This is a genomic window from Marinovum sp. J2-8, assembly GCF_055808435.1.
In genome coordinates, this window is sequence record NZ_JBVVRZ010000007.1 from 1 (window position 1) to 57,671 (window position 57,671).

At 59.8% G+C, this 57,671-nt stretch carries 43 protein-coding genes, 1 tRNA gene and 7 pseudogenes (1 of these 51 running past the window's edge); 27 read left to right on the forward strand and 24 right to left on the reverse strand.

The window, feature by feature from the left end:
- A pseudogene (locus tag AC0L4F_RS18500) lies at positions 1–232 on the forward strand (serine/threonine protein phosphatase); the annotation flags it as partial.
- A gap of 55 nt (positions 233–287) precedes the next feature.
- Here AC0L4F_RS18500 and AC0L4F_RS18505 read toward each other — a convergent pair.
- The 3 genes and pseudogenes from AC0L4F_RS18505 to AC0L4F_RS18515 all read right to left on the reverse strand — a co-directional run bounded on the left by AC0L4F_RS18505 (position 288) and on the right by AC0L4F_RS18515 (position 3,135).
- Positions 288–1,414, reverse strand: a pseudogene (locus tag AC0L4F_RS18505) (saccharopine dehydrogenase family protein).
- A 4-nt stretch (positions 1,415–1,418) separates the two neighbouring features.
- Complete coding sequence (locus AC0L4F_RS18510) at positions 1,419–2,474, reverse strand: saccharopine dehydrogenase (protein ID WP_244690885.1); 1,056 nt, start codon at positions 2,472–2,474, stop codon at positions 1,419–1,421.
- A 10-nt stretch (positions 2,475–2,484) separates the two neighbouring features.
- Entirely contained in the window at positions 2,485–3,135 is a 651-nt protein-coding gene (locus AC0L4F_RS18515; protein WP_244690886.1) for a histidine phosphatase family protein, read from the reverse strand.
- A 272-nt stretch (positions 3,136–3,407) separates the two neighbouring features.
- Between AC0L4F_RS18515 and fdhF the strand changes: the two genes are divergently transcribed.
- Positions 3,408–6,176: a formate dehydrogenase subunit alpha gene (fdhF, locus tag AC0L4F_RS18520; RefSeq protein WP_244690887.1), complete on the forward strand. Its 2,769-nt coding sequence runs from the start codon at positions 3,408–3,410 to the stop codon at positions 6,174–6,176.
- Positions 6,177–6,605: 429 nt separating this feature from the next.
- Here fdhF and AC0L4F_RS18525 read toward each other — a convergent pair whose 3' ends face one another.
- Positions 6,606–7,874 carry a sensor histidine kinase gene (locus AC0L4F_RS18525; protein WP_244690888.1) on the reverse strand — a complete coding sequence of 423 codons (1,269 nt, stop codon included), beginning with the start codon at positions 7,872–7,874 and terminating at the stop codon, positions 6,606–6,608.
- Between the two features lie 674 nt (positions 7,875–8,548).
- On the opposite strand from AC0L4F_RS18525, the gene AC0L4F_RS18530 reads away from it, so the two are divergent.
- The 4 genes and pseudogenes from AC0L4F_RS18530 to holA all read left to right on the forward strand — a co-directional run bounded on the left by AC0L4F_RS18530 (position 8,549) and on the right by holA (position 14,499).
- Positions 8,549–10,225, forward strand: coding sequence for a peptidoglycan-binding domain-containing protein (locus AC0L4F_RS18530; RefSeq protein ID WP_244690889.1), 1,677 nt, complete (start codon positions 8,549–8,551; stop codon positions 10,223–10,225).
- A gap of 153 nt (positions 10,226–10,378) precedes the next feature.
- Positions 10,379–12,970: a leucine--tRNA ligase gene (gene leuS / locus AC0L4F_RS18535; RefSeq protein ID WP_244690890.1), complete on the forward strand. Its 2,592-nt coding sequence runs from the start codon at positions 10,379–10,381 to the stop codon at positions 12,968–12,970.
- Positions 12,957–13,397 (forward strand): hypothetical protein, encoded by a 441-nt coding sequence (locus AC0L4F_RS18540; protein ID WP_244690891.1) that lies wholly within the window; start codon positions 12,957–12,959, stop codon positions 13,395–13,397. The genes leuS and AC0L4F_RS18540 overlap by 14 nt, the downstream gene beginning before the upstream one ends.
- A 75-nt stretch (positions 13,398–13,472) precedes the next feature.
- Positions 13,473–14,499, forward strand: a pseudogene (gene holA, locus AC0L4F_RS18545) (DNA polymerase III subunit delta).
- 250 nt (positions 14,500–14,749) lie between these two features.
- On the opposite strand, the gene AC0L4F_RS18550 reads toward holA, so the two are convergent.
- The 3 genes and pseudogenes from AC0L4F_RS18550 to AC0L4F_RS18560 form a co-directional block, all read right to left on the reverse strand.
- Positions 14,750–14,959 carry a DUF1127 domain-containing protein gene (locus tag AC0L4F_RS18550; RefSeq protein ID WP_244690892.1) on the reverse strand — a complete coding sequence of 70 codons (210 nt, stop codon included), beginning with the start codon at positions 14,957–14,959 and terminating at the stop codon, positions 14,750–14,752.
- Between the two features lie 683 nt (positions 14,960–15,642).
- On the reverse strand, positions 15,643–16,869 hold the full coding sequence (locus AC0L4F_RS18555) for a winged helix-turn-helix domain-containing protein (RefSeq protein ID WP_244690893.1): 1,227 nt from the start codon (positions 16,867–16,869) through the stop codon (positions 15,643–15,645).
- Between the two features lie 190 nt (positions 16,870–17,059).
- Positions 17,060–18,081: pseudogene (locus AC0L4F_RS18560) on the reverse strand (LacI family DNA-binding transcriptional regulator).
- A gap of 162 nt (positions 18,082–18,243) precedes the next feature.
- On the opposite strand from AC0L4F_RS18560, the gene AC0L4F_RS18565 reads away from it, so the two are divergent.
- Positions 18,244–19,908 (forward strand): tryptophan halogenase family protein, encoded by a 1,665-nt coding sequence (locus AC0L4F_RS18565; RefSeq protein WP_244690894.1) that lies wholly within the window; start codon positions 18,244–18,246, stop codon positions 19,906–19,908.
- 84 nt (positions 19,909–19,992) lie between these two features.
- Positions 19,993–20,069: transfer RNA gene (locus tag AC0L4F_RS18570), tRNA-Arg, on the forward strand.
- Positions 20,070–20,308: 239 nt separating this feature from the next.
- Here the strand turns inward: AC0L4F_RS18570 and hpaR are convergent.
- From hpaR to AC0L4F_RS18590, 4 genes are all read right to left on the reverse strand, one after another.
- Complete coding sequence (gene hpaR / locus AC0L4F_RS18575) at positions 20,309–20,761, reverse strand: homoprotocatechuate degradation operon regulator HpaR (RefSeq protein ID WP_244690895.1); 453 nt, start codon at positions 20,759–20,761, stop codon at positions 20,309–20,311.
- A gap of 406 nt (positions 20,762–21,167) precedes the next feature.
- The gene (locus AC0L4F_RS18580) at positions 21,168–21,824 is read right to left on the reverse strand and encodes a YggS family pyridoxal phosphate-dependent enzyme (protein WP_244690896.1); all 657 of its coding nucleotides are present in this window, start codon (positions 21,822–21,824) and stop codon (positions 21,168–21,170) included.
- A 231-nt stretch (positions 21,825–22,055) separates the two neighbouring features.
- A complete protein-coding gene (locus AC0L4F_RS18585; RefSeq protein WP_244690897.1) occupies positions 22,056–23,273 on the reverse strand; it encodes a sulfotransferase family protein in 1,218 nt (405 codons plus the stop codon).
- A 122-nt stretch (positions 23,274–23,395) separates the two neighbouring features.
- Positions 23,396–24,430: a porin gene (locus tag AC0L4F_RS18590; protein WP_244690898.1), complete on the reverse strand. Its 1,035-nt coding sequence runs from the start codon at positions 24,428–24,430 to the stop codon at positions 23,396–23,398.
- Between the two features lie 300 nt (positions 24,431–24,730).
- On the opposite strand from AC0L4F_RS18590, the gene AC0L4F_RS18595 reads away from it, so the two are divergent.
- Positions 24,731–25,216, forward strand: a complete 486-nt coding sequence (locus AC0L4F_RS18595; protein WP_244690899.1) for a DUF3576 domain-containing protein — start codon at positions 24,731–24,733, stop codon at positions 25,214–25,216.
- 28 nt (positions 25,217–25,244) lie between these two features.
- On the opposite strand, the gene AC0L4F_RS18600 is transcribed toward AC0L4F_RS18595, so the two are convergent.
- The 3 genes from AC0L4F_RS18600 to AC0L4F_RS18610 all read right to left on the reverse strand — a co-directional run bounded on the left by AC0L4F_RS18600 (position 25,245) and on the right by AC0L4F_RS18610 (position 28,007).
- Positions 25,245–26,132, reverse strand: a complete 888-nt coding sequence (locus AC0L4F_RS18600; RefSeq protein WP_244690900.1) for a C40 family peptidase — start codon at positions 26,130–26,132, stop codon at positions 25,245–25,247.
- Positions 26,133–26,135: 3 nt separating this feature from the next.
- On the reverse strand, positions 26,136–27,401 hold the full coding sequence (locus AC0L4F_RS18605) for a leucyl aminopeptidase family protein (protein ID WP_348524129.1): 1,266 nt from the start codon (positions 27,399–27,401) through the stop codon (positions 26,136–26,138).
- Positions 27,402–27,641: 240 nt separating this feature from the next.
- Positions 27,642–28,007, reverse strand: a complete 366-nt coding sequence (locus tag AC0L4F_RS18610) for a hypothetical protein (protein ID WP_244690901.1) — start codon at positions 28,005–28,007, stop codon at positions 27,642–27,644.
- Between the two features lie 181 nt (positions 28,008–28,188).
- Between AC0L4F_RS18610 and AC0L4F_RS18615 the strand changes: the two genes are divergently transcribed.
- Positions 28,189–28,842 carry a carbonic anhydrase gene (locus AC0L4F_RS18615; protein ID WP_244690902.1) on the forward strand — a complete coding sequence of 218 codons (654 nt, stop codon included), beginning with the start codon at positions 28,189–28,191 and terminating at the stop codon, positions 28,840–28,842.
- A 94-nt stretch (positions 28,843–28,936) separates the two neighbouring features.
- Here AC0L4F_RS18615 and AC0L4F_RS18620 read toward each other — a convergent pair whose 3' ends face one another.
- The gene (locus AC0L4F_RS18620) at positions 28,937–29,290 is read right to left on the reverse strand and encodes a hypothetical protein (RefSeq protein WP_244690903.1); all 354 of its coding nucleotides are present in this window, start codon (positions 29,288–29,290) and stop codon (positions 28,937–28,939) included.
- Positions 29,291–29,501: 211 nt separating this feature from the next.
- On the opposite strand from AC0L4F_RS18620, the gene AC0L4F_RS18625 reads away from it, so the two are divergent.
- On the forward strand, positions 29,502–29,978 hold the full coding sequence (locus tag AC0L4F_RS18625; protein ID WP_244690904.1) for a hypothetical protein: 477 nt from the start codon (positions 29,502–29,504) through the stop codon (positions 29,976–29,978).
- Between the two features lie 24 nt (positions 29,979–30,002).
- Here the strand turns inward: AC0L4F_RS18625 and AC0L4F_RS18630 are convergent, their stop codons facing one another.
- The 3 genes and pseudogenes from AC0L4F_RS18630 to AC0L4F_RS18640 all read right to left on the reverse strand — a co-directional run bounded on the left by AC0L4F_RS18630 (position 30,003) and on the right by AC0L4F_RS18640 (position 33,341).
- Positions 30,003–31,025 carry an aspartate-semialdehyde dehydrogenase gene (locus AC0L4F_RS18630; protein WP_244690905.1) on the reverse strand — a complete coding sequence of 341 codons (1,023 nt, stop codon included), beginning with the start codon at positions 31,023–31,025 and terminating at the stop codon, positions 30,003–30,005.
- A gap of 165 nt (positions 31,026–31,190) precedes the next feature.
- Positions 31,191–32,584: pseudogene (locus tag AC0L4F_RS18635) on the reverse strand (aspartate aminotransferase family protein).
- A gap of 67 nt (positions 32,585–32,651) precedes the next feature.
- Positions 32,652–33,341 carry a GntR family transcriptional regulator gene (locus AC0L4F_RS18640; protein ID WP_244690906.1) on the reverse strand — a complete coding sequence of 230 codons (690 nt, stop codon included), beginning with the start codon at positions 33,339–33,341 and terminating at the stop codon, positions 32,652–32,654.
- 148 nt (positions 33,342–33,489) lie between these two features.
- On the opposite strand from AC0L4F_RS18640, the gene AC0L4F_RS18645 reads away from it, so the two are divergent.
- From AC0L4F_RS18645 to AC0L4F_RS18665, 5 genes are read left to right on the forward strand one after another with little or no spacing between them, the layout of a single operon-like run.
- A complete protein-coding gene (locus AC0L4F_RS18645; protein ID WP_244690907.1) occupies positions 33,490–34,575 on the forward strand; it encodes a polyamine ABC transporter substrate-binding protein in 1,086 nt (361 codons plus the stop codon).
- Positions 34,576–34,632: 57 nt separating this feature from the next.
- Positions 34,633–35,754 (forward strand): ABC transporter ATP-binding protein, encoded by a 1,122-nt coding sequence (locus AC0L4F_RS18650; RefSeq protein WP_244690908.1) that lies wholly within the window; start codon positions 34,633–34,635, stop codon positions 35,752–35,754.
- A 4-nt stretch (positions 35,755–35,758) separates the two neighbouring features.
- The gene (locus AC0L4F_RS18655) at positions 35,759–36,682 is read left to right on the forward strand and encodes an ABC transporter permease subunit (RefSeq protein WP_244690909.1); all 924 of its coding nucleotides are present in this window, start codon (positions 35,759–35,761) and stop codon (positions 36,680–36,682) included.
- A complete protein-coding gene (locus AC0L4F_RS18660) occupies positions 36,646–37,464 on the forward strand; it encodes an ABC transporter permease (RefSeq protein WP_244691013.1) in 819 nt (272 codons plus the stop codon). Before AC0L4F_RS18655 ends, AC0L4F_RS18660 begins: the two co-directional genes overlap by 37 nt.
- Entirely contained in the window at positions 37,464–38,783 is a 1,320-nt protein-coding gene (locus tag AC0L4F_RS18665; protein ID WP_244690910.1) for an NAD(P)/FAD-dependent oxidoreductase, read from the forward strand. Before AC0L4F_RS18660 ends, AC0L4F_RS18665 begins: the two co-directional genes overlap by 1 nt.
- A 90-nt stretch (positions 38,784–38,873) precedes the next feature.
- Here the strand turns inward: AC0L4F_RS18665 and AC0L4F_RS18670 are convergent.
- A pseudogene (locus AC0L4F_RS18670) lies at positions 38,874–40,962 on the reverse strand (DEAD/DEAH box helicase).
- Positions 40,963–41,467: 505 nt separating this feature from the next.
- Between AC0L4F_RS18670 and AC0L4F_RS18675 the strand changes: the two are divergent.
- The 8 genes from AC0L4F_RS18675 to AC0L4F_RS18710 all read left to right on the forward strand — a co-directional run bounded on the left by AC0L4F_RS18675 (position 41,468) and on the right by AC0L4F_RS18710 (position 49,103).
- Positions 41,468–42,544 (forward strand): coiled-coil domain-containing protein, encoded by a 1,077-nt coding sequence (locus tag AC0L4F_RS18675; protein ID WP_244690911.1) that lies wholly within the window; start codon positions 41,468–41,470, stop codon positions 42,542–42,544.
- Positions 42,545–42,550: 6 nt separating this feature from the next.
- Complete coding sequence (locus AC0L4F_RS18680; protein ID WP_244690912.1) at positions 42,551–42,700, forward strand: hypothetical protein; 150 nt, start codon at positions 42,551–42,553, stop codon at positions 42,698–42,700.
- A 14-nt stretch (positions 42,701–42,714) separates the two neighbouring features.
- Entirely contained in the window at positions 42,715–43,833 is a 1,119-nt protein-coding gene (locus AC0L4F_RS18685; protein WP_244690913.1) for a hypothetical protein, read from the forward strand.
- Positions 43,834–43,878: 45 nt separating this feature from the next.
- Positions 43,879–45,816 (forward strand): AAA family ATPase, encoded by a 1,938-nt coding sequence (locus AC0L4F_RS18690; RefSeq protein ID WP_244690914.1) that lies wholly within the window; start codon positions 43,879–43,881, stop codon positions 45,814–45,816.
- A gap of 316 nt (positions 45,817–46,132) precedes the next feature.
- The gene (locus AC0L4F_RS18695; protein WP_244690915.1) at positions 46,133–46,759 is read left to right on the forward strand and encodes an HNH endonuclease; all 627 of its coding nucleotides are present in this window, start codon (positions 46,133–46,135) and stop codon (positions 46,757–46,759) included.
- A gap of 38 nt (positions 46,760–46,797) precedes the next feature.
- Positions 46,798–48,177, forward strand: a complete 1,380-nt coding sequence (locus AC0L4F_RS18700) for a DUF6638 family protein (protein WP_244690916.1) — start codon at positions 46,798–46,800, stop codon at positions 48,175–48,177.
- Positions 48,178–48,180: 3 nt separating this feature from the next.
- Positions 48,181–48,456, forward strand: a complete 276-nt coding sequence (locus AC0L4F_RS18705) for a hypothetical protein (protein ID WP_244690917.1) — start codon at positions 48,181–48,183, stop codon at positions 48,454–48,456.
- Between the two features lie 11 nt (positions 48,457–48,467).
- Positions 48,468–49,103, forward strand: a complete 636-nt coding sequence (locus AC0L4F_RS18710; protein WP_244690918.1) for a DUF1523 family protein — start codon at positions 48,468–48,470, stop codon at positions 49,101–49,103.
- A 17-nt stretch (positions 49,104–49,120) separates the two neighbouring features.
- Here AC0L4F_RS18710 and AC0L4F_RS18715 read toward each other — a convergent pair whose 3' ends face one another.
- Positions 49,121–50,257 carry a citrate/2-methylcitrate synthase gene (locus AC0L4F_RS18715; RefSeq protein ID WP_244690919.1) on the reverse strand — a complete coding sequence of 379 codons (1,137 nt, stop codon included), beginning with the start codon at positions 50,255–50,257 and terminating at the stop codon, positions 49,121–49,123.
- Positions 50,258–50,355: 98 nt separating this feature from the next.
- Between AC0L4F_RS18715 and AC0L4F_RS18720 the strand changes: the two genes are divergently transcribed.
- Positions 50,356–51,207, forward strand: a complete 852-nt coding sequence (locus AC0L4F_RS18720; RefSeq protein ID WP_244690920.1) for a phosphate acyltransferase — start codon at positions 50,356–50,358, stop codon at positions 51,205–51,207.
- 70 nt (positions 51,208–51,277) lie between these two features.
- On the opposite strand, the pseudogene xsc reads toward AC0L4F_RS18720, so the two are convergent.
- From xsc to AC0L4F_RS18735, 3 genes and pseudogenes are all read right to left on the reverse strand, one after another.
- Positions 51,278–53,046, reverse strand: a pseudogene (xsc, locus tag AC0L4F_RS18725) (sulfoacetaldehyde acetyltransferase).
- A gap of 192 nt (positions 53,047–53,238) precedes the next feature.
- Positions 53,239–53,763, reverse strand: coding sequence for a glycosyltransferase (locus AC0L4F_RS18730; RefSeq protein WP_244690921.1), 525 nt, complete (start codon positions 53,761–53,763; stop codon positions 53,239–53,241).
- Positions 53,738–54,394 carry a hypothetical protein gene (locus tag AC0L4F_RS18735; RefSeq protein ID WP_244690922.1) on the reverse strand — a complete coding sequence of 219 codons (657 nt, stop codon included), beginning with the start codon at positions 54,392–54,394 and terminating at the stop codon, positions 53,738–53,740. Before AC0L4F_RS18735 ends, AC0L4F_RS18730 begins: the two co-directional genes overlap by 26 nt.
- 298 nt (positions 54,395–54,692) lie before the next feature.
- Between AC0L4F_RS18735 and AC0L4F_RS18740 the strand changes: the two genes are divergently transcribed.
- Both AC0L4F_RS18740 and AC0L4F_RS18745 read left to right on the forward strand, forming a co-directional pair.
- Complete coding sequence (locus AC0L4F_RS18740; RefSeq protein ID WP_244690923.1) at positions 54,693–56,111, forward strand: hypothetical protein; 1,419 nt, start codon at positions 54,693–54,695, stop codon at positions 56,109–56,111.
- A gap of 8 nt (positions 56,112–56,119) precedes the next feature.
- Positions 56,120–57,403 carry a glycosyltransferase gene (locus AC0L4F_RS18745; RefSeq protein WP_244690924.1) on the forward strand — a complete coding sequence of 428 codons (1,284 nt, stop codon included), beginning with the start codon at positions 56,120–56,122 and terminating at the stop codon, positions 57,401–57,403.
- Here AC0L4F_RS18745 and AC0L4F_RS18750 read toward each other — a convergent pair.
- Positions 57,355–57,671: the 3' portion of an exopolysaccharide biosynthesis protein gene (locus tag AC0L4F_RS18750; RefSeq protein ID WP_244690925.1), read on the reverse strand. It continues 313 nt past the right edge of the window; only the last 317 of its 630 coding nucleotides appear in the window; its start codon lies off the right edge, out of view — the gene reads right to left on this strand; it ends in the stop codon at positions 57,355–57,357. The genes AC0L4F_RS18745 and AC0L4F_RS18750 overlap by 49 nt on opposite strands.

Below are 57,671 nucleotides of genomic sequence, written 5' to 3' on the forward strand. Positions count from 1 at the left end.
CCGCTGGAGGATCAGGACGAAGACGATCTGGTCTGGATTTCGCGAACCTTTCCTGAGCGAAACCAATCCCTTTGAGGCCTTGATCGTGCATGGGCACACCGCGCTTGACGCGCCAATGTTTTATGGCAACCGCGTCAATCTCGACAGTGGCGCAGGATATGGTTGACCGCTGTCGGTCGGGGTGTTTGAAGCGGGCAAGGTCTATTCACTGACCGAATTCGGGCCGGTCGCTTTTGTCCTGAATGCGCGGCGGCCTTCGGGCCGCCGAAGCCGCTGCGCGCCGCGTCTTAGCTGTGATCAATCACCGCAAGATGCTGCACCAACTGGGCGATTTCGCCCATCCATCTTTGGCGAAGCTTCGGTTCCGACGGCGCGGCTTGCACACCGGGCGAGAAGTCTCCGGCCAGCGCAGTTTCAACGGCCAAGGCCACCGGAACCGACACCAACCGCGCCATCGCACTGCCGCGCGCATCGCCCCAGGCATCCATCACATGGGTCTTGTGCCAGACCACGCCGCTGCTGTCCGAGGCTGACAGCGACACACACATCACCACCCGGTCCGGTTCGCCGTCGCCATAGGCGTTTTCCCCCCAGAACACGTCCGACATTTCACGCAGGCGCAGATCGCTGGCGGTTTCGACCTCGGCAAACACGTCTTTCCACGCCTCCGCCCAGCCGTTCAACCGCAGGGTGCCCCGCACAAAGGTTTCGATGCGCCAGGTCGGATCAAAGCGATATTCCTCGACAAAGGGCAGGCTGTCGCGGTTTGGATAGACCTCAAAGCTTTCCGGCGCCGGCAGCGGCGCGGTGTAATGGCCAAGCGCGTCCAGGGCCGTTCCGCCACAAAAGGCATGAAGTTTCGAATGGATTTCGACGGGCTTTTCAGCGCCTTCAACACCCCCAGCGGCGACCAGGAAAATTTGTATTTGAACGGGTTTGGGTGTTTCGGCACGCCGCCGCAATAGGACAGGAAATTCAATGCGTTGGATGCATCGCATCTTGGGCTGGACCGATAATCCGCCACCAGCGCATGCGCCATCAGATGATCAATCCCCGGGTCGAGACCAACCTCGTTCACCAGACTGACGCCTTTGATCTGGGCCTTGGCATGCAGGGCGCGCATTTCGGGGCTGATATAGCTGGACGACACAAAATCCGCCGATTTGACAATCGCCAATTCCGCCAGACGGACATGCCAGTCAGCAGGCAACATCGAAACCACAACATCCTTTGGCTGCAACTCTGCAGCCAGCGCATCAATGTCGAACACCTTGATCCGATTGGTCAGATCCCCCACGGCATCCCGCGCCTTGTCCAGCGTCCGGTTCCACACCGTGACCTCATGGCCGGCCTCGATCAACCGCCGCAGGCCGGGAACCGCAGAAAGCCCGGTGCCGCACCAATGGATTGTCATATGTTCATACCCCGCTGATATGTCGGTCGAATTCTGCCTTGGCACGCCCCCACACACCAGAAGATATGTCACCCAGTGTCAAAAGCGAGGGCAGGAGCTGAGCCGCATAATCCTGCGAGCTTTCGACCGGCAGCATCGAGGGCAGATTGTCGATCGCGGTCACATCCAATGGCGGCAGATCCTGCACCCGCAGGGCGGGACTGTCCCATGTTGTGGTGCGATCATAGACCTTGATCGGGGAAAAATCACTGTCAGGATCACAGGCGATATCGCCGATGACGGTCAATTTGCGCGGCGATGTCTTGGCCGATGCCGGTACAAACACCGGCGTGCCGGGACGCGCCAGAATGCAGTTGAAGAAGATGTCATGCTGCAACACCTCCGGGAATGGCCCGCCAGAGGCGGTTTCGGCCATGTCCCATTTGGTGACATCCACCCCCATCGCATCACAAAGATCCGCCGCCCCGGTGCCAACCCGGCCCAATGCCCCGATCACCAGCGCCGTCGGGCGCGGTTTGCCGGTAAGCGACAGAAGATCTTCCAATTCCTCGGTCAAATGCGCCGCCGAGGGATGCGTGCCGACCGGCGGGCAGATCCCGCCGTCCTGTTGCGCAGCCCAGCAGCGCAGGGCCACCGCCGCCCCGGCGAACCCGGCCCAATAGCCAAAGGCCGCCACGCGACGGCCGTCATCGTCCACCAGATATTCCAGATCATACAGCGTGCCGCCACCGGCGCGAAACCGTTTCAGCAGGATCTGACCGGCTGGCTGGCCTTTGTAGGCGTGACCGAACATGATGTGGCGATGGTGCAGCGGCGTGCCGTCGGCGGGCAGTTCCTTGAGCCCGAAAATGATGGCGTCCTCCGGCGCATCCGGCCAGGTATTTTCCGCCGCAATGGCACATCCCGCCGCCCGATAGCCGTCAATCTCCAGCGCCCGCACAGAGCTTTGCTCGACCGTGACCGTCAGACCGGCGGCAATCAGCTCTGCCGCGCCTTCGGGCGTTAGACCAACGCGTTCTTCGTTCTGGCGCTGTTCGGCCCGGACCCAGAGATGTGTCATGACGCCCCCTTTAGATAAATGTGCGCGCATGGGCCCGGTCGGGCGCTGCGAGATGCGGTATCGCGTTATAGCCCACAAGCATCATATGACCATGCAGATATTCGATTTCCGTCACCGACGAATTACGCAGCTGAAACATCAACCGGGTCATTTCCGGGATGTCCAACGCAAGAACGTGACGCAGCACCATGGCAATCAACCCACCCGACGTCACCACAAGCGCCCGCCCGCCACCGGACAGGATGTCGTCGATGGCACCCTTGGCGCGCTCCTCAAAGGCACCAAACATTTCCGGTGCGTCGCCAATCGCATCGTCACGCCAATATTGCATCAACTGCGGAATATGGCGGGTGAATTCCTCGGGGCTTTGTGGGGCCGGCAGATCCAGATCGGCCTCGGCCACACGCGCCAGAGAGAAATAATCGAATTCATTGAGCCGCGCGTCGATCTCCGGCGTGGCATGGCCCATGCCAAGCGCCGTGGCGCGGTGGCGTGCCATGTCACCCGCCCAGACATGATCGAAATGCGCGTCATGTTGCGCCAGGTAATGCCCCAGCCACTCTGCCTGTTGCGCACCAAGAGGTGACAGGCGGTCATAATCTGTGGCGTTTTTGGCGTGGGTATTGGCCTGACCGTGGCGGACAAGGGTGATATGGGTCATCTTCTGGCCTTTCACTATTTGCACGTCCCCTAACCGGCCCGGCCCCCGGTGAAAAGTGCGACGCCCCCACACGCCAAGGATTTTTCCGAAGTGACGGCAGCGGGCCGCACTCTGGCCGCACTTTGGCCGCAGCCCGGCAGAAATGCGGGCGATAAGGGGCGCATGTCCGCTATCGGAAACCCGCAGGCCGCAATTTCGTCGACAGATGTCGGGATTGACCCTGCCCTATGCTCGGTTCCATGCTGTAAATCAGAAGGACAGGAGGAATTTGCATGTCCGACACGATCCGTTTCATACTGGATGGCCAGGAAGTCACGGCACAGCCCGGCGACACCATCTGGGAGGTGGCCAATGGCCGGGGTCTGGTGATCCCGCATTTGTGTCACAAACCAGCGCCCGGATACCGCCCGGACGGCAATTGCCGTGCCTGTATGGTCGAAATCGAAGGCGAACGCACATTGGCGGCCTCCTGCATCCGCGAACCCGCCGAAGGCATGAAAGTCACCACCAATTCGGCCCGCGCCACCAGCGCGCGTAAAATGGTGGTTGAAATGCTGCTGGCCGACCAGCCAGAGCGCGACACCAGCCATGACCGCTCCAGCCACCTGTGGGATATGGCCGATCTGAACGGCCTGTCGCAAAGCCGCCTGCCAAAGCTTGAGGATGAGCGCGTCCCACTTTTGGACAGCAGCCATGTGGCGATGTCGGTCAATCTGGACGCCTGTATTCAATGTGGTCTGTGTGTTCGCGCCTGCCGCGAGGTTCAGGTCAACGATGTGATCGGCATGGGCGGGCGTGGGCATGATGCCTATCCGGTTTTTGATTTCGATGATCCGATGGGCGACAGCACCTGTGTCGCCTGTGGTGAATGTGTGCAGGCCTGTCCGACCGGCGCATTGATGCCCGCCACGGTGACAGACGCGGCCCAATCCGGCGACAGTGCCGATTTCGACAGCGAAGTGGCCAGCATCTGCCCGTTTTGCGGTGTCGGCTGTCAGCTGTCGCTGAAGGTCAAGGACGGGCGCATCAAACATGTCGAAGGGCTGAACGGTCCGGCAAACGAAGGGCGGCTCTGTGTCAAAGGCCGGTTCGGCTTTGACTACATCCACCACCCGCATCGGCTGACCAAGCCGTTGATCCGGCGCGACGATGCCCCGGCCAAGGGGCTGAACGTCGATCCCGGCAATCTGTTGACGCATTTCCGCGAGGCAACCTGGGACGAGGCGCTGGACGCCGCGGCAGGCGGCCTGAAGGGTCGCGGCCGCGAGGTGGCCGGCTTTGGCAGCGCCAAATGCACCAACGAAGAGGCCTATCTTTTCCAGAAATTCATCCGACAGGGATTTGGCCACAACAACGTCGATCACTGCACGCGGCTGTGCCACGCATCATCAGTGGCGGCCTTGATGGAAAATGTCGGGTCCGGCGCGGTGACCGCAACCTTTAACGAGATCGAGAATGCCGATGTGGCGATTGTGATCGGGGCCAATCCAATCGAAAACCACCCGGTCGCCGCGACCTTTTTCAAGCAATTCACCAAACGCGGCGGCAAATTGATCGTGATGGACCCGCGCGGCGTCGGGTTGGCGCGGTTTGCCAGCCACCGGCTGCAATTCCGCCCCGGCACGGATGTGTCGATGTTAAACGCCATCATGCATGTGATTGTCGAAGAAGAGCTTTTCGACCAGCAATATATCGCGGCGTTTACCGAAAACTGGGAGGCCGAGAAGGCGCATCTGAAACAATTTCCGCCCGAAAAGATGGCCGAGATCTGCGGCGTCGAGGCCGATGTCCTGCGTGATGTGGCGCGCACCTTTGCCAGCGCCAAGGCCGGGATGATTTTCTGGGGCATGGGCATTTCGCAACATATCCACGGCACCGACAATTCCCGCTGTCTGATCTCGCTCGCGCTGATGTGTGGCCATATCGGGCGTCCCGGCACCGGCCTGCACCCGTTGCGCGGCCAGAACAATGTTCAGGGTGCCAGTGACGCCGGCATGATCCCGATGTTCCTGCCGGATTATCAAAGCGTCAAAGAAGATGGCGTCAGATCCGCCTTTACCGAGGTTTGGGGCAGCGAAGATTTCAGCGCCGAACCGGGGCTGACCGTGGTGGAAATCATGGATGCGATCCATGATGGCCAGATCAAGGCGATGTATATTCTGGGCGAAAACCCGGCCATGTCCGACCCGGATGTGGACCATGCCCGCGATGCGCTGGCCAAGCTGGATCATCTGGTGGTTCAGGATATTTTTCTGACCGAAACGGCGAATTACGCGGATGTCATCCTGCCGGCATCGGCCTTTTATGAAAAATCCGGCACGGTCACGAATACCAACCGACAGGTTCAGATCGGCCGCCCCGCTGTGCCACCGCCGGGCGAGGCACGCGCCGATTGGAAGATCACCATTGATCTGGCGAACCGCTGTGGCTTGAACTGGAGTTATGACAGCCCGCGCGACGTGTTCAACGAGATGAAGCTGAACATGCCCTCGCTGGCCAATATCACATGGGACCGGCTGGAAGCCGAAGGCGCGGTCACCTATCCTTCGCTGGACGCGACCGATCCCGGGCAGGCGATTGTGTTTGGCAATGGTTTCCCCCGCCCCGAGGGCCGCGCGAAATTCACCCCTGCCAGCATTATTCCGCCCGACGATGTGCCGGATGCGGAATTCCCGATGATCCTGACCACCGGACGGCAGTTGGAACATTGGCACACCGGGTCAATGACCCGACGCGCCAGCGTGTTGGACGCGGTCGAGCCAGAGGCCAATTGTTCGCTGCACCCCGCGACCCTTCGCAAGCTGGGGGTCGCGCCGGGCGGCATGGTGCAATTGACCACCAAACGCGGCACGCTTTCCGTGATGGCACGTGCCGACCGCGCGGTATCCCCCGACATGGTGTTCCTGCCATTTGCCTATGTCGAAGCGGCCGCAAACATCCTGACCAATTCGGCACTGGATCCATATGGCAAGATCCCGGAATTCAAATTCTCGGCGGTCCGGGTCGAAAAGGCCGACAATCCCATGGCGATCGCAGAATAATGCGGCCCCCCTGGATCGCGGATATCCGGCAGCGCGCCACCGCGATCCAGCAAACGCAGAAAGCGGCTGGAAATTTTAACCAGCTATTTATGAACGGTTTCAAGCCCAATTGGCCTTGGATCACTGCGCTTGGCGCCTGACCTGTCGCATTTGGTGGCATCAGCGCCAGAAGCAATCTGCAAAAACCTTACAGGCTGAAATTCCCGCATTTTCATGATAGGATCAGAGAATGGATATTATCACGCTATCATTTTATGCTGTGGTTTGCGGTGTTTTGGGGCTGGCCGGACCGCGGCTTGGCGCGGCGCCAATCCGGCTTTTGATTGGGGGTCTCGTCGGCGTGTTGGCGGCAACAATATTGCCGTTTGTGCATGTCCTGATTGGGTATTAAGGCGCTTCACCGGCCAAATTTCCGGCAACAGTCCCACCTTAGGCGGTGCGCAAACCAGAACTCCGTAGTGGTTGACGCTGTTCCGTTGCGGGCCAGTCATCAATCTTCCTGCGACCGGAATACTGCGCAGGCGCCGGGTCTTCCGAGGCCAAGGGATCCGGCCCAACCAAAGCTTTCAAAGGCAGATCCAACGCATAAGACAGCCCGTTGGGCGTAAAATCAACCTCCGCCCTGCCATCCAACCGGCGCGGCACCGCGATGTTCAAGACCCGAGAGCCAAACCCCACCGGGCCGCTGGAAAAGAGTTCCGCCGCTTCGTTTTCCGCACGGCGTGACGCACAGAGCGTTTCGGTCCAACAGATCTGAAACCTGTCCACCGCATCAGGCCAGCCGCGATATTTGGCCCAACTCAGCTCGACCTTGCCCTCTTCATCGCGCAATGCGCCATGTTTGATCGCATTGGTCGCCAATTCATTCAAAACCAACCCGATCTGGCGGGCCGCCAATTCCGACACCGGTTGCTCATCCCCAATCAGGGTGATCCGGTCGGGGTATGCCGCGCGGTACGCGGCCAGCTGGTTTTCGGCCAATCCACGCATCGTGCCCGACAGCGTGGCACCGGGTTGGATCAACGCGTCCGATGCTTCGACCATCGCACTTATCCGGGTTTGAAACTGCTTCAGAAACTCTTCGGTTCCTTCGGTCTGATTGGCGGTCTGGCGGGCCAATGCATCGGTCAGGCACCGCAGATTTCGGCCGCGATTCGCGGCCTCCCACAGGGTGATATGCAACTCTTCGTTGGTGCGCTCCAACGCGCGAGTGCGCGCAGCGACCTGATCCTCAAGCTCTCTGCGAATCCGGCGCAATTCATCCAGGGTTTCTTCATGCGCGGCAATTTCGTCGCGCAAATCACCGTTAACAGCGCGCAGTTCCGACGGCGACGGCAGGGCAATCACCTTTGGGATCATCGGGAACAACATCACGGCGGTCAGCATCGACACCACCCCGGTTGCCAACTTTATCACGCCCTGAACGGCATAAGCCGGAATCCACAGGGTAAAGATCGCCACCAGATGCGTCAGCCCGCACAGCAGAATAAAAGTGGCAAAAAGATAGGCGACCCCGCGATTTTCGATCTCTGGTCTGGCGCGGACAACCCGGAAAATTGCGAATGGAATCATCGCATAAGCGACAAAAATCAGAAAATCGGACCCAGCAAACAATGCAATCAACCAAGGCTGCCACATCAGGCACATACCATGCGCCATGTAACCGAGTTCTTCAAAAAATGTGATAAGAGGCTGCAAAAAAGTCTCCTAGGCAATAAATACAGGCTTATATCGCCATCAAACCTCTAAATGTTTGATAACCCCACCATGGGTCAAGGCGTTTTTGGCCCAAATCAATTCATAAGATTTGGGGAAATTTCGAAAAAATTCTTTCTCCGGCAATTGTTGGACCTAAAGGAATCTCAACGCAATGGCGTTTCGACCCACCTAACAGTTTTTACACCTTCCCGGTCAAACGGCTGAAAACCGCGCAGAGGGCGTACTCTGGCCCATATAGACGCCAATTCGCGTCAGAGCAAATATTGCCGGGCCGTCCAGATTTGCACCCCCCCCCCGACCCCAAGCAAAGGTTGCTTACCATTTGGTAGGATTTATGGATAAACTAGGGCCCAACTTGATTAACTCAATAATATCAGACGCGGAGCTGTTCTGTAGGGAACCGAGCCTAAATCCCGCGCGGGGAGAGACTTTCAGCTTTTGATTGTGAAATACATGCACAAATCTCCGCTCCATTTAAATCTCGGTAACCTTAACCCCCAATAAAACCCCATAAGAAAAACCGTTCACGCCAAAGCCCACACAGGAAATTCTACGGCACAGGGCGCTGATACGCTTGTGAAGCTATGTCAGTTGCCCGTTCATGCTAACGTGGCAAAACATAAATCCGTCCACGACGACATGGGAGGACCCAAATGTCCGTTTCACTGACCTGCGCCGGAGCAACACACACCGGAACCACAGGCCCCGGCAAGTTGAAGACGTTGCTTGCCGCTGCCGCGTTCTTGCTGGCCAACCCGGCCTTTGCCACCGATCTGGCACTGGTGCTGGCCAATGACAATTACACCAAACTCAGCGATGCGCGCGGTGCCACCGATCTGCGGGCGACCGCCCGGCGGCTGGAGCGTGAAGGTTTCGAGGTGATCAGCGATTTTGATGCCCAGACCGATGACATGCTGGCGGCCGCAGACCGGTTCCGCCGCGCCGCCGAAGATGCCGACCGGGTTCTGATCATACTGGACGGGCATTTTGTCAGCTCTGCCAGTGACGCCTGGTTGCTGGCCACCCGGGCCACCGATCCCAATCTGCTGTCCGCGCCGACCCAGGGCCTGTCTCTGCGGGCATTGGCGGAAATTGCCGGCGCATCCGCCGCCGGGCGTGCCGTGATGCTGGTCGGACGTTCCAGCACGTTGCGGTCACCCGATAACGGGCTGCGCAGCGGCACCCAGGGGCTTGATCTGCCGCAGGGGGTGACGCTGGCGGCCGGCAGTTACAACCAGATCAATCAGGCGATTTTCACCGGGCTGCTGCGCGATGGCGAAAGTCTGAATGCCGCTCTGTCACAGATGTCCGCACGCGGGTTCCTCACCAACTCGGTTGGCTATTCGGGGGACGGCCCCCGCCCGGCCCCGCCGCCGATCTTTGACACCGAAGCGATTGCCAACCGCGCGCTGGAAGAAGGCTTCTGGCAGGCCGCCCGCGCCATGGATACGGTCGACGCGCTGGAACTGTACAAGACACGCTACCCCAACGGGCGGTTTACCTCTGATGCCAATGCACGGATCGCCGCGATTGCCGCCGACACCAAGGGCCGTTGGCAACGCGAAGAGGCAGAGCTGAACTTCACCCGCGACGACCGGCGCAAGATCCAGCGCGATCTGACCTTGCTGGGCTATAACACCCGTGGCGTCGACGGGATTTTTGGCAATGGCAGCCGCGGGGCAATTGGCCAATGGCAACGGGATCGTGGGTATGAGGTTACCGGCTATGTCACCCGCCGCCAATGGCAACAGATCACCGACGAAGCCGACCGCAAGCGTCAGGATCAGGCAGAAGAGGAACGCCGCACCGAAGATCGCTATTGGCAGGAGACCGGCGCACAGGGCACCGCCGAGGGGCTGCGCGCCTATCTTGATCGGTATCCGCGCGGCCGCTTTGCCAATGAGGCGCGCAATCGGCTGGACGCCATCGAAGCCGCAGAAGAAGACGAGGGCCGCCGCGCCGCCCGCCGCGCCTGGCGTCAGGCACAGGAGGCCGACACCGCCGAGGCCTATCGTGATTTCCTCAACCGCCATGGCGATTCACGGTTTGCCGACGAAGCCCGTGCGCGGCTGAACGAATTGCAGGCGAACGATACCGAACGGATGATGGAGCTTGCCCGGCGCGAAGAAGACCAAAACATCAACAACCCGGTGGTCCGGCTTTTGGTCGAGCAGCGGCTCTTGCAGCTGGGCTACAACCCCGGCACGCCGGATGGCCGCTTTACAGAGCAAACCCGCGACGCGATCAAACGCTTTCAACGCGATCGCGACATCTTTCAAAGTGGCTATGTCACCAACCGCACTGCCGCCCGCCTGCTGCAAGGGCGCTAAGGTGACCTGAAAACCGCCCGACCGACCCGGCATCTGATCCTGATGCCGGGTGACGGCACAGAAGTTACGACCAAATTGCGCCGTCGCACTGGACGCCGGCATAATCTGGCCATATCACCCCTTGGACTGCTCTACGCCCAAGGGAATATCATTATGTCGCGCTATGATGCCGCTTCGATCGAAGCGAAATGGCAGGAGGCCTGGGAAAAGGCCGGAACCTTCACCGCCACGATGGAAGGCGGCAAGCCGAAATACTATGTGCTGGAGATGTTCCCCTACCCTTCGGGCAAGCTGCACATGGGCCACGTCCGCAATTATACCATGGGCGACGTCATTGCGCGCTACAAGATGTCGACCGGGCATAATGTGCTGCATCCGATGGGCTTTGATGCCTTCGGCATGCCGGCGGAAAATGCCGCGATCTCTTCGGGCGGGCATCCCAAGGACTGGACCTATTCCAACATCGACACGATGGTCGACCAGATGAAGCCGCTTGGCCTCTCGCTTGACTGGTCGCGCATGTTTGCCACCTGTGACCCGGAATACTACGGGCAGCAGCAGGCGCTGTTCCTTGATTTCCTCGAAGCCGGGCTGGTCTATCGCAAGAACGCGGTGGTCAACTGGGACCCGGTCGACATGACCGTGCTGGCCAATGAACAGGTGATCGACGGCAAGGGCTGGCGCTCCGGCGCAGATGTGGAGCGGCGCGAGCTGACGCAGTGGTTCTTCCGCATCTCCGACATGGCCGAGGAACTGCTCGACGCCATTGACGGGCTCGACAACTGGCCGGCCAAGGTCAAGCTGATGCAGCAGAACTGGATCGGCAAATCGCGGGGTCTGCAATTTGCCTTTGGCCTGATCGACGGGCCCGAAGGTTTTGACCGGGTGGAAGTCTATACCACCCGTCCCGATACATTGATGGGCGCGTCATTTGTCGGCATCTCGCCGGACCACCCGCTGGCCAAGCATCTTGAAAAGGACAACCCAGAGATTGCGGCCTTCTGTGCCGAATGCCGCAAGGGCGGCACTACAGAAGAAGCGCTGGAAAAGGCCGAGAAGAAAGGCTTCAACACCGGCCTGACCGTGCGCCATCCCTTTGACACCTCGTGGGAATTGCCGGTCTACATCGCCAACTTCATCCTGATGGACTATGGCACCGGGGCCATCTTTGGCTGTCCGGCCCATGACCAGCGCGATCTGGACTTCGTCCGCAAATACGATCTTCCGGTGGTCTCCACCTTCGCCCCGCTTTCGGGCGACCACGTGCTGCCCGAAGAAAGCGGCGAGGCCTATGTCCCGGCGAAATCCGAAAAGGTACGCTGGTTGAAACCCTATGCCTGGGACGAAGAGGTGACAGGCGAGGAGGCCATCGACGCCGCCATCGCCTTTTGCGAGGACAATGCCGTGGGCCAGGGCGTAACCAAGTTCCGCCTGCGCGACTGGGGCCTGTCGCGGCAACGCTACTGGGGCTGCCCGATCCCGGTGGTGCATTGCGACACCTGCGGTGTGGTGCCGGAGAAGAAGGAAAATCTGCCCATCGAGCTGCCCTATGACGAGGGCGACAAGCCGCTGGACCTGTCGAACCCGGGCAACCCGCTGGCCCGCCATCCCACATGGCGCGACTGCACCTGCCCGGCCTGCGGCGGCAAGGCGCTGCGCGAGACCGACACGATGGACACCTTTGTCGATTCGTCGTGGTACTTCGCCCGCTTCACCGCGCCCCGCGCCGAGACGCCCACCGACATGGAGGCGGCAAAGTACTGGATGAACGTCGACCAATATATCGGCGGCATCGAGCACGCGATCCTGCACCTGCTCTATTCGCGCTTCTTTGCCCGCGCCATGCAGATCACCGGCCATCTGCCCGAGACCGCGAAAGAGCCTTTTGACGCGCTGTTTACCCAAGGCATGGTGACCCACGCGATCTACAAGAACGCCGAGCGGACGGATGAAAACGGCCGGGCAATCTATCACTATCCGGCCGAGGTCGAGGAACGCGAAAACGGCACTTTCGTCATTGCAACCGGCGAACAGGTCGAGGTCATCCCATCGGCCAAGATGTCGAAGTCAAAAAACAACGTGGTGGATCCGCTCAACATCATTTCCAGCTATGGCGCGGATACTGCGCGCTGGTTTGTCCTGTCCGACAGCCCGCCGGAACGTGACGTGGAATGGACCGCCTCCGGCGCTGAAGCCTCGTCCAAATATCTGGCGCGTGTCTTCCGCATTGCGACCGAAGCTGCGGCCTCCGAAAAGGGGCCGCAAGGCGCCGACGAGGCCCTGCTGAAAGAGATGCACAAGGCGATCCGCGACGTGACCCTGAGCATCGAAAGCTTTGGTTTCAACGCCGCCATTGCCCGTCTTTATGCCTTTACCAACGCGCTGGCCAAATCAAAGGCCGGGGCAGACGCGCAACGCGCGGCAACCAGGGCGCTCGCCCAGCTTATGGCGCCGATGACGCCGCATCTGGCCGAGGAAATCTGGACCATGTTGGGCGGCGAGGGCCAGGTGATCGATGCCCCATGGCCGGTCGCGGACGAGGCGATGCTGGTCGAGGCCAGCGTGACCCTGCCGATCCAGATCAACGGCAAACGCCGGGCGGAAATCAGCGTGGCCGCCGACCTGAGCAAAGAAGAGGTTGAAAAGATCGCATTGGCCCACGAAGCTGTGGTCAAGGCGCTGGACGGCCAGGCGCCGAAAAAGATCATTGTGGTGCCGGGGCGGATTGTGAATGTGGTTGTCTGACCGACGAGGATTCCTTTGTGGGGCGCTGGCGCTGTCCGGCGCGGCGGTCAGCGGCTGCGGCTTTGCCCCGGCCTACGGCACGGACGGGGCCGCATCCAAACTGCAAAATGCGATCCATGTGGATGAGATCAACACCCACAACGGCTATCTGATGACCCGCCGGATCGAGGAACGGCTTGGCGCCGGCGGGGCAAATGCGCCCTTTACGCTGGGCCTGACGATCGGCACCTCGCAGGACAATCTCGGCACCACGCCGGATGGCAATCTGACCCGCTACCAGATTCTGGGGCGGGTGGATTTCACCCTGCGCCGGGCCGCGAAAAAACCGGGTTCCAATATGGCACTGTCCGCAATTTCACCGGCTATTCCGCGTCGGGGTCGACGGTTGCCACCCTCGCGGCGGAACGCGATGCCGAAGACCGGTTGATGACCATGCTCGCCGATCAGGTGATTGAACGGCTGGTCCTGATTTCCCCCGACATTTCCCTGTGACCGCCGCGCCATGAAACTGTCGCCTCGCGATGCGCCCGGATATTTTGCCCGCCCGGACCCGGACCGGACCGGCCTGCTGATCTATGGCAACGACGGAATGCGGGTGGCGTTGAAACGGCAAGAAGTGATTGCCAACCTGGTTGGCCCCGAAGGCGAGGCCGAAATGCGCCTTAGCCGTATTCCCGGCAGCAACCTGCGCAAAGAGCCCGGCCTGCTTAACGATGCGGTCAAGGCGATTGGCTTCTTTCCCGGGCCGCGCGTCGCCTTTGTCGAAGATGCCAACGACACTGCCGCGCCCGCCGTGGTCGCCGCATTGGAGGATTGGACCCCCGGCGATGCCCAGATCGTTGTCACCGCCGGCGCGCTGAAAGCCACGTCAAAGCTGCGCAAGGCGTTTGAGGCCCACAACAATGCCTATGCCGTCGCGATTTATGACGACCCGCCGTCACGGGGCGAAATCGAAGCGGATCTGAAACGCGCCGGTCTGAGCATCGGCCAGGACGCGATGGAGGATATCACCAACCTCAGCCGCGCATTGGATCCCGGTGATTTCCGCCAGACGCTCGAAAAGCTTGCGCTTTATAAACACGGCAACTCGACCCCGGTCAGCCCAGAGGATGTCGCCGCCGTGGCGCCGTTGTCGACCGAGGCTGAACTGGATGATGTGCTGACCATTGTCGCCGAATTCGCGCACGCGTGAGATCGGGCCGATGCTGGCGCGGCTCGCGGCGCAGGGCACACAGCCCGTGGGCCTTGTGATTGCCACCATGCGACACTTTCGGGCGCTGCACGCCGCCGCCAGCCACCCCGATGGCCCGGCGCGGGGCATTGCCGCCGCCCGCCCGCCGATCTTTGGACCAAGGCGCGAAAAGATGACCCGTCAGGCCCAGGCCTGGGGCGCGCATAATCTGGATCAGGCGATTTCTCTGTTGACCGATACGGACCTGCAATTGCGATCCGCCAGTCAGAATGCCCCTGCCATGGCGCTGGTGGAGCGGATGTTGATCCGGTTGGCCATGCTGGGCGCGCGGCGCTGATGTCGGTGGAATTGTGCCGGGTGAACCATCCCTAGCCTGCCCTTCACGGGGCAAAACGGCGCTTCTACGGGGCAAAGATCCTGACACCGAAACGCGCGACACCCTTAATAACCTTGCGTTGTGAAATCCGTGATTTCAGGAACGCCAGGCCATTAAGGGTCACGTCGAAATACGATATAGATCGGCAGCTTGCGCGACCTTCACGCGGGGCTTTTGCCCCGCAAATGAGATCACGGTAATCGTTGGTCGCTCAGATGTGCAGCATGTCCGAGAAGACGTGATGCACGATGTCTTCGCGACGGATGCCACGTGCGGCCAGCTCTTCGTCCGACAGATTGTTCAGAAATTCAACTTTGCGGATGCGGTGGTTGTTTTCAGCGATCTGAACCATGAAATTGCCGATCCGCGCCAGAATGCCGGGGGTTTCGACGTGAAGAATATTTGTTGTTGCCTGTGCCATGTCTTTGTCCTTTCGATGACCTGTTTGTCTACTGGTCTCCCTTGAGTGCTAACTTATGCACCTGCAGCATTTTCTACTACAGCCATGCCGGTAAACCCGTGTTGCGGCTGGTGCATGGCTGGCCCGGCCCATCCCCCCCGGCGGCGCAATGCATGCTTTGGCATTCAATTTTTGGCAAGTAGTTGATTTTTAACCAACAAACAAATCCCCTTCACGCAGCCGCTTGACAGAACAGAAAGATGACGCCATTCTGATACAACCTGTCAGGGTATTCCGAAAACTCTCTCGCTCACGCTTCGGTGGCTTTCTCCTCCTGTGCCGCCGGGACAATTGCACCAATCGCATACCCTGATACCGGAGCAGCCCCAGATCGGGGCTGCTTTGTTCTGCACTGCAGAATCATACCGCAGGGCCTGCACGACATACGCTGCGGCGCGGCATGCTGTTGTTCGGGGTGATGAAAAAGCCAGCAATGGGAACAGGGACGCAGATGGGGAACCGCGTCCCTGCGGTATTGAGGGAAAACGGACGGCCAAAATACGGCCACCCGGTACTGCTGAAATGTCGATCTCTATAAAATGCCCGGAACCGGGATCAATCATGGCCCCGATCTAGGCCACATGCATGACAGTCAGGTGATGGTTACATGACGTTTTCTTGGAGCCGCATTTCGCACCCTGGCCTCAGGGCGACGGCGTGTCACGCAACCAGCCGTCGGCAAAGGCCAATTGCTCGACCTTGGCAAGCCGCGTGATACGCTCCAGCTCAGAGCACAGCCGCGCCTGACGGCCCGCCCCGAATTTCACGCCGCGCTCTGGCCAGAGCGCCGTTACGTTCAACACCCCGGCCTTGCGGTCCGCCTTCATATCTATCCGTCCGACAATCCGGTCGCCTTCCAGCAGCGGAAAGACGTAATAGCCATAGATCCGCTTGGCCTCGGGCACGAACACCTCGATCCGGTACTGAAATCCAAACAGCCGCTCTGCCCGTTTCCGGTCGCGCAGGGCGGGGTCAAACGGGCTGAGCACACGCATGCGCCCGGTCGGTTCAGGGGCATTTCTGGCCTGCTCGATCACATCGGGCCGGGCGACATGCATACGCAGGCTGCCATCGGTGCTTTCAACCTCGACCGGCATGACCTCGCCGCGGGCCTCGGCGGCGATGCACCAATCGCGGGCCTCCTTGGCGGTGACAATGTCCCAGAACGCGGCCAGATCGCCGCTGGTGGCAAACCCCAACCGGTCCAGCGCCCCGCGCATAAGCCAGTCGATTGTCTGCGCCTCGCCCCAGTCAGAATTGCGCAGGTCCTCGGGCACAACCCGTTCCGACAGATTGTAATACTTGCGAAATCCCTGCCGATGGCAGATTTCCAACCGGCCGCTGCGCCAAAGGTATTCCAGCGCCGTCTTGCCCGGATGCCAGTTCCACCAACCGCCAGAGGGGCGTGGCGTATCGGGGCCAAGATCATTGCTGCAAACCGGGCCGCTGTCAGCGATCATTGTCAGGATACGGTCGAATTCAGCTTCGAATTCGTGGCGTTGCCATTCCTTGTAGCGATGTTTCAATATTTCGGCGTCGCGACGCCGCTTCAGCGCCCAGACCGGATAAAACGCCATCGGCACCACAGCCGCATCATGGGTCCAATGTTCGAACAGCACACGATCCTGTTCAATCAGACGCTCCATATTGCCGGTGCGATAGCGCGGGCGGCGGGCAAACAGGATCAGATCATGCGCCCGTGCGACGGTATTGATAGAGTCGAGCTGTACAAACCCCAGCCGGGTGATGACCTCATGTAAGGCAGGGCCATGGCCCGCACCGGCCGGGGCATCGCCCAAGGCATGTTTGTCCAGAAACAACCGCCGCGCCAAGCGATTGTCGATCCGGGTGACATTCTGGGACGGGGGCATGGCGGCGCGATCCTTTTGACAGGTGAACCTTTACCATGTCGCACAGCGGGCGTGAGACCAAGTGCAGAACACGTCGATTTTCGGACCTGGGGCCGACCGGGTGCCAGGGCGACCGAAGCCTGAGCATCAGCCGTATGTCAGGCCCGGAAACCGCGCGTCACATACGGCCTGGTCACAAACAGGCGTGCGCCTAGCGCTTCAAAGTATCGCCAAAGCTGATTTTTGGCGTCATCTCGAACACACGTTGACCGTCGTCTTCCTTGCCCTCCATCCGGTCGACTAGGATCTGGGCGGCCTTTTGCCCGATGTCACGACGGCAGGCGTCCATCGTGGCCAGCTGACGCGGCAGCCCCTGCAACAAATCGACGCCATTGAACCCAGCCAAACCGATGCGACCCGGGATGTCATAGCCCGCTTCGATCAACCACAACAGCCCACCCGCGCCGATCATATCATTGGAATAATACAGGAAATCCAGATCCGGCGAACGATCCATCATCGTTTTGGTCATCTCGCGCCCCTTGGCAAGGGCCGAGCCACCGGAATAGAATTCCTGATCCATGATTTCGATACCATTGCGCGCCAGTTCCTCGGTGAACCCTTCGAACCGTTTGCGGGCGCGATGATCCAGCGGCATTTTGGTGCCCATGAACCCGATGTTCTGATACCCCTGCTTCAGGATCGCCTTGGCCATTTGCCTGCCGCGCGGCGGTGGGAAATGCCGACAGCGGCGTCAACCGGTTTGCCGTCGGTATCCATGATCTCGATCACCGGAATGCCCGAGGCCGCCAGCATCGCCCGCGAAGCATCAGACCGTTCCAGCCCGGCAATGATCACCCCCGAAGGCCGCCAGGACAGCATTTCAAACAGAACCCGCTCTTCCTTTTCCGGCAGATAATCGGTGACACCGACCACCGGCTGCAATTCGGTTTCCTCCAACACGGCGCTGATCGCGCCCATCACCTCGGGGAACACCATATTGGACAGGGACGGAATGATGACCGCCACCAAATTGACCCGCTGGCTGGCCAGAGCGCCGGCAATCTTGTTGGGCACATACCCCAACGTCTTGGCGGCCAAGAGGACCTTTTCGCGGGTCGCGGCACTGACATCACCACGGTTGCGCAGCACGCGGCTGACCGTCATTTCCGAAACGCCCGACGCTTCGGACACATCGCGCAGCGTCAGGGGGCGGGTATGCTCTGTTGTCACTTGGATACTTCCTGAATGGTCTGATCGCAGACTAGATCAATCATGCAGTAATATACAAGATCTTGGCACCCTTGCGGGGAAATTGCCAAAATGAACCTGCACTATTCCGATTGGCCCCACCTTGATCTAGGTTATCCTTACGTAATCAAGGGGGGATCTTTCATGGCGGAGCCAATCAAAACAGTCACAATCGTCGGCGGCGGCACCGCCGGATGGCTGACCGCACTGATGTTAAAGACGATGTCGGAAAAGTCGCTGCGGGTGCAGTTGATTGAATCCCCCAATATCCCCACCGTCGGCGTCGGCGAGGCCACAGTGCCGCAAATGCCGATGACGCTGAAAATGCTCGGCATTCCGACACAGGAATTCTTTCGCCGCTGCAATGCCAGCTTCAAGCTGGGGGTGATGTTCAAACAGTGGAATACCGACCCGAACGGCAAGCTGGTCGACTATATCAACCCCTTCGGAAAACCGTTGCAGATCAACGGCGTGGATGCCTGTTATTACCATCAGGCCTTTGGTTCAGGTGGTCGCGATTTTGCCCAGACCTTTTCCCCGGCGCTGGATCTGGCGCGCGCCAACAAGGGACCGTTTTCGGTACAACAGGGCAAGATGGTGCCGGGGATCGGCTATGCCTATCATCTGGATGCCGGAGCATTTGCCAAGATGATGTCGGAAATCGGCGTGCAACGCGGCGTCGAGCATATTCTGGATGATGTCGAGGATGTCGAACTTGGCGATCGAGGCCATGTAGCGGCGGTTCAGCTCAAAGAGCGTGGCCTGCACCCGGTAGAGCTGGTGGTGGATTGCACCGGCTTTCGGGGGTTGGTGATCAACAAGGCGCTGAAGGAACCTTTTGTCGATTATTCCAAATACCTGGGCAATGACCGCGCCATGGCATTGCAGATCCCCCACCCCGACCCAGACAAGATCACATCCTGCACCGCTTCCACCGCGCTGGGGGCGGGGTGGAGCTGGCGGGTGCCGCTGTTCCATCGGATCGGCACCGGATATGTGTTTTCCAGCGCCCACCGCACCGACGACGAGGCGCGCGATGAATTCATGGCCCACCTCGGCGGCGATGCGCCCAAAGGCGCAGAACCGCGGATCATCCCGATGCGGGTCGGCCGGTCGCGGAACTTCTGGGTCAAGAATTGCGTGGCCATTGGTCTGTCATCGGGGTTCATCGAGCCGTTGGAAAGCACCGCGATCCATATGATCGACCTCGCGATCCAGCGCCTGCTGCTGTACTTCCCTGACAGCGATTTCGCCGAGTTCAAGCGCAAGCGCTATAATCAGACGATGGACGCGCTTTATAACGAAGTGTTGGATTTCATCTGCCTGCACTATGCGCTCGGCAACCGGACAGACAGCCAATATTGGATCGACGCGCGCACCGAATTGCAGGTGCCGGACCGGTTGGCAGAGAACCTTGAGCTTTGGAAACATCAACCCACCGGCCCATTGGATCTGGCGACCGGCCATCTGTTCAACCACCCAACCTATCAGGCGGTCCTGATGGGCAAGCGGGTCTATGACACCGGATATGGTGACGGCACGTTCCATCGCCGCATCGCGATGAACAAAGGCGCCTGGACACAGCAGCTGCAGGCCTATGACAAACAGCGCAAACAGATCCTGCACCACAGCAGCGATCACAAACTGGGCCTGATGGCGATCCGTGGCGAGCTGCAACCCGCCATGGGCCGCGGCAGCCCGCTGCCCGGATTGGGCCGACCTGTTTCTGGCAGACCATCCCCCAAATTGCAGCCCAAAACCGCCCCCGCCACAGCCCCCCTGGACGGAAGCGCACCGGGATTGTTTTGATCGACAGGGCCGTCAGGCCGGAATTCCACAATATCCCGGTTTCTGGCTGACAGCCGCCTTTTCAACCGTTATGTCAATGCCGACGGCCCCGTGGCTCAACTGGATAGAGCAGCCCCCTCCTAAGGGGCAGGTTACTGGTTCGAATCCAGTCGGGGTCGCCATTCGTGTCGGGAAAAGCCTGCGGTCTTTTGGTTTGGGGAACTGCCGGGTGTTGACTGCCGCATCCGAAGATCTCGGAGTGGGGTCCGGGATCGCGTGGCGCGTCAGGCGTCCTACTGTTCTCCATAACAGGCAGCAAACCGTGCCACGCCGTTGGAAGCATCGGCTTTCGGGTGATATCAAGTCAGGGGTTGCAACAAGGTCGCATTGCTAAAGCCATCGACCGTGCGAGGTCCGAGGATCACATCCGCGCAATATCGTCCAGCATCTCCAGCAATTGCCGCATCTTTTCCTTCCCAAGCTTGCGAAGTATTTCATCGGAAATTTCGCGTGTCCGTGCCGCGTTTTTCGCCAGGATATCACGTCCTTTCGGCGTGATTGACACCATCTGGCGCCGCCGATCGCCTGGATTGGTTTCGCGTGTTGCCAGACCTTTGGTCGCCAGGGTCTGCACAATTCGGGTTTGGCTGGGCATCAACAGGCAGGAGCGTTCAGCCAATTGCGTGGCATCCTGCGGACCGAATTCTTCCAACACGCGCAGGATACGCCATTGCTGTTCCGTCAATCCCGTTGCCTGTAACATGTCCCGGACCGGCAGCATAAGCTTTTCACGGGCGCGCATCATCATGATCGGCAGGGATTGCCCGGTGGGGGGCATATCAAGCGGTGGGAGGTCATTTGGTTTGTCGGTCATACACCTGATTTATCCCCAGCCGAGCGAGGATGTCAGCAAAATACAGCGATTGGGCCACTGCAATTCTGCGCCTGGCCCGAGAAACGCGGCAAAGAGACGATAAACCGATATGGATTTGGGCGCTTTTTGGGACAGCAGACCGATTTTCATAACCGGCTGTGTGGCGGCGATGTGGCGGGCGCCCGATTGCTAAATGACGCCCGCCTGCGGCCGTTCCGAGAGTGATGGAGAACGATGATAATCGTTCGAAACGTCCATTGTTACGTTGGCCACCCCATATCATTTTGGAGTTGCGTGTCGGCCCCCGTGCAACAAATATCACACGCGCACCGGGAGAAATCCCGGGGCATTGGTATCAAAAACCTATCCCTTCGGATAGGAAGGCGCTACTTTTGCGATCCGCTCCTCAGGCCGGTGCAGGACGTTCGCCGAAAATCGCCGACCCAACCCGCACATGTGTCGCGCCGAGTGCAATCGCGGTTTCAAAGTCGCCGGACATGCCCATCGACACCCCGTCCAGCCCGTTGCGCGCGGCAAATTTCGCCAGAAGCGCGAAATGCAGTGCGGCCTCTTCCTCAACCGGGGGAATGCACATCAGCCCGCGCAGGGGCAGATCCAGCCCGCGACACGTTGCGACAAAGCCATCCAGATCGCGAGGCAGAACCCCAGCCTTTTGCGGTTCTTCGCCGGTGTTGACCTGAATGAACAGCTCGGGGCATGTCCCGATTTCCTGCGCCAATCGCGCCAATGTGGTGGCAAGCTTCGGACGGTCCAGCGAATGGATGGCCTGGGCCAGCTCCATGGCCTGACGCGCCTTGTTGGTCTGAAGCGGGCCAATGATATGCAGCTGGATGCCGTCAAAACGTTCGCGCAAGTCGGGCCATTTGCCGGCCGCCTCCTGCACCCGGTTTTCACCAAAAACCCGGCACCCCTGTTCAAGAACCGCTTCGACCCGGTCGAGCGGTTGCATCTTGGACACAGCAATCAAGGTTGTGCTGCCGGTCTTGCGGCCCGCTGCCTCTTCGGCCTTTTGAACACGTTGCTGGATGTCACTTAATGCCATCACTCTGCCTCCCATGCGTGGATAAATGGCTGCATCTCGGCCTCATACCGGCGCCATGCCCCACCCGAACTTTTGTAAATTGGCTGGCGCACCTGCGCGATGCTCAGCGTTTTGACCGCGCCGCCCTGTTTGTGAAAATCAAGGCATTTCGGCTGCCAGTCCAGCCCCGCCGCCCCGATCAGCCCGCGCGCCTGAGGCTCTGGATCGGCAATCAGATCTTCATAAGCGATTTCATGCAGATTTCAACCGCTGTTTCCAGAAGGCGACAATACGGTCAAAGCTTTTGATATATTTGGCCAGATCCGCCAGATCGTTGGAATAGCGGTGGCTGCCGCCCTCGAAATAATTCTTGTAGATCGACAGCGCAATGTCGCGCGGATCACGGCGCACCACGATCAGATTGGCCTTTGGCATGGCGCGGTGGATATGGCCCAGGATCAGATGCGTCTGAATGGACTTGTCCGTGACCCTTGTGCCGGGCGCGCGGCCAAACCGCGACAAGACATGTTGGTCATACCCTTGGGCAAAGCTCCGCAAAGTGTCGTCAGGAATTTCATGTAGCGGCGTGGTCTTCGGTGGCGCGCCAAACAGACCAAAGGCCAGCCGCAATGGTGCCGAAGATTCCCCGCCCGCCCGCACATCGTCATGTGCCGCAAGGATCTGTTCCACAAGCGTGGTGCCCGACCGCGGCAAACCGGTCACGATGATCGGCGCAAAATCCGTGTCGATCGGCGTGCCGATATCTGCCGAGGCTGCGATCAGCCCGGCAACCTCGCCTTCGCGCACTGCCGGATTATAGGGGAAAGCCTGACGTTGTAGCTTGTTGGCTTTTTGCAGATAGGGAAAGACCCGGTCATAGGCGCCGATGTCTTCCATCGCCTTGGCCAGGGCAAAGCCCAGATGAATACGCCCGGTGTCGCTCATTGCGGGATGGGCATAAAGGTCCTGCATCTTGCGCAGCAGCGGGTCACCCTTGACGATTTTGCGCCCACCCAGCCACATGCGGTACAATTCACCACTGTCGGGTGCGCGCCGCAGCGCCTTCTTGAACAGCGCCTCTGCAGCGTCAAAATCGCCCTGTTGTTGCAGGAACAGCGCCTTGTCGGCCAGCGGCTTGGGATGCCCGGGGCGCAGGGCGATCAACGCATCATGGGTTTTCGCCGCACCTTTGGTGTCGCCGATCAGGGCCTGAACCTCGCCCAAGGCCGTCAGAATAGCCGGTTCATTGGGTTTCAATCGCCGCGCTGCACCAAAATGGTCCTTCGCCTGCCCCAGTTCGCCCAAGGTTCGCGCAATGCGACCAAGATGGAACAATGGCTCTGCCGCTGCGGGGGTGGCTTTGTGAACCTGGGTCAAAAGATCACGCGCGGCTGCCAGATCACCGGATTTCATCCGGCTCTGCGCCATTGCGAATTTCTGTTGTATCTGAAGTTTCGAAAGGGGCGGCATGACTGGGCTCTTTTGCTCTTGTCCCCTGCTATCACCGGGGCGGCCAAAAGAAAACGTTGCCGAAAAAGAAAAGAGCGGACCCAAAGGCCCGCTCTTCCCTAACCAAGACTGGTGTGACGTTCTTAGAACGACATTGCCAGACCAAGCGACCATGTGTTGAACTCTTCTTCGGAGCCAACCAGAGTTGCGAAACCCAAGTCCAGGCTCGAGGAGCCGTAACCGAATTGACCAACCAGACCGCCGCCCAGGTCGTACGAAGCGGCCAGACCGAAGCCCGATGCCAGTTCTTCGTCGTCCGAGGTGTAGTGACCGTAGTTCAGGCCAACCGCGATTGCGTTCATCTCGTAACCGATACCGATGGCGCCGTGATCCAGCGTGTCATCAACACCTTCGATGTCCATTTGCGAGTAGTTCAGACCAACGGTCACACCGTTCGAGAAGCCCGCGTCAGCCGACAGACCCCAAACGCTGATTTCGGTGTCGGAACCGCCGAAGTCGGCAGTCGCTTGGTAACCAAGACCAAAGCCAACCGCTACGCCGGAGAATTCACCCGCGTATGCAACACCAAGACCCCAGATCGGGTCGCCGGCGCCTGTGTCGTCGATTTCAGCCGAAACCGATGCGGTGATGCCTTCGAACGCATAGTCGAAGCGTGCGATTTGACCGTCGTAAGCTGCGTCAAGACCGGTGCCGAGCTGCGCGCCAGGAACCATCAGAACGCCTGCGCCGAAGAGGCCAACGCCGCCGTTGCCGGAGAAACCAGCGTGGGCTGTTTCGGAGTTGTCGATCGAACCCGATGCGTAGTTAACTTCGGTCAGTGCTGCGTCGAATGCACCGTCGGTGTCGCCCATGGTCAGGGTCGCTGCGCCGTAGGAGACGAATACGAACTCGCCGCCTTCGGTTGTGCCGGTGAATGCGCCGTTTTCGTCCAGGTCAACGCCTGCACCGAATGTCAGACCGTTGTCGGCTGTGCCGGACATACGGAATTCAACGTCGATGTCGGTCCAGAACTGCGATTCGATTTCCGAACCACCGATTACGCCCATTTCGGCCCAACCGGAAATGTTGACGGTACCGGGACCGGAACCTGCGACTTCTGCCGAAGCGATACCGGCAGTTGCGACCAACGCGGTGGTAGCGAACAGAATGTTTTTCATTGTTTCCCTCATGTGTCTTTAAGCACGTACCAAACCGGTCGCCCGGCTTCGATGCAGATGTCTTGCACCCAGTGCCCCCCTTGATGCAAGCGGTGGCGAAATCGCGGCAACAACAAGGCCGCGAGTGGTGCGCATTTGTCACAAGAATTTTCACGCCGGAACCTCACCTTATTACCGCAGTTTTGCCGCAGGGACAAAGGCCACGGAATCCAAACAATAAATGAGGATCTTGTCGTTGCGGGTCTCGGATTGTATTGAAGGCATTGAACCGAACAAATACGACCGGGCAGGAGCCAGTTTATGACCGCCATTTCCAGAAAAGCCGTGATTCTTCTGGCTGCGGCCACTTTTGCGCTGACGGCCTGTAGCACAAAGTTCCAGCCAGGTCGTGACCCGAACGAAATCCTCGACGAGGAGATCTATGGGGATCGGGGCCGCCCACGTTCGACCATCTGGGATTTCTTTGCCGGTCCACAGGATCGCGCACGTGTCGGGCGGGTGAACAAGTACATCTGGAACGCCTCGCTTGAGGTGCTGGATTTCCTGCCGGTAGAATCGGTTGATCCCTTTACCGGTGTGATTGTGACCGGTTACGGCACCCCTCCCGGTGGCGGACGCGCCTATCGTGCAACGATTTTTGTCAAGGATCCCGCGCTTGATGCCCGGTCTTTGAACCTGGCGTTGCAAACCCGCTCTGGTCCGGTCAGCGCCGATACCGCCCGCGCGATCGAGGATGCGATCCTGACCCGCGCCCGCCAGCTGCGCGCTGTCGACAGCAAACTCTGATACCGCGCGCGCCGATTGCCGCCAACTGCTATTGCAGCTTTCGCGCGGCAGGGTCGAGCCGCACCCGGCGGCGCACGGAATCGGCCCCCCGCCGACCAATGCGCGCAAACACCTCGGTCAACGGTTCATAGGCCACTGCCATGTGATGGGCGTTGGCATGCAGAAACATCTGCTCTGACGCGACCATGCCGACATGCCCCGGCCAGAACAACAGATCGCCCCGTTGCAGGGGCACATGTTGCGGCAGGCTGATGCCCAGAACATCCTCTTGCAGATCGGAATCGCCGGGGCAGTCATAGCCACAGCTTGTCAGCGCCGCCTGGACCAGACCGGAACAATCCAGCCCAAAAGACGTATTCCCGCCCCAAAGATATGGCGTGCCGAGAAAGATTTCGGCCACCGACACCGGGTCATCTTCGATATGGTCAAGCGGTAAAAGATGCTGGGTCGGCACCCAGACCGTGGCTGGCCCGCCCTCGTCCCCGGCATGGGTCGCGATCTCGGTCCAGTCACCGCTGTGACCCTGAACCGCGACCCGCGCGCCATGTGACAGATGCGCAACCTCGTTACGGGCCTTCAGATCCGGTGCCGCCTTGGAATAGGTCATGCGCGCCGCGACGCGATGGGTCGGCTCTGGCATCCCCTGGGCCAAGGCAAGCGTGTCGACATAACCGACATATCCATTGGTCTCGCTATAGCCAAAGGCCATGCGATCCCGCACCTCAAGCACGCGGAAGCTCTCACCCTGGATCAACTCCCGTTCCCGTTTGATCCCCGCCGCATCGCTGATGATCGCCTTGCCCGCGACCACCTGCCAGCTTTCACCATCGGTGAAATCTTCGGCCGCGACATGCCCCTTGAGCGAGGAATGCGCCACCCGGCCGTTGGATTTCACAACCCGTTTGTCGCTGGCCACGGCCTAGCCCTCCAGCGCCAGAAGCTCGGGCAATGCCGCCAGGATTGCACGTGCCCCCATGCCGACGCCGCCCTTGGGACGGGCGGGTTTGGCATCAGGCTGCCAGCCATAGATGTCGAAATGCGCATAGCGTGTTTCGCTGTCAACAAACCGGCGCAGGAACAATGCGGCGGTGATCGCCCCGGCAAACCCGCCTTTTGGCGCATTGTCGAGATCGGCGATCCCCGGTTCGATCATCGTTTCGTATGGATCCCAGAATGGCATCCGCCAAAGCGGGTCATGCGCCCGCCGCCCCGCAGGTTCCAGCGCCGCCGCCGTGGCATCATCGCTGAAGAACGGCGACAGATCCGGCCCCACCGCCACCCGCGCCGCGCCGGTCAGGGTGGCCATGGAGATTACCAAATCCGTGGGCTCCTCGACCGCAAGCGCCAGCGCATCGGCCAACACCAAGCGCCCTTCGGCGTCGGTATTGTTGATTTCAACGGTCAGACCTTTTCGCGACGTCAGGATGTCACCGGGCCGAAACGCCCCCGCAGACACCGAATTTTCCACCGCCGGGATCAACACCCGCAATTGCAAGGGCAGATTCAGCGCCATGATCATCCGGGCCAGCCCAAGAACCGTGGCCGCGCCGCCCATGTCCTTTTTCATCAGCCCCATGGAGGCACCGGGTTTCAGGTTCAGCCCGCCGGTATCGAAACACACACCTTTGCCCACCAGGGTCAATTTCGGCCCCTCAATGCCCCAATGCATGTCAATCAACCGCGGCGGACAATCCGATGCCCGTCCCACCGTGTGAATCATCGGGAAATTCTGTGCCAACAACTCTGTGCCGCTGATCACCTCGCACCCCGCATCAAACTCGGCAGCCAGAGCAGCGGCCGCCGCCTGAAGCCCATCCGGCGTCATATCATTCGCCGGGGTGTTGATCAGATCACGGGTCAGCGCCTCGCCAGCGGCAATCGCCTCGATTCGGGCGACATCCACGCCTTCGGGTGCGATCAATCGCACTGCGGCCTTGCCGGTTTTCTTGTATTTTTCAAACCGATAATTGCTTAACAGCCAGCCGAGCAATTCGGCTTCGATGTCTTCGATGGCCTGCGGCAGCCCGCTTTCGATGTGATAGGTGCCCGCAGGCAGGTTTTGCGCCACGGCAGCAAGGGCAAAACGCCCACGTGCGCGATCCTGCGCCGTACCAACCCCACCCAATGCGGCCTCGGCCCCGCCGTTTTCACCGGGAAACAACAGCACCTGGCCGGGTCCGGCCACAAATCCGCCTGTCTCGGCCCAGCTGCGCGCGCGGCGTCCTGCGCCAGTTTCCAGCCGTCAAACGCCTCGGCAGTCAGCAAAGCCAAAGGAATGGACGGCGTGCCGGGTTCGGCAAAGGTCAGGTCGGGGTGCGACAGCATGAAAAGTCTCCGGACAGATGTTTGCCAAAAACCCTAGTCGTTCTGTCAGCGCCCGCAAGGCCCAGATGCCCGCATTCCCAGCCCCCGGTTCATATCCGGCCTACATCAGGAATTCCTGCATCTCCCAAATCGCGCTCAGCGATCGTTCACCGGTGCGCGCCAAGCGCGACAGGGTCGCCGCCAATGCCACCGGATCGGCCTGATCCACACAGGTACACACATCGCGTGCCACATGTGCCAGATCCATCATGCCAACCTGTTCTGCGATTTTTGCCAATGACCGCAGACATTTGCGCAAATCCGCCAATTCGCCGCGCTTGTGCAGTTTATTCGCATAGGACATGCGCACCGCAATTTCCTCCAACGCGCGGCAAACCACATCTTCGGCCCCTTCATTGCCCATTTGCCGGTAAAGTTCCTGAATTCGGTCCTGATCCAACCGAACGCCTTCTTCATATGCTAACATGCGCACCTGTTCCAAATTCTCACCTTTCCTCACAGCCCCCACAGCTTGGGTGCACCATGATGGCAAAGAGTTTGCGAAACCTTGCCGCAGAAGCATAATATTGCTCGAATTCGTAGAAGTTTGCGCCTATTTACCAGTGTCAGACCTGCCGCAGCGACCAGACACAGACGGGAGTCCGCCGATGCTACATGCCAAACCATTGCCGAAATACCTGGTGCAACGTTACCAGGGCTGGAAGGCCACAGATTACGCCGAAAATGCCGCATGGTATAAACGTCTTGCGACAGAGGGTCAGCGACCACGTGCGATGGTGGTCTCCTGCTGCGACAGCCGGGTGCATGTGACATCCATTTTTGGCGCCGACACCGGGGAATTTTTCATTCACCGCAATATCGCCAATCTGATCCCGCCCTACGCGCCCGACGGCGACCACCACGGCACATCCGCTGCGGTGGAATATGCGGTTACGGCGCTGAATGTCGCGCATTTGATTGTTCTGGGGCATTCGCAATGTGGCGGCGTGCAGGGATGTATCGACATGTGCGACGGCCACGCGCCCGAGCTTGATCGCCCGGACAGCTTTGTTGGACGCTGGATGGATATTCTGCGCCCCGGGTATGAAGCGATCAAAGATCTGGAAAAGGGCGAACAACAATCGCGCGCTCTGGAAAAACGATCGGTTGTGATCTCGCTTGAGAACCTGATGACCTTCCCGTTTGTGTCAAGCAGGGTCGACAGTGGCGAACTGTCCCTGCATGGCCTTTGGACCGGGATCGGCGAAGGTGCTCTGGAAGAATATCTACCGGCGTCGGATCAATTCCGCCCGGTGGGATAACAGGTTACGCTCCGGGTTGGCCTTGGCCAACTTGGGGCGACTGGGCCTGAGGCTCTTGTAAGTCTCGGGCCGAAATTTGGGTCTGAGCGGCCTTTCAGGCCAGAATCGTGCCGTGCCCGTTTCCGTCATGCGACGCCAGAACCCGCGCCCGCCCCAAGCGGCGCGACAGCGACTGCAACGGATGACCGAGAAATTTGCAGGAACAAATACGTTCGCCGCTGTCCGAATTGGTCAACACCAACCGGCCCTTGTGAAACCCAAGCCCAAAGCCCTTACGCGCCAGTTTGCGCCGCAGATTGGCCCAGCTGGTGGCTTGCTGAAAGACCGGCTGCAACAGCGACCGCAACAAGACCCCGGTTTCGCAATCCAGCCGATTGCTGGGTTGCGCACCGCGCCAGCGTGTCTGTGACGGGCCGGATACTGCGATGAAATCCTGGTGGTGTATCATGTCCTTAACTCCGTTCCACGAACCTTTGATCCATCAAGGTTTCCATGAAAATGCGTCAGAAACGCGGCCACATTTTTCAGATATTGCGCAATGATTGCGACGGGCAACACTTTATTTCAGCACCGTGAATGCGACATCAATCGACCGTGCGTTTACCGATGGTTTACCAAGTTGCGCAAATCTGGTCTGCATGCGGTGGCAACAAATCCATATGAAGATTGACACCCCGCTTTTGCGGGCGACAGAACACCTGGCCCGTGAGCGGGATATCACGGTTGGGCAAGTCGTGCGCGATGCGCTGGCCGCCGAATTGCGACGCGTGCGCCGAAATGCGAAGACGCCTGTCAGGGCGGATGAGCGGCTCCTCGCGCCCTTGCGTGCGCTCCTCGCGGCGGACATGGCCGCGGCGAAAACCTGGTTGGATCTGCAAAATAAATTGAAATCAGAAGGTTACGAACTGCGCGAGGCGGGCGGCGGCCTTGCGATGTACAGTTTCCCCGAAGGGGCCCGACTGTGCAAAGCCTCGGAACTGGGCGCCAGCTATGCCACCTTGATGCGTCGATTTAAGGCCCCATTCCCCGGTCACGCCCACCGCCATCTGGTCGATCGGGTGCTGGAAACCACACCGCAAACCGGGGATGGCATCGCACCGCCAAACACAAAAAGAGCCGCCCGAAGGCGGCTCTGAAAACATCGTAACACGAAGAACGCGTCACCCTTTTTTCAACACCCGGTTGCCCAGAGTTTCGGCGATTTGCACCGCGTTCAGCGCCGCACCTTTGCGCAGATTGTCACTCACGCACCACAGATTCAGACCGTTTTCGATGGTCGAATCCTGACGAATGCGGCTGATAAATGTCGCAAAATCGCCCACACATTCCACCGGGGTGACGTATCCGCCGTCTTCGCGTTTGTCGATCACCATGATTCCCGGCGCTTCCCGCAGGATATCGCGCGCCTCATCTTCATCGAGGAATTCCTCGAATTCGATGTTCAGCGCTTCTGAGTGGCCGACAAACACCGGCACCCGCACACAGGTCGCGGTGACCTTGATCGCCGGATCGACAATCTTTTTGGTCTCGGCCACCATTTTCCATTCCTCTTTGGTCGATCCGTCTTCCATGAAGACGTCGATATGGGGAATGACGTTGAATGCAATCTGCTTGGTGAACTGCCGGGCCGGTTTGTCGTCGGTGGGGTTATAGACCGCTTTGGTCTGGTCCCACAGCTCGTCAATGCCGTCCTTGCCCGCGCCGGACACCGATTGATAGGTGCTGACCACAACCCGTTTGATCCGCGCACGGTCATGCAGCGGCTTCAACGCCACAACCATCTGTGCGGTCGAACAATTCGGATTGGCGATGATGTTCTTTTTCGAATAGCCCACGATGTCATCGGCATTCACCTCTGGCACGATCAAAGGCACATCCGGGTCGTAGCGATACAGCGACGAATTGTCGATCACCACACAGCCCGCAGCCGCCGCGATGGGCGCATATTTCTTTGTGGCCTCAGAGCCGATAGCAAACAGCGCCATGTCCCAGCCGGAAAAATCGAACCCTTCGATATCCTTCGTCTTGAGCGTCTTGTCGCCAAAGCTCACCTCTGTGCCCAGCGACCGGCGGCTGGCCAGTGCTGCGATTTCGTCAACCGGGAATTCCCGTTCGGCGAGGATGTTGAGCATTTCGCGGCCCACGTTGCCAGTGGCGCCTGCGACGACGATTCGATACCCCATAGGTTCCTTTTCCTTCGACTTCGGTTCAAATGTGCGCCTGATACAGCAGTGCCGCCCCGGTTAAAAGGGTCCATACACAACCGTGACATAGCGGTGCGCGCAAAGCACAAACGCACACGCCATGAATTCACGCAATGAATAAGGGCCGAAAATCCGTTGCGGCAATCAGGCCGCGACGTAGAGCCCCTGCGCCTTGATCTTGTCGAACGCCTGATCCAGCGACCGCGTGGCCCGTTCGATCAAGATGTCGATCTCTTCCGGGGTGATGACCAAAGGCGGCGAGACAATCATCCGGTCCCCGACATGCCGCATGATCAGATCATTGCCGAAACAGATGTCGCGACAGACCCAGCCCACTGTGCCCGCTTCGGCGGCGAATTTGGCGCGGGTCGCCTTGTTCGGAGTCAGGGCAATCGACGCCATCAGGCCGGAAATCTTTGCCTCGCCCACCAGCGGATGATCGGCCAATGCCTCCCATTTCTTTTTCAGATAGGGGCCAGCGACGTCACGCACATGTTCGACGACCTTTTCATCCTCCAGAATGCGCAGGTTTTCCAAGGCGACCGCCGCGGCCACCGGATGCCCGGAATAGGTATAGCCGTGGTTGAACTCGCCCTGCGCGATCACATTCGCCACCTCGTCACAGACAACAGAGCCGCCAATCGGCGCATAGCCCGACGACAGACCCTTGGCGATGGTCATGATGTGGGGGGTGATGCCGACGGTCTGCGACCCGAACCAATTGCCGGTGCGGCCAAAGCCACAGATCACCTTATCCGCGATCAATAGAATACCGTATTTGTCGTAATCCGCTGGATTTCCGGCCAATAGCTGTCCGGGGCGACAATCACACCGCCTGCGCCCTGCACCGGTTCGCCGATAAAGGCGCCTACCCGCTCGGGGCCAAGCTCCAGTATCGCGGTCTCCAGCTCCTGTGCGCGGGCCAGCCCAAATGCCTCTGGGTCCATATCGCCGCCTTCGGCCCACCAATTCGGCTGGTTGATGTGGTGAATGTCCGGGATCGGCAGACCACCCTGGGCATGCATTCCCGACATCCCCCCAAGCGACCCCGACCCAACGGTCGAGCCGTGATAGGCGTTCTTGCGGCTGATGATGATATTGCGCTCTGGCTGGCCCTTCATGGCCCAGTAGTGGCGCACCATACGAATGTTGGTGTCATTTGCCTCGGACCCGGACCCGGCAAAAAACACATGGTTCAGATCACCCGGCGCCAGTTCGGCAATCTTTTTCGCCAGCGCAATCGCGGGCACATGGGTGGTCTGGAAAAACGTGTTGTAATACGGCAATTCGCGCATTTGCCGCGCGGCCACATCGGCCAGGCTGTCGCGGCCATAGCCGATATTCACACACCAAAGCCCGGCCATGGCGTCCAGAATTTCCCGACCTTCGCTGTCGGTGATCCAGATGCCATTTGCACGGGTCATCACACGTGCGCCTTTTTCGGCCAACGCGCCACCCGCAGTAAAGGGATGCATGTGATGGGCGGCGTCCAGCGCCTGAAGCTCTTCGGTCGGCGGGTGATTGGTGATCATGTTCATGGCGGGGTTCCTTGCACGCAACACTCTTTGCCGCAGAATATGATCAAATTATGCGCTGTCAATCGAATCAGCACGCAGCGCCCCCGCAGGCAAGCTTATGCCAGCGTCTCCAGAATTGTGCGATGCCCTGACGCACATCTTCTTCCATGGCTTTTGCCGCGGCAGAGGCGTCGCCCTGCGCCATCGCGGTCAGGATCGCCTTGTGCTGATCCGGCAAATTCTGGGTGCCATACCGACCACAGACCACCCGCAGCGATGGCCCGAACCGAAGCCACAGCCCCTCGGCCAATTCCTGAAGGATCGGGGCCTGCGCCAACCCATAAAGATGCAGATGAAAGCGATAGTTCTGTTCCAGATATCCGCGCACATCCCCCTGAGAGATGGCCAGATCCAACCGATCGTCAATCGCCGCCAAGGCCGCAATATCGCCCGAGGTCGCAACCCGACAGGCCCGGCGCGTCAACTCTGGCTCTATTGCCACGCGGGCATGGATCAGCTCGCTGATGGCCCCGGCGTCCAGCACCGGCACCGACACCCGGCGATTGCCCTGAAAGCTCAGCGCGCCCTCAGCGGTCAATCGCCGGATTGCTTCGCGCACCGGGGTCATGCCCACATCGAGACCCTCGGTCAGTCCCTGGATTGTCACCGGCGCACCGGGCGGCAATTCCCCAAACAGCAACAAATCACGCACGCGGCGATAGACCTGTTCATGCACGGGCAGCATGGTTTCAGCGGGCTGTTTCGCGATCTCGGTCATCTGCCTGATTTTTCGCCTCTCGATGGGGTCTTGCGACTTTACCCTGCCCGTGGAAGCATTTCCATATTGCCAGGTAAGGCATAATTTGATCAAATCGGGCCAAGGCGGCAAGCACAAATGACCGTCATGAACCCCACGGGAGCCGAAAATGAAGAATTCTCTGATGATTTGCACCGCTGCGCTGGCCCTCAGCGCCGGCATGGCGGCAGCGGAAGAGGTCCGGGTCTATAACTGGTCCGACTACATCGACGAAGCACTGCTGGAAAAGTTCGAGGCCGAAACCGGCATCGAACTGATCTATGACGTGTTTGACAGCAACGAGGTTCTGGAAACCAAGATGCTGGCCGGTGGGTCGGGCTATGACGTTGTGGTGCCAACCGGCACCTTCCTGCAACGCCAGATTCAGGCCTGCGCGTTCCAGCCTTTGGACAAATCCAAACTGCCCAACATTGGCAACATGTGGGATGTGATTTCGGATCGCACCGCGAAATATGACCCCGACAACGCCCATGCCATCAACTATATGTGGGGCACCACGGGTCTGGGTGTGAACCTTGGCAAGGTCCGCGAAATCCTGGGCGAAGACGCCCCGGTGGATAGCTGGGACCTGGTGTTCAAGGCCGAGAATATGGAAAAGCTGGCCGATTGCGGCGTGCATTTCCTCGATGCGCCTGCGGAAATGATCCCCGCCGCGCTGAACTATATCGGCGAAGATCCCGACAGCCATGACCCGGAGGTGATTGCCAAGGCCGAAGCGGTCTTTGCCCCGGTGCGCGACTATATCCAGAAGTTCCATTCCTCGGAATACGTCAACGGTCTGGCCAATGGCGACATCTGTGTTGCGGTGGGCTGGTCCGGCGATGTGCTGCAATCGCGTGACCGCGCCGCCGAGGCCGACAATGGCGTCGAAATCGGCTACTACGCGCCCAGCGAAGGCGCGCAGATGTGGTTCGACATGATGGCCATTCCGGTCGACGCGCCCAACCCCGAAGGCGCGCTGACGTTCCTGAACTTCATCATGGACGCCGAAAACATGGCCGCCGCGTCGAACTATGTCTACTACGCCAACGGCAACAAGGCCTCGCAGGAGTTCCTCGAAGAGGATGTGATCACCGATCCGGCGATCTATCCAACGCCTGAAGCAATGGACAACACCTATACCACCACGCCATATCCGGCCAAGGTTCAACGTGTGGTCACCCGGCTCTGGACCAAGATCAAGTCCGGCACCTGATCCACTTTTCACGCCCGCGCCACCCCGGTGCGGGCGTTTGCCTTTGCAGGAGCGTACATGGCTGAATCTGTCTTTGCCCCCTGGAACGATCCGGACGAAAAACCGTTGATCCAGTTCCGCAATGTCACCAAACGGTTCGGCGATTTCACCGCAATCGACAACCTGACCCAGGACATCTACGCGAAGGAATTCTTTGCGTTGCTCGGCCCGTCGGGCTGTGGCAAGACGACGATGATGCGCATGTTGGCAGGGTTTGAAACCCCTACGGATGGCCAGATCCTGATCGCCGGGCAGGACGTCGCCAATATCCCGCCGAACAAACGCGCTGTGAACATGATGTTCCAATCCTATGCGCTTTTCCCGCATCTGACCGTGGCGGACAACATTGCCTTTGGCCTGAAACGCGAAGGCAAACCCAAGGACGAAATCGCGGCGCGCGTCGCCGAAATGCTGCGCCTGACCAAGCTGGAACGCTTTGGCGCCCGCAAACCGCATCAGATTTCCGGCGGCCAACGGCAACGTGTCGCGTTGGCCCGGTCATTGGCCAAGGCGCCGAAACTGTTGTTGCTGGACGAACCTTTGGGCGCGCTGGACGCCAAATTGCGCCAGCAAACCCAGTTCGAGCTGATGGATATTCAGGAAAAGACCGGCACAACATTCGTGATTGTCACCCATGATCAGGAAGAGGCGATGACCGTGGCCTCCCGCGTTGCGGTGATGGACGAGGGCCGGATTGTGCAGGTCGCCACCCCCGCCGACATCTATGAACAGCCGAATTCGGTCTATGTCGCGGATTTCATTGGCGATGTGAACATTATCGAAGGCACCGCAACCCCCGGCAGCGCCGGGTATGACATCGCATGGGCCGAGGGCCAGTCGGCCTTTCACGCCAAATCAACCCGCGACTTTGCCAATGGCCAACGCTGTTTTCTGGCGATGCGCCCGGAAAAGGTGGCGATCAGCACCGATGAGCCGGACGCAAGAAACAAGATCGCGGGCAAGATCATCGACATCGCTTATCTCGGCAATATCTCGACCTATCACGTCGAACTGCCCGGCGGGCGGATGATGAAGGCCCAGACCGCCAACACCCGCCGCCTGTCGCGCCGGACGCTGACATGGGAAGACCCGGTCTGGCTCAGCTGGACCGACACCGCCGCCGTGATGTTGGAGGGTTGAGGGGATGCGCCGCCTGACCCTGATTGCCGTGCCCTATCTCTGGCTTCTGGCGCTGTTCCTTGTGCCCTTCCTGATCGTGTTCAAGATCTCGCTCTCGGACACAGCGATCGCAATCCCGCCGTACACCCCGACGCTTGATCTGGCGGGTGGCTGGGCCGCGGTGCGCGCCTTCCTGTCCCAGCTCGACATGGAAAACTATATCTGGCTGACCGAAGATGCGCTGTACTGGAAGGCCTATCTGTCGTCCGTGAAGATCGCCTTTATCGCAACGGTGCTCACCCTCTTGGCGGGGTATCCCATGGCCTATGCCATGGCACGTGCCGCGCCGGAATGGCGGCCCACGCTGCTGATGCTGGTGATCCTGCCATTCTGGACCTCCTTCCTGATCCGGGTCTATGCATGGATGGGCATCCTGTCGAACGAGGGGCTGTTGAATGCCTTTCTGCTCTGGACTGGGCTAATTTCCGAGCCTCTGGTGATCCTCAACACCAATACCGCCGTCTATATCGGCATTGTCTATACCTACCTGCCGTTCATGATCCTGCCGATCTATTCCGCGCTGGAAAAGATGGATGACAGCCTGCTGGAGGCGGCCGAAGACCTCGGCTGTTCCCGTCTGACCGCATTCTGGCTGGTCACGGTCCCCCTGTCGAAACAGGGCATCATCGCGGGCTGTTTCCTTGTCTTTATCCCGGTGGTCGGCGAATTCGTGATCCCGTCGCTTCTGGGCGGATCTGGCACATTGATGATCGGCAAAGTGTTGTTTGAGGAATTCTTCAACAACCGCGATTGGCCGGTGGCCAGCGCCGTGGCGGTGATCCTGCTGCTGATCCTGATTGTGCCAATCATCCTGTTCCAGCGTAATGAACAAAAACAGCGCGAGGCCGAGGGATTAGACGTTTTTCCGCTTTCAATGTGGTCTCGCTGACGCTGGGGTTTGCCTTCCTCTACCTGCCGATGATCATTCTGGTGATCTATTCGTTTAACGAATCCAAACTGGTGACGGTCTGGGCCGGGTTTTCCACCAAATGGTACGGCGAGCTGCTGCAGAACGAGGCCTTCCTCGACGCCGCATGGGTCACGATCCGGGTTGCCGTGGTCAGCTCGACCATCGCCACGGTTCTGGGCACGATGGCGGCGCTGGTACTGGTGCGGGCCGGGCGTTTTGCCGGGCGCACGCTGTTTTCCGGCATGATCTATGCGCCGCTGGTGATGCCAGAGGTGATCACCGGCCTGTCCCTGTTGCTGTTGTTCATCGGCATCGGGCTGGACCGGGGCATAGTGACCATCATTCTGGCGCATACCACGTTTTCGATGTGCTATGTCTCGGTTGTGGTGTCGTCACGTTTGGTTAGTTTTGACCAATCGCTGGAAGAGGCCGCGCTGGACCTCGGCTGTACGCCGTTTGACGCCTTTCGCCTTGTCACCCTGCCGATCATTGCGCCTGCGGTGATTTCCGGCTGGCTTCTGGCCTTTACCCTGTCGCTGGATGATCTGGTGATTGCGTCCTTCACCGCCGGGCCGTCGGCGACCACCCTGCCGATCAAGATCTTCTCGGCCGTGCGTCTGGGCGTCAGCCCGGAAATCAACGCGCTGTCGACCATCATGATCGCCATTGTGACCGTCGGGGTCATCACCGCATCTCTGGCATCAAAACGCGCCAGCACCCGGCAACAGGCCGAAGAACGCGCCGCAATGCGCACCAGCTGATGCACCGCATCTACGAAGATTGGGCCTATTCCGACGCTGCGGTTCAGGATTGCCTTTGGCGCAGGGACGTTGCGCCAAACCCGCCCCTGCAAGACACAGCAACCACAGAGGTCGCCATTATCGGGGGCGGCTTCACCGGATTGTCCGCCGCATTGCATCTGGCACAGGCCGGAATCGGCGCCACAGTGTTAGAGGCCAAGCACGTCGGCTGGGGCGCCTCCGGGCGCAATGGCGGCTTCTGCTGTCTTGGCAGCAGCATGGTCAGCAATGGCGAATTGCAACGCAAATACGGGCCCGATGGCCGCCAAAGCCTGCGCGACGCCGAAAAAGCCGCCATTGCACTGGTTGGCGATCTGCTGGACGACCATGGTATCGCGGCGGATCGCCATTCCGAAGGCGAAACCATCCTTGCGCATCGCCCGCGCCACATGGCCGCGCTGCGCCATGAACTGCCCAACATCACGCAGGATTACGCAATCACGCCGATCCTGCATGACGCAACCGACCTGACCGCGCTGGGGATAAGCGGCCCGTTCCACGGCGGCATGACCATCCCGCTTGGCTTTGCGCTCAACCCCGGAAAATATGTCCATGGTCTGGCGGACGCGGCCAAAGACGCCGGCGCCATCCTGCATGACAGCTCCCCGGTGACCGCGATCACCCGGAACGGCGGCTTCACCCTGACCACCCCCGGCGGGCAGCTCCACGCCAAAAAACTGATCCTCGCCACCAATGGCTACTCAAGCGAGGATATCCCCGACTGGCTGCGCGCCCGTTATCTGCCACTGCAATCCAACATCATCGCCACCCGGCCGCTGACCCAAACCGAACTAGCCGCCCAAGGCTGGACCAGCCGACAAATGGCCTATGACACCCGCAGCCTGCTGCATTACTTTCGGCTTCTGCCCGACAATCGTTTTCTGTTCGGAATGCGCGGCGGCGTCTATGCCACCCCGCGCAGCAACGCGCGCCTGCGGGCCAGAATCCATCGTGATTTCGAAACAATGTTCCCGGCCTGGGCCGCGGTGGAACGCCCGCACTTCTGGTCTGGGCTGGTCTGTCTGGCGCGCAACCGAACACCCTTTGTCGGGCCGATCCCGGACATGCCCGGCGCCTTTGCCAGCCTCGCCTATCATGGCAACGGCCTGGCGATGGGCACCTATGGCGGCAAACTTCTGGCGGATCTGGTCCAGGGCAAATGCCCCGACACACCCTATCCGGCCGCCTTTGCCGCACCGCCGAAACGTTTTCCGCTGCGGCACCGGCGCCGCGCCTTGATTGCCGCGCTTGCCGCCGGATTATCTCTTATTGATGGCTGAATGCCCCCCCTAAATGTCCGGGGGGCTTCTTCTGTTCAAAAATATCCCGGGGGACGGCCAAAGGCCGGGGGGCTGGCCCCCAGCCATATCTCAGGGCTTGCGCCGCGTCGGCGACTGCATGCCATTGCCCGTCCGTTTGCCAGGCTTGCCGCGCCCTGCGCCCTTGGGGGGGGCAAATCGCTTCGAGGTATCAGAGGCCCCGGGTCGCGGTCCTGCCGGCTTGCTGCCCGATGGCTTGCCACCGGACGGCTTGCCGCCACCGGGTTTGCCTGCCGGTTTACCGCCAAATTTTCCACCGGGCTTGCCGCCGCCCTTGTGCGCTGGTTTGCCCGGCTTGTCGAAACCACGCTTGGCGCCGTCACCATCATGCTTCGCCACAGGTTTCCCTGCGGGCTTGCTACGAGGTTTCGCCGGCGCATGCACCTCTGGATCGACCGGCGCGGGTTTCGGCTTGGGGGCCGGTTTCGGCGCGCGGCTTTCTGCACCTGACTGATGGCGCTCTGGCGCGGGACCACGGGGTTTGTCGGACCCACGTTTGTCGCCTTTGTAAGGCGCCTTATGCGCGGGTTTGCGCGACGGTGCGGACTCTGACTGACGCGCAAAACCCGGCGTGCCCTCAAACCGGCGCACGGTCACACCATCCTCCAGCACACCGTTTTCACCCAGTTTCGACAAGAACCCCGACGCGCTGGCCTCGGTCAGCTCCACAAAAGTCTCGCTCTGCTGCACCCGGATTGCACCAATGGCATCCTTGTCCAGACCACCGGCCCGGCACAGCAACGGCAAAATCCAACGCGGCTCGGCCCGGTCATCCCGGCCCACCGACAGCGCAAACCAGGCGCTCGGCCCAAAGGGCTTGCGCTCTTTGCGTTCGGGACGGGCATCCGGTGCGGCCAATTCCTCTGGCGCAGAATTGCGCGCCCGGTAAAGCCGCAGATAGGCCGCCGCAATCGTTTCCGGCGAATGCAAATCCAACAGACGCGCCGCAAAATCCGCTTCATCCGGGGCAATCTCTGCCGCCCACTGCGGATCGTTCAACAGCCGCTCTTCATCGCGCTGCAACACGTCTTCGAAACTGGGCGCTGTCCCCCATTCCGCAGTGATCTTGGCGAATTTCAGCAGGCGCTCGGCCTTCTTCACCACTTTTGGCGGCACAATCAACGCCGACGTCCCCTTGCGCCCGGCGCGACCGGTACGGCCGGACCGGTGCAAAAGACTTCTCGGCATTCGACGGCAATTCCGCGTGGATCACCAATTCCAGGTTCGGCAGGTCAATCCCGCGCGCAGCCACATCGGTCGCCACACAAACCCGCGCCCGACCGTCCCGCATCGCCTGAAGCGCATGGGTCCGCTCCTGTTGGCTCAACTCGCCCGACAGGCACACAACCGAAAACCCTCGGTTCGACAAACGCGCAGTCAACCGGTTGACCGTCGCCCGCGTGTTGGCAAAGACAATCGCGTTCTGCGCTTCATGGAACCGCAAAACGTTGATAATGGCATTTTCAGCATCCTGATGCGCCACGCGCAGCGCCTGATAGCTGATATCGGCGTGCTGGCTTTTCTCGGAAACGGTTTGAACGCGCACGGCATCGCGTTGATATTCTTTGGCCAGCTTGGCAATCATCGGCGGCACAGTCGCCGAAAACAGCAAGGTCCGCCGGTCTTCCGGCGCAGCACCCAGCATGAATTCAAGATCTTCGCGGAACCCAAGGTCCAGCATCTTATCCGCTTCGTCCAGCACCACAGCCCGCAGGCTGGTCATGTCCAGCGCACCCCGGGTGATGTGATCGCGCAGACGGCCGGGCGTGCCGACAACAATATGCGCCCCCCGTTCCAGCGCCCGGCGTTCGGTCCGTGTGTCCATCCCCCCGACACAGGACACAACCCGCGCACCGGCCTTGGCATAAAGCCACTCCAACTCGCGCATCACCTGGAATGCCAATTCACGGGTTGGCGCAATGATCAAGGCCAGCGGCGCCGCCGCCGGTGCGGCCATTGTGGCCCCATCCAGCAAGGTCGGCCCAATCGCCAAACCAAACCCGACGGTCTTGCCGGACCCGGTCTGTGCCGACACCAAAAGGTCCGCAGCATGCAGTTCGGGATCGGTTACCGCCTCCTGCACAGGCGTCAATGTATCGTAACCACGCTCGGCAAGCGCATCAAGAAGGGGCTGGTTCATCGCGAAACCGTTCTGCAAAGGGGCACCCGGCAATTCGCCTCATCACGAGTCGGGGCCATAGGTGAAAAAGTGCCCACTAAAGCAAAGCCCGCCATATGTATACCTCACAATGACGAAACTGCGGCATCAACACCCCCTAACAGCACTTTATCGCCACCACAGACGCCATCCCAATTTCATCTGACCAGAAATATCCCGGGGGGTTTGGGGGGCTGGCCCCCCATCTATCCTGCGGTTTGGGGGGCTGGCCCCCCATCTATCCTGCGGTTTGGGGGGCAGTCCCGCCATACATCCTGTGGTTTGAAGGGACTGCCCACCACCGATCCAACGCATCCCACAGCCAAACCCGATGTCACCAGCCCCCCAACACCCGGGTCTGGAAATTCTGACCTTCCCTTTGGCCAACACATTTGCCACAGTTTATCAGAAAACACAGCCAGGCCGATGTAAACCGGCATAACATTACCCATATCCACTGCAAGATTTGCAAAAAGGGGGAATTTCCATGTCCAATTTCGACGCCCAACTGCGGGAAAGCCAAACCCAGGTTGCCGAAGCTCAATCCAAGATTTCCGAAATCACCAGCCGCATCGACACCGCCCGCGAAAAGATGAAGCAGGGCATCGAGACCGACATTGACGTGGAAAACGCCACCCTTCAGGACGTGCACAACCACACCAGCGTCATGAACGCCAATATCGCCGAGCTGATCATGGGGCTGGACGATGTCACCGCCGCCTTTTCCCGCGATTTCGACGAAATGCGGTCGAAAACCGGCTGGGAAAGCTTTGTCGGCTTCTTCTCCAAGGACCGCTCTGATGCGCTGCGTCAGGAACGGATGAAGACCGCCAATATCGACGACAAATTGCAGGATCTGATCTCGAAATCCGATATCATCACCAAGCTGCTGGAAAACCAGCTGGCTGTCCTGACCGAACAGAAATCCAAGGTCGAAACCAACCTGACCGAAACCCTGGACGAACGCGAATTCACCGTGGGTGAGCTGGAGGCCCTGAAGGCCGAGATCCTCGGCATGGACCCCAAGATCATCGAAGTCGAAAACAAGATCGCGGTCGAACAAGACGCCGCCGCGCGCACCAAGCTGGAAACCGAACTCGCCGATCTGAACAAGGCCTATAACGATCTGGTCCAGCAGGAACAGGTCAAGCTGGCCAAGAGCCAGACGCTGGAACGCTATATCGAAAAGGGCAAGTCCTGGGTCGACAGTCTGCAAAACCAATCCGCGACCCAGATGGTGCTGATCAACAAACTGCAAACAGACACCAAGCAACGTGTGGTGCTCTATGATGCGCTGTCAAAATCGCTGAAAACCGCCCAACAGCAGGACGTGGCCCACCGGATCAACGAAATCGGCGTGAAAACGGATCAGGAGGCCCAGACCGCCATGGCCGCCATCGGCACCGCAACCAACCAGAAAATGGCCGACATGCTGGAATCGCATGAGGACCATATGGTGTTTGCGCGTGAAGTGCTGGAGGCCAAGGCCAAGGCCGACGAACGCTTTGCCCGTCGGTTTGCGTCGATTGTCGAAAAGCATGACAGCAACGCCTATGGCGGCTGATCCCGCATGTCACGTGGGGCTGTTGTCACCATCTGCCTGATTTTGGCGGTTGCAATTTTCGGGGTGATCCTGTTCTCGGACGGCTGTGCCGAGGATGGGTGCAACCGGTTTTTTCAGGCCCTGCGCGGCCTGTCACGCGCCGTACAGGCGTTTTGATCCAGAAGGATGCCATGACTGACGTTGTCACCGAACACCATGGGCTGACCGAAACCTTCGCCAGCCGCCGCTACTTTCAGAAGTTCGAGGCTATCACCGGCCACTTGGGCCGTGTTGCCGGTGTTATGGAGGCCGAAGGCAGTCTTGACCGCAACGATGTGAAAATTCTTGCGCGCTACATTCGCGGCATCGCCTATACGTTCAAGGCACTCAGCATGAAATATCTTCTGGTCGGGCGCGACACCGGGCAATTCTTTGGTTCTTTGGCCATCGACGACAGCGAAAGCGGCTTTCCGGCGTTTCAGGAGCTGCTTGTCATGGCCAATGACGCCCAGCAGGCGGACCAGCACCTGGAAAACATGCCGTCGGCAAATGCGCTGAAGGATCAGATGATCAGCCAGATCATCACCGACAAGGCGCTGCCGACCAAGCTGCAATTTGCCCTGTCCCAGCGGCTGTATTACGAAGAATTGGCGCGCGGGCATTTGTTCTGGGCCCGCATGGACCCGCGCATCGACTGGGTGTCCGGGTTTGAAAACCGCCGCAGCTACCGCATTCATTGGGCGGTTTATGACAGCCAGATCAACCTGCCGACGATCTATCTGCTGGAACTGGACGACAGCGGCAGAACCGCCCTGCCCAAGGATGAACGCCGCTGGCCCGAGGTGCAGCGCCATTTGATGGGCCAGAGCCTCGGCGCGCTGAAGCTTCTGACCATTGCGCGCGGCTTTGACGAAAGTTTTGACGATCTCCACCCCAAACGCCTGCGCCGGTTTCACATCGGGCCGATGTATTCCCATGCCTTCACCCGCCAGACCGGGCCAATCCGCGATGTGCTGGCCGAGGCGAAATCCCCCCCGGGCGAGGATTGGACCCTGGCCTGGACCTCGGAAATGCTGGAAAGCGAACGGGTAAAGGAAGAGCGCGCCGGATGGTTTTCCACCGTCGAGCGTGAGGTCTTCGCGCTTGACCCATTTTCGGGCCGCGGCATCGACACCGGCGCGACCGAAACCAGCCGCGCCATCATCTTGCCGCAACGCCCGTTTCAGGTGCTGGCCGAAAAGAACCCACCCGGTTTTGCCAATGTGCGCAAATTCGTGGTCAGCCCCGGCGGCCGCGTCCTTTCCTATTGACCCGATGGGTGCGCCTTCACCGCGCGCCGTTCAGGAGATTTTATTATGAGCCAGACCAGCGACCAGATGGAACTTCGCGAAGAAGACATTCGCAAACATTACCCGGCCGCCACCGCGCTTTTGACCGGCTTTGACCACACGCCCCGCATTGCGGTGCAGAATTCTCCAGCCGACGCCGGAGAGCGGTCCCCCGGCATCCCGCGTGCGCGTCGGTTCCGCTCCACCACCCCCGGTCTTGCGACCCGTCGCAGCGCGGCCAAACACGGCGTGCAACTGCGTACCACGATCGAGGGCGCGGATGACGACGACACCCTGACCTCGCCGCAACAGGCCACCACCCTGCACGCCCTGCGCCGCGCCATTTCCATCGCGCAGGCCGTTGCGGAAAGCTACGCCGAGGCGACCGGCCTCGCCGACCTCAAACGCGCGAACCTGCAAGGGGCCCTGCCCGCCAACCGCAAATCCGAATTCACCGAGCTTCTGACCGCCGAGGCGCTGATCACCGCCCATGCCTGGGCCAATGCCACCGCCTATCTGCTGTCCGCGCATACCTCTGAAACCACGGTAGAGATTGGCGAAGTCGAGGAGCTGATCACCGACAATGGCCAGATCGCCCTGCATGGCCTGCTGTGGGAGCTGGAACAGGATATCGAGGCGCACGCCCCCGACGACGCCCATCTGATCGCCACGATCACCGCCTTTGCCGAACAGGTGATGGACAAAACCGCCCGGCGCGCGGGCTCTGCCCCCCGTCTTGCCCCCTTCACCGGGGCCACCTGGCATGTCGAGGCCGACGACCTGACCCTTCGCGGCTTTACCCCGGCGGCCAAGGCGAAATCGACCACCCTGACCATGACGTTCAAGAAACCGAACGAGGTCGTCGGCAACCATATCGCCAAATATCAGGCGCTGCGGCTGTCAAAGATGCTCATGGCCTATGATTTCACCCGCAAGCTGAACCCCTTTGCCGATTTGGGCGGCTTCATCTTTACCTTCATGGGGGATGGCAAACCGGGCACGGGCAAGACGACGCTGATCCAGATGATGGCGGGCCTGATCAACGATTATTGCAAGGTGGCCGACTATCCCTTTCGCTACCAGAACCTGTCGACCGACAATATCGACAGCTATCAGGGCAAGTCGGGCCAGAACGCCAAGGCGTTTATCAACAACATCATCGACCCCAATGTGATCGGGTTTGGCACCATCGACGACATTGACCAGCTGGCCGGCAAACGCGGCGACCGTCAGTCCAGCGCCGGGCAGCTCGAAATCACCGCTGTGTTGATGGAGAGCTTCGCCGGCGCCAACACCGTGGTGCGCGGCAATTGCACCTTTGGCATGTTCTCGAACTATCCCGAAAACGTCGACGACGCCCTGCGCCAACGCGCCGGGGCCCGGTTTCTGGTCGATGGGCCGCGCACACGCGAAGATTACATCGACATCCTGCACCTGCTGATGGGCAAAAACCACGACATTCCGCTGGGTGATCACGCGGCCTTTGCCGCGCAGGAAATCAAGAAAGCCGTGTCCGCCAGCTTCGCCTCGCATTCCCGCCCGCATGAGGCCGGGTTGCTGGCGGTGTTCGACCGGGTGCAATCGACGGTTGGCGATCTGGACACGATTGCCAAGATGGGCACCTACCTGAAGGCCATTCAGGAGGCGGACGAACGTTTTACCGGACGTGCCATCAAGAACATCACCGACGCGGTCAAGGTGCGGGCGATGGATTTCGAACTGCCGGATGAATGGATGGAAAACCCCGAATTGTTCCTGTTCCGCGACTACGACACTAAACGCGCGATGATTGCCGAACTGCGGGTGCCAATCACGCCGGAAATGGTACTGCAAGAAATCAACCGCTACGCGGATTTAGAGTTCCGCTATGCCGACAAGTCAGACGAGGTGGCGATAGACGGCATGGTGCGAGAGTATGGGCGACAGGAAGAGGCGAAACGGCGGTATTTGGAGGGGAAAGGATGATCTTTGCCCTCCGCAGTCCCGGACTTGATCCGGGACCTTATCGCAAGGCTGGACGTGAGGCCCCGGATCAAGTCCGGGGCTGCGGCAGCGTGTTGTTCGCAATACATCTGAGTGTGGTGAGGTCGATCGGCGCGCTCAGCACGAGCAAGGGAAATCAAGATATTCCGTTGTTTCAGAATATTGGAGGCAGAACATTTGAGTAGAACTGCTTTTTTTAGAAAACTTGGTGCAGAATATGCCAATCAACGTTGGAGTTGGTGCGCTGTCGACCACAGCAAAAAAAGAGTGATATTTGGCGCTTGGAATACCCTAAGTAATGATTTCTTCTAGTGTTATTCTCTCCGAGAGTTGGGAGCGCTTCCGTGGTAGACGACAACCCGGATACTCCGATGCCATCAAGAAATTAGATCTCGTTACAGCCGAAGGCTACGATCTGGTCTTTTTTGTCATGGTTCAAGGCAATCCGGATTATGAAAAATCGCCGAGCATTATTACTGAGGTCATTGAAGAACTACACGCAGCCGAGCTTATAAAAATCGGTGCCGATTGGATCGCTCTCAAGAAAGCATACGTGCCTCTACTCGCTGATGAACTTCCTGAACATCTCGCTTCGAAATATCCAGAAGGCGCAAAAAAACGAGTTACAGTGAGTATTATCGAGCGAAACTCCAAAGCACGCCAAGTTTGCTTGCAAGCAAATGGCACCCAATGCAAAGTCTGCGATATCGATTTCGAGAAGACGTATGGCCCAGTCGGAGCTGGGTTCATCCACGTCCATCATGTCAATCCGGTATCTTTGACAAAAGGCCTAAGAAACATCGACCCTACCGTTGACTTGGTGCCCGTATGTCCAAACTGCCACGCAATGCTTCACCGCAAATTTCCGCCTCTTTCAATTGACGAATTGCGGAAACTGATGCGGCAATCAGGCAATTCAGGATGAAATCCACAAACTGCAACCACTATTGACCGGAATAAATTATGAACCGCCTCATCCAATCCGGCCTCATGTTCGGCAACCTGATCCGCGTCGACAGCCCCGCTTTGGTCGACCGCTATAACCGTGCGCTTGACCACCTTACCGGCAAACAGACCGCGCTCACCGACTTTCACATCGACATCTCCGGCTTTTCGCCCGAAATCGGTGACGAGCTGGGCGATCCGCAATACCTCAACCATGCTGGCGTCAACCGGCAGTTTATCCTGCTGACCATTGACCAGAAAACCGCGCCGCTGCTGAATGCCACCTTCTCGACCTCGCGCAATATCCTGCGGCAGTTCATCACCACCAATGAGGCCCAGCTCTTTGCCCTTACGGCCCGTGACGCCGTAACCGGCGAGCTGGTGAATTCGGTCTTCACCGTCACCAACCCCGCCCGTCTGTTCGACATCCGCAAGATCACGGTCGAGGCCGACACCACCGGCGGCACCCTGAAAGAGGCGCAGGGACTGGCGAAGATGGTGGATGAGTTCAAGACCCGCGAGGATGCCTGGTTCGACGACGTGCTGATCGCGAAAATGATCAGCACCGCCCAGCGCACCGGCGACATCATCCGCAATCCCGTGCTGCTCGACACGATGGAATTCGCCCAGACCAATTTCTGGACCAGCCACTTTGGCGGCTGTTATCTCTTTCGCGGTGTCGATCACCCGGCGCTGATCACGGCCGGCGACAAAGACATGCTGACGGATCTGCCGATCAAATATGTCTTTGACCTGAATGACCGCAATCGGATTGCCAAATTCTTTGACTACAACGATCTGGTCGAACCCATCGTCAAATCCCCCGGCATCGACGCCGGCGCGATCCTGCGGCAAAAGATGGATTTCATCGTTGTTGATGCCGCCCAGGATGCCGGGATTGACCTGACCGGGGCCACCCGCCGCGACATTCGTCATCTGGCGCGCCGCCATGCCGCCGACCTGCCAGAGGCCTATCACGGGTTGAACAAGCTTGTGCAATGGGCCGAGGGCGCGGGCAAATGGCCGCGCATCACCTCTGATCATCCGGCCTATTTCCTGTCTCTTCGGGCGGCGGACACCCCGGACCGCGATCTGGTCAACATGCTGCTGGCCGAACTGGCCCCGAGTGACATCCGGCAATTGTTCATCTGCCACAAAGAGTTGTTCTATAAACTCTATCGCGGCTGGTCCGACACCAAACGATCCTATGTTGTTGATTTCCTCCGGCGCGAGTATCAAGTGGACAAGGTTGGCGCGCGTGCCGCACTCTTTGGACATGATGCCGCAATGGATGAGGTCACGCCGCCCGTGCAGCCGGTGCGCCCCACCCCCGCGCGGTCAGGGCGCGACGATTTGATCGCACGGGTCGGCCCCTGGGGCGCGGCAAAGAGGAGATAGGCAATGTTGGGCTTTTTGAGATTGTCTTTCATCGGCTTCGTCGTGCTGACGATTGTCTATGTCTGCCTGTCGCTCTATTCCCGCGCGGTACGGCGCGACAAGCTTGAGGCCGAATGGGAGGCCGAGGGCATGCAGGGCGACGACGACGCCAAAGAGGCCTTTGTCAAAAGCGGCCTGACCGACTATGACGGTTCTCTGCGGCGCAAGCTGATCCTTGGGGTCTATGTCGTGCCGGTCACCCTGATTGCCGCTGTCATCTATTTCACCAATTTCCACTGAAGGTTCCCGTTATGCGCTATCTCAAATGGCTTTTGATCCTGAGCTTCTGGGTCCTGGTGGCGGCGTTCTTCCACTACACCTTGCCTCATCACGATATCGCCCGGATTTCGGACACCGAAACCCGGCGCGTCGATTTTGGCGAAAACTCGATCTTCTGGTCCAGCCCGGATAGCGGCAATGCCACCGGTCAGGTGAACCGCGACGTGTTCTTCATTCAGGCAATCCGCAGCAATGGCCGCCCGATGGTCTATCGCAACGAAGACACCGGCTGGGGCTGGCCGCCCTATTTCAAATTCGACACCGCCAACCTCCAGACAGAGGCGGCGGACCTGCGATCGACCTCGGAAAATCCGAAATGGGTCGCCATTCGCCACTATGGCTGGCGCAATGAATTCCTGTCGATCTATCCCAATGCGGTCTCTGTGCGTCAGGTTGACGGCCCCGATGTCAGAATCATTCCCTGGATGAGCATTGTGATCCTTGGGCTGGCCGCTCTGGTGTTCTGGGCCATTTATGTGCGTTGGTTGCGGTTCCGCAGACGGCGGATTGATCCGATGCTGGAAGATGTCGAAGAAGGCTTCGCCGACGCCACCGACGCGGTCAAAGGCACCGGCAGCCGCATCAACAAATGGTTTGGCGGCAAATAGCCAACCGGGCGGCGGGCTTAGCCCCGCCGCGACATTTGCAGGTAATCGCGCTGATCCGGGCCGTTATACAGGGTCAGGGGCCGGATCAGGATATTGCCGCGTTGCTGTTCCAGACATTGCACAATCCATCCCGGCATCCGCCCGATGGCAAAGATCGGCACATAAAGATCCATCGGAATCCCGTGCAGCTGATAGATCACGCCGGAATAGAAATCGACATTCACGTTCAGCCCATGGCGTGAATAGGGTTTCATCGCCTCTACCACCGCCTGAAGGATCTCGTACCATTCCGGCGCGCCCATCTCCTGGCCCAGCTTGCGCACCCCGTCGCGCATGTGCCGGGCGCGTGGGTCTTCGGCACGATACACCCGATGGCCGAAACCGGTCACGGCCTCGCGGGCGGCACGTTTGGCTTTGACATAGGCGGCGGCGTTTTCGGGGCTGCCGATTTCCGTCACCATCTTCATCACGTCCTCTGCCGCGCCGCCATGGGCCGGCCCCGCCAGCGTGGCCAGGGCCGTGACAATCGCGCCGTGCAGATTGGCCTCGGTCCCCACCGTCACACGCGCGGCAAAGCTTGATGCATTGGCGCCATGTTCGGCGTGCAGGATGAAATCCACATCCGCCAAACGCGCGGCATCCTGCGAGGGCATCTCGCCTTTCAGCATCCAGAGCCAGTTGGCGGCATGGGACAGCGTCGGATCAGGTGCGACCGGCGTGCGGCCATTGCGAATTGCCTCATGCGCGGCAATGATCATCGGCACCTGACTGGTCAGCCGAATGCCATTGCGCAGAAAGGCGTCTTCGCCGGTCTCGCGGCTGTCTCCCTCCAGCGCGGCAAGCGCGGACACGGCGGTGCGCAACACATCCATTGGATGCCCGCCGGAACAGGCTTGAATCACCTCGAACACCGCATCTGGCAACTGCCGTGCCGCCTTCAATGCGGCGTCGAAATCGGCCAATTGCGCGGCATTCGGCAGCTCACCATGGATCAGCAGATAACACACCTCTTCAAAGGTGCTGTGTTCCGCCAGATCGTGAATCGTATAGCCGCGATAGAGCAGCTCGCCCTTGGCACCGTCAATATGGCTGACACCGGAGCGTTCAAAGTAAATCCCCTTGAGGCCACGGTTGATCTTCACGTCATCACTCATCATGATTTCCTTTCAGGCAAGCACAAGGACAGGGGCAGAATGGACAGGGGCAGAATGGACAGGGGCGAAATGGGCGGAACGAAACGGACGGAAACGGAATGACAGTTCTGGAACAGGCTTTTGCAACAGCACGCGCGCGACAGGCGCGGGTGGTTTTCCCCGAACTGGAGGATCCGCGCACAGCCGAGGCCGTGGCGCAATTGCGCAACGACGGGATTTGTGTGCCGGTGGACGTGGCCGACATCACCGATGGCCAGATCGCAAGCCTTGTCGCCAATCGCGGCATGAAAGAAGGCATTGCGCGGCGGATGCTGGCGCGCCCGCTGATCCGCGCCGCCGCGATGGTGGCCGCAGGCGAGGCCGACGCCATGGTCGCCGGAGCCACAAGCCCCACCGCCAAAGTGATCGAAGCCGCCGGGCTGGCCATTGGGCTGGCCGAGGGCGTGACAGTGCCATCGTCGTTTTTTCTGATTGTTTTCCCCGACGGACGCCAGTTGATCTTTGCCGATTGCGCGGTGAACGTGGCCCCGGATGCCGCCGCGCTGGCGGCGATCGCCCGCGCCTCTGCGGCCTCTTGCGAGGCGCTTCTCGGCCCGGCCCGCGTGGCGCTTTTGTCGTATTCCACCGGCAACAGCGGCAGCGGGCCAAGCGTTGACATGATCCGCGACGTCGCAGAGATCACCGGCTTCACCGGCCCGATCCAAGCGGATGCCGCGCTTAATCCACGAACCGCAGAGAAAAAGGGAATGGGTGCGGGGGATGCCAATGTGTTAATCTTTCCTTCGCTGGAAGCAGGCAATATCGCCTATAAACTGGTACAGGAACTGGCCGGGGCGATGGCCATCGGCCCCTTCCTTCAGGGCTTTCGCCGCCCGGTGTGTGATCTGAGCCGGGGCGCGACCGTGGCAGACATCGTTGCCGCCACCGCCGTCACCATCGCCCTGAGTTAGGCTGCGTTAGGCGGGGCAAATTTCATGGTGAAATTTGCAGATTCCGTTGCCGGAATGTCCCCGCCCGAACCTATTGCTTGCGCATATCCGCAGGGTCGATCCCGGCCACGACAACCGGTTTCTTCATCGCGTCGCGGCGGAACGGTTCACCCAGTTCCTGATTGATCAATGCTTCGATCAATGTGGTCTTGCCGTTCTGCATTTGATCGACAACGGCTGTGTTCAATGCCGTGGTCAGCTCTTCCATTGTCTTGGCCTGTACGCCCTGCAGGCCACAGGCCCGGGCGATCCCGGCATAGCTGACACCGTCGTCCAGTTCTGTGCCGACAAAGTTGTCTTCGTACCATAGGGTCGAATTGCGCTTTTCCGCGCCCCATTGATAGTTGCGGAACACCACCATTGTCACCGGCGGCCATTCCTCACGGCCAATGGCGGTCAGTTCCGTCACCGCAATGCCAAAGGCGCCATCACCGGCAAAGCCGACAACCGGCACATCCGGGCAGCCGATCTTGGCGCCGATGATCGACGGCAGACCGTAGCCACAGGGACCAAACAGACCGGGCGCGAGGTATTTGCGCCCCTGTTCAAAGCTGGGATAGGCATTGCCGATCGCACAATTGTTGCCGATGTCGCTGGAAATGATTGCCTCACGCGGCAGGGCGCTCTGGATCGCGCGCCATGCCATGCGGGGCTTATCCAGTCGGGTTTGTCGGCGCGGGCGCGTTGGTTCCAGGTCGTGCCGGGATCGTCGTCTTCATGATCCATCCCGGACAATTGCTGCGCCCAGGCGGATTTGGTCTGGATAATCAGGTTCTCGCGCTCCTTGCGGCCCGCATCACCGGCTTCCTCCGCCAGTTGCCCCAAAATCCCTTGCGCCACTTTCTTGGCGTCACCGACAATGCCGACCGAAACCTTTTTCGTCAGCCCGATGCGATCCGGGTTGATATCGACCTGAATGATCTTTGCATCCGTCGGCCAATAGTCGATGCCATACCCCGGCAGGGTCGAAAACGGATTGAGCCGCGTCCCAAGGCAGAGCACGACATCGGCCTTGGAAATCAGCTCCATCCCCGCCTTTGACCCGTTATAGCCCAGCGGCCCGGCAAACAGCGGATGTGATCCGGGGAAGGCATCGTTGTGCTGATAGCCGACGCAAACAGGCGCAGAAAGCCGTTCAGCCAATTGCATCGAGTCATCAATCGCCCCCGCCAGAACCACCCCGGCACCGTTCAAGATCACCGGGAACTTGGCACTCGACAGCAGCTTTGCCGCCTCGGAAATGGCCGCTTCGCCGCCTGCGGGACGTTCAAACGACACGATTTCCGGCAGATCAATGTCGATGACCTGGGTCCAGTAGTCGCGCGGAATGTTGATCTGCGCCGGGGCGCTGGCGCGATGGGCGTTCAGGATCACCCGGTTCAGCACTTCGGCAATCCGCGACGGGTCGCGCACCTCTTCCTGATAGGCAACCATATCTTCGAACAGCTTCATCTGTTCGACTTCCTGAAACCCCCCCATGCCGATGGATTTGTTGGCTGCCTGCGGCGTCACCAGCAACAGCGGCGTGTGATTCCAATAGGCGGTTTTCACCGCAGTCACGAAATTGGTGATGCCCGGGCCATTCTGGGCGATCATCATGCTCATCTTGCCGCTGGCGCGGGTATAGCCATCGGCCATCATCCCGCCTGACCCTTCATGGGCGCAATCCCAGAACATGATACCCGCCTTGGGAAACAGATCGGAAATCGGCATGAAGGCCGATCCAATGATGCCAAAGGCATGTTCAATTCCGTGGCGTTGAAGCACCTTCACAAAGGCCTCTTCGGTGGTCATTTTCATTGACGGCATCCTCTTGGTGGCAAATCTGGCCATGTGTCGGGCACGACCATTTCGGCGCAGGCTAGTGCCTTGCTGCCGGACACGATAGGGCCAGATTGGTTCCGCACTTAGCGCCAAATCATGAATTTACATGCTGGACGCAACCGCGCATCCGCCATTGCCCCACCACCGGATAAGCGAAGCCGGATCCCTCTACCTGCCCCGTTCGGCCAGGATGGCATCCACCCGCCGCCCCCAGGCGTCCCAGTTCAGGCGGTCTTCGTATTCCTTTCGGGCAGAGCGTCGCAGGGCCTCATAGGATTTCGGATTTTCCAGATAGGTCTCGATCCGGTTCAAAAACCCTTCAGGCCCCGAGCCATACGGAAGGGCATGGCCATTCACCCCTTCACGCACTGGCACCCCGCCAATGCGCAGACAAAGCGACGGCAGCCCATAGGCCGATGCCTCGCAAAAGGCAAAACCATAGCTTTCTAAAGATGGCTGGAACAGGAAATGCGATCGCCGCATCACCGCCTCAAACGTCGCCATCTCGTTGGGGAGCGATTTATCCAGAACACCGTGCACAGTGACGAAATCGGCGATGTGTTCTCTGGGCGGGGTTGCGCCAATCACATCCAACACCGCGTCGATGCCACGTGCGCGCAGTTCCACCAAGGTTTCGAACACCAATGGCCCGCCCTTGGCCCACCAGTCACGCCCGACCAGAACAAACCGCACCTGTGTCCCGCGGCTTAGCGCCGGTGGCACGTCCGACGGCACCGGATCGGTCACATTCCCCCCAAGGCACCACAATCGACCGGTCGGGTTTCAATTCATACAGCCCGTCAGCACCGGATTTCAGCCATTCCGTCGGCCAGATCATCAAATTCAGATTGCGAAACACCCGCCGTTCCACGCGCATAATCATCGGGTCCAGCAATCGGGATATACGCAGATAGCGGTCAAAAGACTGGCCCACGACGCTACGCTTGTAGGTGGTTGGCGTCGCATCCGCCGTATAGACCGAAAACACCCCCGGCGGCAGTTTCAGTGCCGCGAAGGAGTGAAAGGAATAGGCCCCGACCAATACGTCGAACCGTCCACGCGCCAGCTGTTTTTGAATGGCCGGGGCGATCAGCGACGAAAGCGCCAATTGCACCCGCCAAAGCAGGCGAATGGACACGGCTTTTGGCATGGCAAGGATCAAACGCCGCAAACAATCAATCCGCCCCCACCCCGGATCAAGCGGCGTGACATCCCCGACATGCTCCTGCAACGCATTGAAAATACGCGCATTGCCGCCGGAATACGTCAGCGGGTCATGCGGCGACAGATCGCAGAGATATGCTATTTTTCGGCGGCTTGGCAATGGAATCTAAATTTATCTGATTAACCTGCACCAAAGCTGACCAAGCCCCCGACCAAGCGCAACCCAAAAAACCCTCTGCTTTCGGAATAGTTGCCGTAGCGGCACCAATTGCAACCGCGCCCGATCTACATGCACAGTTAATCGACCGGGCGGGTGCCCGCCCGCTGACGCTGGCGTGTTTTGCCATTTCCGGCAGCACCGCTAGGATTGGTCAAAGACCGTATTTGGCCCAAAACCTGCCCCAATCCTTGGCTAGACAGAGCGTATTGAAACCCAAAATGGCTTCTGAAAGACCCTGATGCCCAATATCCTGGCAAATCTGATGCTGGCCCTTTGGCCGGTGGTGACCGTGCTCTTGTTTCGCCGGCTGCCACTGGTGCCTGCGTTGCTATGGACATTGGTGGCGGGATTTCTGCTGTTGCCGCCGACCCCCGCGGCCTTTGATTTTCCGCTGCTGCCCCCGCTGAGCAAACATTCGATCCCGGCGCTCAGCGCGCTGGTGCTTTCACTGATGTTTTACGGGCTGCGCAAATCGGTTTTGCCCGATAGCCTTGCAGGCAAGCTTTTGATGCTGACATTCATCCTGTCGCCCATTGCCACCGTGGCCACCAATGGGGAAATGGTGCGTTGGGGCGATGCGCTGCATCTGCCCGGCTTGCAGATCACCGACGCGATTGCGCTGTCGCTGACCCAGGTTTTGATCTTCATTCCCTTTGTTCTGGCGCGGCAATATCTGGTCGAGGCGGCCTCGCAGCGTCTGGTTCTGGTGGTGCTGATGTCCGCCGGGCTGGCCTATACCCTGCCCGCCCTGATCGAGGTGCGGATTTCGCCACAGATGAACATCATGATCTACGGCTATTTTCAGCATGATTTCACCCAGACCTTTCGGTTTGGCGGCTGGCGGCCCACGGTGTTCCTGTACCACGGCATCTGGCTGACATTCTTTATCATGATGGCGCTGACCTCGGCGGTGGCGTTGTTGAAATTCGAGCAAAAGCGCCGGTTGCTTTATGCGGGCGCCATGATGTGGCTGGGCGTGTGCCTGTTCCTGTTCAAATCGCTCGGGGCGATGTTGTTCGCCCTGTTTCTGGTGCCTGTTGTGCTGTCCTTCTCGGCCCGCAACCAGATCAAGATCGCGGCGCTTCTGGCGCTGCTCGCCGTCGGCTATCCGGTGCTGAAAGCGGTCGAGTTGATCCCAAGCGACCGGATACTGGCCGCCGCGGCCAGCATCGACACAGAGCGCGCGGCCTCTTTGAAATTCCGGTTGGACAACGAAGACATCCTGCTGGAACGGGCTGCGGAAAAGCCGCTGTTCGGCTGGGGCAGCTGGGGCCGGAACCTGATATACAACGACATTTCGGGGTCTGTTGAAACCATCAGCGACGGGCGCTGGATCATCGTTATGGGGCAATTCGGCTGGATCGGGTTCCTGGCGGAATTCGGGCTGCTTATCCTGCCGATCTTTCTGCTTTGGCGCGAAATGCTGGCGCGCAAACCCGAAGATGTTTCGCCCTTTATCGGGCCGCTGACATTGATGCTGGCGATCAATGCGGTTGAACTGGTGCCCAATGCCACCCTGACACCGCTGACCTGGCTGTTGTCCGGCGCATTGATGGGATACGCCGAAACCCTGCGCCGTGAGCGATTGAAAATGCGCGACGGCAATTTACGAAAAAAGGCCCGGTTCGCCCTGCGCTGGCGTCCGGTGATGGAGTAATCGACCAAATGACAAAACGCCGTGTTCTGGTGATCGCAGAGGCCGCCAATCCCGAGTGGGTGTCTGTGCCTTTGGTCGGCTGGTCGCTGGCAGATGCGCTGCGCGATGTGGCCGATGTGCATCTGGTCACACATCTGCGCAATCGCGATGCCATTTTGCGCGCCGGATATGTCGAAGGGCGGGATGCGACCTTTATCGACAGTGACAGCCTGGCAAAACCGCTGTGGAAACTGGGCGAGAAACTGCGGCTGGGCGATGGCAAGGGCTGGACCACGCTTCAGGCCCTGAACGCATTGGCCTATCCGCATTTCGAGCGGCTGGTCTGGCGCAAGTTCGGTGCCGCCCTGAAGGGCGGCGAATTCGACCTGGTGCACCGCGTCACCCCGCTGTCGCCGACGCTGGCCAGCCCGATCGCCCGCCGCTGCGCCCGCGCGGGTGTGCCGTTCATGATGGGGCCGCTGAATGGCGGTGTGCCCTGGCCCGAAGGGTTCAATGCCGAACGTCTGCGCGAGCGCGAGTTGCTGAGCTATCTGCGGTCCGCCTATCGGTATCTGCCGGGGCATCACAGCACCCTGCGGCATGCTGCTGCGATTTTGACCGGATCGCGTCACACCCAATCGGAAATCCCGCAGAAATTTCAGGACAAGGTGATCTACCTGCCCGAAAACGCCGTTGATCCGGCGCGGTTCTCTCGGGTGTCAGAAGCCGGTTCCGGCCCGCTGCGCGCCTGTTTCATTGGCCGGCTGGTGCCCTACAAGGGGCCGGACATGTTGTTGGCGGCTGCCGCACCATTGCTGAAATCCGGCGCGATGACGTTGGATTTGATTGGTGACGGCCCGATGATGGCCGACCTGCGGGCCCAGGTGGCGGCGGACAATACCGAGGCCGCAGTCACCTTTCACGGATGGTTGCCGCATCAGGAGGTCCAGACCGTGGCGGCGCGCTGCCACATGCTGAGCTTTCCGTCGATCCGCGAATTTGGCGGTGGGGTGGTGCTAGAGGCGATGGCGCTGGGGCTGGTGCCCATGGTGGTGGATTACGCCGGCCCGGGCGAGTTGATTACGCCCGACACCGGCATTGCCATTCCCATTGGTTCGCGTGACGCGATCATTCAGGGGTTTCGCGAGGCCCTCACAACTGCGGCCTCTGATCCGGCGGCACTGGCGCCGATGGCCACCGCCGCCCGCAACCGGGTGTTCGAGCATTTCACCTGGGCCGCAAAGGCGCAACAGGTGGCCGGGGTCTATGATTGGATCTGTGAGCCGACGGGCACCAAACCAAAGCCGCTGTAAATCGCTAATCCCTGAACATGGGTGACCAACCAGATGACCAGCCCGGCGGTGCCACCGACCATCAGATAGCCCATCATCACCAGCACCCCGTCGCGCACCATCAATCCAAGCGCCAAAAAGGCCACTGTCAACGCGCCGATAGAGGTCACCATTGGCAAAAGCTCCAGCACCGGCCAGCCCAAGGCCACCCCGATGATCACCACCTTGGTCAGCATGGCCATCGGCGGCGTGGTCAACAGCGGCAAACGCCGGTAGCTGCGCGCATCAA

Bases quoted from the DNA above. Each gene is read 5' to 3' on its own strand.
- AC0L4F_RS18510 (WP_244690885.1), bottom strand. From the start codon at position 2,474: ATGACACATCTCTGGGTCCGGGCCGAACAGCGCCAGAACGAAGAACGC.
- AC0L4F_RS18515 (WP_244690886.1), bottom strand. From the start codon at position 3,135: ATGACCCATATCACCCTTGTCCGCCACGGTCAGGCCAATACCCACGCC.
- fdhF (WP_244690887.1), top strand. From the start codon at position 3,408: ATGTCCGACACGATCCGTTTCATACTGGATGGCCAGGAAGTCACGGCA.
- AC0L4F_RS18530 (WP_244690889.1), top strand. From the start codon at position 8,549: ATGTCCGTTTCACTGACCTGCGCCGGAGCAACACACACCGGAACCACA.
- leuS (WP_244690890.1), top strand. From the start codon at position 10,379: ATGTCGCGCTATGATGCCGCTTCGATCGAAGCGAAATGGCAGGAGGCC.
- AC0L4F_RS18540 (WP_244690891.1), top strand. From the start codon at position 12,957: ATGTGGTTGTCTGACCGACGAGGATTCCTTTGTGGGGCGCTGGCGCTG.
- AC0L4F_RS18550 (WP_244690892.1), bottom strand. From the start codon at position 14,959: ATGGCACAGGCAACAACAAATATTCTTCACGTCGAAACCCCCGGCATT.
- AC0L4F_RS18555 (WP_244690893.1), bottom strand. From the start codon at position 16,869: ATGCCCCCGTCCCAGAATGTCACCCGGATCGACAATCGCTTGGCGCGG.
- AC0L4F_RS18565 (WP_244690894.1), top strand. From the start codon at position 18,244: ATGGCGGAGCCAATCAAAACAGTCACAATCGTCGGCGGCGGCACCGCC.
- hpaR (WP_244690895.1), bottom strand. From the start codon at position 20,761: ATGACCGACAAACCAAATGACCTCCCACCGCTTGATATGCCCCCCACC.
- AC0L4F_RS18580 (WP_244690896.1), bottom strand. From the start codon at position 21,824: ATGGCATTAAGTGACATCCAGCAACGTGTTCAAAAGGCCGAAGAGGCA.
- AC0L4F_RS18585 (WP_244690897.1), bottom strand. From the start codon at position 23,273: ATGCCGCCCCTTTCGAAACTTCAGATACAACAGAAATTCGCAATGGCG.
- AC0L4F_RS18590 (WP_244690898.1), bottom strand. From the start codon at position 24,430: ATGAAAAACATTCTGTTCGCTACCACCGCGTTGGTCGCAACTGCCGGT.
- AC0L4F_RS18595 (WP_244690899.1), top strand. From the start codon at position 24,731: ATGACCGCCATTTCCAGAAAAGCCGTGATTCTTCTGGCTGCGGCCACT.
- AC0L4F_RS18610 (WP_244690901.1), bottom strand. From the start codon at position 28,007: ATGTTAGCATATGAAGAAGGCGTTCGGTTGGATCAGGACCGAATTCAG.
- AC0L4F_RS18615 (WP_244690902.1), top strand. From the start codon at position 28,189: ATGCTACATGCCAAACCATTGCCGAAATACCTGGTGCAACGTTACCAG.
- AC0L4F_RS18620 (WP_244690903.1), bottom strand. From the start codon at position 29,290: ATGATACACCACCAGGATTTCATCGCAGTATCCGGCCCGTCACAGACA.
- AC0L4F_RS18625 (WP_244690904.1), top strand. From the start codon at position 29,502: ATGAAGATTGACACCCCGCTTTTGCGGGCGACAGAACACCTGGCCCGT.
- AC0L4F_RS18630 (WP_244690905.1), bottom strand. From the start codon at position 31,025: ATGGGGTATCGAATCGTCGTCGCAGGCGCCACTGGCAACGTGGGCCGC.
- AC0L4F_RS18640 (WP_244690906.1), bottom strand. From the start codon at position 33,341: ATGACCGAGATCGCGAAACAGCCCGCTGAAACCATGCTGCCCGTGCAT.
- AC0L4F_RS18645 (WP_244690907.1), top strand. From the start codon at position 33,490: ATGAAGAATTCTCTGATGATTTGCACCGCTGCGCTGGCCCTCAGCGCC.
- AC0L4F_RS18650 (WP_244690908.1), top strand. From the start codon at position 34,633: ATGGCTGAATCTGTCTTTGCCCCCTGGAACGATCCGGACGAAAAACCG.
- AC0L4F_RS18655 (WP_244690909.1), top strand. From the start codon at position 35,759: ATGCGCCGCCTGACCCTGATTGCCGTGCCCTATCTCTGGCTTCTGGCG.
- AC0L4F_RS18665 (WP_244690910.1), top strand. From the start codon at position 37,464: ATGCACCGCATCTACGAAGATTGGGCCTATTCCGACGCTGCGGTTCAG.
- AC0L4F_RS18675 (WP_244690911.1), top strand. From the start codon at position 41,468: ATGTCCAATTTCGACGCCCAACTGCGGGAAAGCCAAACCCAGGTTGCC.
- AC0L4F_RS18680 (WP_244690912.1), top strand. From the start codon at position 42,551: ATGTCACGTGGGGCTGTTGTCACCATCTGCCTGATTTTGGCGGTTGCA.
- AC0L4F_RS18685 (WP_244690913.1), top strand. From the start codon at position 42,715: ATGACTGACGTTGTCACCGAACACCATGGGCTGACCGAAACCTTCGCC.
- AC0L4F_RS18690 (WP_244690914.1), top strand. From the start codon at position 43,879: ATGAGCCAGACCAGCGACCAGATGGAACTTCGCGAAGAAGACATTCGC.
- AC0L4F_RS18695 (WP_244690915.1), top strand. From the start codon at position 46,133: ATGATTTCTTCTAGTGTTATTCTCTCCGAGAGTTGGGAGCGCTTCCGT.
- AC0L4F_RS18700 (WP_244690916.1), top strand. From the start codon at position 46,798: ATGAACCGCCTCATCCAATCCGGCCTCATGTTCGGCAACCTGATCCGC.
- AC0L4F_RS18705 (WP_244690917.1), top strand. From the start codon at position 48,181: ATGTTGGGCTTTTTGAGATTGTCTTTCATCGGCTTCGTCGTGCTGACG.
- AC0L4F_RS18710 (WP_244690918.1), top strand. From the start codon at position 48,468: ATGCGCTATCTCAAATGGCTTTTGATCCTGAGCTTCTGGGTCCTGGTG.
- AC0L4F_RS18715 (WP_244690919.1), bottom strand. From the start codon at position 50,257: ATGAGTGATGACGTGAAGATCAACCGTGGCCTCAAGGGGATTTACTTT.
- AC0L4F_RS18720 (WP_244690920.1), top strand. From the start codon at position 50,356: ATGACAGTTCTGGAACAGGCTTTTGCAACAGCACGCGCGCGACAGGCG.
- AC0L4F_RS18740 (WP_244690923.1), top strand. From the start codon at position 54,693: ATGCCCAATATCCTGGCAAATCTGATGCTGGCCCTTTGGCCGGTGGTG.
- AC0L4F_RS18745 (WP_244690924.1), top strand. From the start codon at position 56,120: ATGACAAAACGCCGTGTTCTGGTGATCGCAGAGGCCGCCAATCCCGAG.